Origin of the sequence: Enterobacter sp. Ag1 (assembly GCA_000277545.1) — a bacterium.
Lineage (GTDB): Bacteria > Pseudomonadota > Gammaproteobacteria > Enterobacterales > Enterobacteriaceae > Cedecea.
The window spans coordinates 1-57,053 of record AKXM01000058.1; the positions used below are offsets into that span (position 1 = coordinate 1).

General features: G+C 54.8%; 56 protein-coding genes, 1 tRNA gene and 1 other RNA gene (1 of these 58 running past the window's edge). 33 read left to right on the plus strand and 25 right to left on the minus strand.

Translation table 11 applies throughout. From position 1 onward, the window contains the following. Window positions 1–3 precede the first annotated feature (3 nt). Window positions 4–79: transfer RNA gene (locus A936_RS21460), tRNA-Phe, on the minus strand. A gap of 432 nt (window positions 80–511) precedes the next feature. On the opposite strand from A936_RS21460, the gene A936_RS21465 reads away from it, so the two are divergent. After that, the gene (locus tag A936_RS21465) at window positions 512–2,647 is read left to right on the plus strand and encodes an ornithine decarboxylase (RefSeq protein ID WP_008461526.1); all 2,136 of its coding nucleotides are present in this window, start codon (window positions 512–514) and stop codon (window positions 2,645–2,647) included. A 122-nt stretch (window positions 2,648–2,769) separates the two neighbouring features. On the opposite strand, the gene mltC is transcribed toward A936_RS21465, so the two are convergent. From mltC to mutY, 3 genes are read right to left on the minus strand one after another with little or no spacing between them, the layout of a single operon-like run. Next, the gene (mltC, locus tag A936_RS21470; protein WP_008461527.1) at window positions 2,770–3,849 is read right to left on the minus strand and encodes a membrane-bound lytic murein transglycosylase MltC; all 1,080 of its coding nucleotides are present in this window, start codon (window positions 3,847–3,849) and stop codon (window positions 2,770–2,772) included. A 43-nt stretch (window positions 3,850–3,892) separates the two neighbouring features. Next, window positions 3,893–4,168 (minus strand): oxidative damage protection protein, encoded by a 276-nt coding sequence (locus A936_RS21475; RefSeq protein WP_008461529.1) that lies wholly within the window; start codon window positions 4,166–4,168, stop codon window positions 3,893–3,895. Between the two features lie 2 nt (window positions 4,169–4,170). Beyond that, entirely contained in the window at window positions 4,171–5,253 is a 1,083-nt protein-coding gene (gene mutY, locus A936_RS21480) for an A/G-specific adenine glycosylase (protein WP_034810149.1), read from the minus strand. Between the two features lie 155 nt (window positions 5,254–5,408). Between mutY and trmB the strand changes: the two genes are divergently transcribed. From trmB to A936_RS21495, 3 genes are all read left to right on the plus strand, one after another. After that, window positions 5,409–6,128, plus strand: a complete 720-nt coding sequence (trmB, locus tag A936_RS21485) for a tRNA (guanosine(46)-N7)-methyltransferase TrmB (protein ID WP_008461532.1) — start codon at window positions 5,409–5,411, stop codon at window positions 6,126–6,128. Next, entirely contained in the window at window positions 6,128–6,454 is a 327-nt protein-coding gene (locus A936_RS21490; RefSeq protein WP_008461534.1) for a YggL family protein, read from the plus strand. The genes trmB and A936_RS21490 overlap by 1 nt, the downstream gene beginning before the upstream one ends. Before the next feature lie 68 nt (window positions 6,455–6,522). Next, entirely contained in the window at window positions 6,523–7,239 is a 717-nt protein-coding gene (locus tag A936_RS21495) for a YggN family protein (RefSeq protein ID WP_008461536.1), read from the plus strand. A 159-nt stretch (window positions 7,240–7,398) separates the two neighbouring features. Here A936_RS21495 and hemW read toward each other — a convergent pair whose 3' ends face one another. From hemW to A936_RS21520, 5 genes are read right to left on the minus strand one after another with little or no spacing between them, the layout of a single operon-like run. After that, entirely contained in the window at window positions 7,399–8,541 is a 1,143-nt protein-coding gene (gene hemW / locus A936_RS21500; protein ID WP_008461538.1) for a radical SAM family heme chaperone HemW, read from the minus strand. Continuing rightward, entirely contained in the window at window positions 8,534–9,127 is a 594-nt protein-coding gene (locus tag A936_RS21505; RefSeq protein WP_008461540.1) for an XTP/dITP diphosphatase, read from the minus strand. Before A936_RS21505 ends, hemW begins: the two co-directional genes overlap by 8 nt. 13 nt (window positions 9,128–9,140) lie before the next feature. Beyond that, a complete protein-coding gene (gene yggU, locus A936_RS21510) occupies window positions 9,141–9,440 on the minus strand; it encodes a DUF167 family protein YggU (RefSeq protein ID WP_008461542.1) in 300 nt (99 codons plus the stop codon). Next, complete coding sequence (locus A936_RS21515; protein WP_008461544.1) at window positions 9,437–9,991, minus strand: YggT family protein; 555 nt, start codon at window positions 9,989–9,991, stop codon at window positions 9,437–9,439. The genes yggU and A936_RS21515 overlap by 4 nt, the downstream gene beginning before the upstream one ends. 24 nt (window positions 9,992–10,015) lie before the next feature. Then, entirely contained in the window at window positions 10,016–10,720 is a 705-nt protein-coding gene (locus tag A936_RS21520) for a YggS family pyridoxal phosphate-dependent enzyme (RefSeq protein WP_008461545.1), read from the minus strand. Window positions 10,721–10,736: 16 nt separating this feature from the next. On the opposite strand from A936_RS21520, the gene A936_RS21525 reads away from it, so the two are divergent. From A936_RS21525 to A936_RS21530, 3 genes are all read left to right on the plus strand, one after another. Then, window positions 10,737–11,762 carry a type IV pilus twitching motility protein PilT gene (locus tag A936_RS21525; RefSeq protein WP_008461547.1) on the plus strand — a complete coding sequence of 342 codons (1,026 nt, stop codon included), beginning with the start codon at window positions 10,737–10,739 and terminating at the stop codon, window positions 11,760–11,762. A 61-nt stretch (window positions 11,763–11,823) separates the two neighbouring features. Next, window positions 11,824–12,006 (plus strand): type II toxin-antitoxin system HicA family toxin, encoded by a 183-nt coding sequence (locus tag A936_RS23110; protein ID WP_008461548.1) that lies wholly within the window; start codon window positions 11,824–11,826, stop codon window positions 12,004–12,006. 23 nt (window positions 12,007–12,029) lie between these two features. Further along, entirely contained in the window at window positions 12,030–12,485 is a 456-nt protein-coding gene (locus A936_RS21530) for a type II toxin-antitoxin system HicB family antitoxin (protein WP_008461549.1), read from the plus strand. A 5-nt stretch (window positions 12,486–12,490) separates the two neighbouring features. Here A936_RS21530 and ruvX read toward each other — a convergent pair whose 3' ends face one another. The 8 genes from ruvX to metK all read right to left on the minus strand — a co-directional run bounded on the left by ruvX (window position 12,491) and on the right by metK (window position 19,788). Beyond that, window positions 12,491–12,910: a Holliday junction resolvase RuvX gene (gene ruvX / locus A936_RS21535; protein WP_008461550.1), complete on the minus strand. Its 420-nt coding sequence runs from the start codon at window positions 12,908–12,910 to the stop codon at window positions 12,491–12,493. Further along, a complete protein-coding gene (locus A936_RS21540) occupies window positions 12,910–13,473 on the minus strand; it encodes a YqgE/AlgH family protein (RefSeq protein WP_008461552.1) in 564 nt (187 codons plus the stop codon). The genes ruvX and A936_RS21540 overlap by 1 nt, the downstream gene beginning before the upstream one ends. 147 nt (window positions 13,474–13,620) lie before the next feature. Next, the gene (gshB, locus tag A936_RS21545; protein ID WP_008461555.1) at window positions 13,621–14,568 is read right to left on the minus strand and encodes a glutathione synthase; all 948 of its coding nucleotides are present in this window, start codon (window positions 14,566–14,568) and stop codon (window positions 13,621–13,623) included. Between the two features lie 12 nt (window positions 14,569–14,580). After that, window positions 14,581–15,312, minus strand: a complete 732-nt coding sequence (rsmE, locus tag A936_RS21550) for a 16S rRNA (uracil(1498)-N(3))-methyltransferase (RefSeq protein ID WP_008461557.1) — start codon at window positions 15,310–15,312, stop codon at window positions 14,581–14,583. Between the two features lie 145 nt (window positions 15,313–15,457). Then, window positions 15,458–16,165, minus strand: coding sequence for a deoxyribonuclease I (gene endA / locus A936_RS21555; RefSeq protein WP_008461559.1), 708 nt, complete (start codon window positions 16,163–16,165; stop codon window positions 15,458–15,460). A 92-nt stretch (window positions 16,166–16,257) separates the two neighbouring features. Further along, a complete protein-coding gene (locus A936_RS21560) occupies window positions 16,258–16,773 on the minus strand; it encodes a SprT family zinc-dependent metalloprotease (RefSeq protein WP_008461561.1) in 516 nt (171 codons plus the stop codon). 70 nt (window positions 16,774–16,843) lie between these two features. Then, complete coding sequence (locus A936_RS21565; protein WP_008461563.1) at window positions 16,844–18,238, minus strand: sugar porter family MFS transporter; 1,395 nt, start codon at window positions 18,236–18,238, stop codon at window positions 16,844–16,846. 395 nt (window positions 18,239–18,633) lie between these two features. Then, window positions 18,634–19,788 (minus strand): methionine adenosyltransferase, encoded by a 1,155-nt coding sequence (metK, locus tag A936_RS21570; protein WP_008461565.1) that lies wholly within the window; start codon window positions 19,786–19,788, stop codon window positions 18,634–18,636. A gap of 427 nt (window positions 19,789–20,215) precedes the next feature. Between metK and yqgG the strand changes: the two genes are divergently transcribed. The 4 genes from yqgG (at window position 20,216) to speB (ending at window position 23,710) form a co-directional block, all read left to right on the plus strand. Beyond that, window positions 20,216–20,371: a small protein YqgG gene (yqgG, locus tag A936_RS24150; protein ID WP_502685432.1), complete on the plus strand. Its 156-nt coding sequence runs from the start codon at window positions 20,216–20,218 to the stop codon at window positions 20,369–20,371. A gap of 107 nt (window positions 20,372–20,478) precedes the next feature. Then, a complete protein-coding gene (yqgB, locus tag A936_RS23355; RefSeq protein WP_442892300.1) occupies window positions 20,479–20,619 on the plus strand; it encodes an acid stress response protein YqgB in 141 nt (46 codons plus the stop codon). Then, window positions 20,612–22,588, plus strand: coding sequence for a biosynthetic arginine decarboxylase (gene speA / locus A936_RS21575; RefSeq protein WP_008461567.1), 1,977 nt, complete (start codon window positions 20,612–20,614; stop codon window positions 22,586–22,588). Before yqgB ends, speA begins: the two co-directional genes overlap by 8 nt. Before the next feature lie 201 nt (window positions 22,589–22,789). Beyond that, complete coding sequence (gene speB, locus A936_RS21580) at window positions 22,790–23,710, plus strand: agmatinase (protein WP_008461568.1); 921 nt, start codon at window positions 22,790–22,792, stop codon at window positions 23,708–23,710. 36 nt (window positions 23,711–23,746) lie between these two features. On the opposite strand, the gene loiP is transcribed toward speB, so the two are convergent. Next, entirely contained in the window at window positions 23,747–24,505 is a 759-nt protein-coding gene (gene loiP, locus A936_RS21585; RefSeq protein WP_008461569.1) for a metalloprotease LoiP, read from the minus strand. 268 nt (window positions 24,506–24,773) lie between these two features. Here loiP and tkt point away from each other — a divergent pair, with 268 nt between their 5' ends. From tkt to A936_RS21645, 12 genes are all read left to right on the plus strand, one after another. Beyond that, window positions 24,774–26,765, plus strand: a complete 1,992-nt coding sequence (gene tkt / locus A936_RS21590; protein ID WP_008461570.1) for a transketolase — start codon at window positions 24,774–24,776, stop codon at window positions 26,763–26,765. Window positions 26,766–27,092: 327 nt separating this feature from the next. Continuing rightward, a complete protein-coding gene (epd, locus tag A936_RS21595; protein ID WP_008461572.1) occupies window positions 27,093–28,139 on the plus strand; it encodes an erythrose-4-phosphate dehydrogenase in 1,047 nt (348 codons plus the stop codon). 21 nt (window positions 28,140–28,160) lie between these two features. After that, entirely contained in the window at window positions 28,161–29,324 is a 1,164-nt protein-coding gene (pgk, locus tag A936_RS21600; RefSeq protein WP_008461573.1) for a phosphoglycerate kinase, read from the plus strand. Window positions 29,325–29,421: 97 nt separating this feature from the next. Next, window positions 29,422–30,501: a class II fructose-bisphosphate aldolase gene (gene fbaA / locus A936_RS21605; RefSeq protein WP_008461574.1), complete on the plus strand. Its 1,080-nt coding sequence runs from the start codon at window positions 29,422–29,424 to the stop codon at window positions 30,499–30,501. Window positions 30,502–30,903: 402 nt separating this feature from the next. Beyond that, window positions 30,904–31,842 carry a transcriptional regulator TdcA gene (tdcA, locus tag A936_RS21610; RefSeq protein ID WP_034810145.1) on the plus strand — a complete coding sequence of 313 codons (939 nt, stop codon included), beginning with the start codon at window positions 30,904–30,906 and terminating at the stop codon, window positions 31,840–31,842. Window positions 31,843–31,943: 101 nt separating this feature from the next. Then, window positions 31,944–32,942 carry a bifunctional threonine ammonia-lyase/L-serine ammonia-lyase TdcB gene (gene tdcB, locus A936_RS21615; protein WP_008461576.1) on the plus strand — a complete coding sequence of 333 codons (999 nt, stop codon included), beginning with the start codon at window positions 31,944–31,946 and terminating at the stop codon, window positions 32,940–32,942. 15 nt (window positions 32,943–32,957) lie between these two features. After that, window positions 32,958–34,289 carry a threonine/serine transporter TdcC gene (gene tdcC, locus A936_RS21620; RefSeq protein ID WP_008461579.1) on the plus strand — a complete coding sequence of 444 codons (1,332 nt, stop codon included), beginning with the start codon at window positions 32,958–32,960 and terminating at the stop codon, window positions 34,287–34,289. 36 nt (window positions 34,290–34,325) lie between these two features. After that, window positions 34,326–35,534, plus strand: coding sequence for a propionate kinase (gene tdcD, locus A936_RS21625; RefSeq protein WP_008461581.1), 1,209 nt, complete (start codon window positions 34,326–34,328; stop codon window positions 35,532–35,534). 29 nt (window positions 35,535–35,563) lie between these two features. Next, window positions 35,564–37,858 carry a formate C-acetyltransferase gene (gene pflB, locus A936_RS21630; RefSeq protein WP_008461584.1) on the plus strand — a complete coding sequence of 765 codons (2,295 nt, stop codon included), beginning with the start codon at window positions 35,564–35,566 and terminating at the stop codon, window positions 37,856–37,858. 171 nt (window positions 37,859–38,029) lie between these two features. Next, window positions 38,030–38,890, plus strand: a complete 861-nt coding sequence (locus A936_RS21635) for a small-conductance mechanosensitive channel MscS (RefSeq protein ID WP_008461586.1) — start codon at window positions 38,030–38,032, stop codon at window positions 38,888–38,890. A 142-nt stretch (window positions 38,891–39,032) separates the two neighbouring features. Then, window positions 39,033–39,668: an arginine exporter ArgO gene (gene argO / locus A936_RS21640; RefSeq protein ID WP_008461588.1), complete on the plus strand. Its 636-nt coding sequence runs from the start codon at window positions 39,033–39,035 to the stop codon at window positions 39,666–39,668. Between the two features lie 110 nt (window positions 39,669–39,778). After that, window positions 39,779–40,516, plus strand: a complete 738-nt coding sequence (locus A936_RS21645; RefSeq protein WP_008461590.1) for an oxidative stress defense protein — start codon at window positions 39,779–39,781, stop codon at window positions 40,514–40,516. A 53-nt stretch (window positions 40,517–40,569) separates the two neighbouring features. Here A936_RS21645 and argP read toward each other — a convergent pair whose 3' ends face one another. After that, complete coding sequence (argP, locus tag A936_RS21650) at window positions 40,570–41,469, minus strand: DNA-binding transcriptional regulator ArgP (protein WP_008461592.1); 900 nt, start codon at window positions 41,467–41,469, stop codon at window positions 40,570–40,572. A gap of 188 nt (window positions 41,470–41,657) precedes the next feature. Here argP and rpiA point away from each other — a divergent pair, with 188 nt between their 5' ends. Together rpiA and serA are read left to right on the plus strand one after the other, a co-directional pair. Further along, window positions 41,658–42,317, plus strand: a complete 660-nt coding sequence (rpiA, locus tag A936_RS21655) for a ribose-5-phosphate isomerase RpiA (protein WP_008461594.1) — start codon at window positions 41,658–41,660, stop codon at window positions 42,315–42,317. Window positions 42,318–42,620: 303 nt separating this feature from the next. Further along, window positions 42,621–43,859, plus strand: coding sequence for a phosphoglycerate dehydrogenase (gene serA, locus A936_RS21660; RefSeq protein WP_008461595.1), 1,239 nt, complete (start codon window positions 42,621–42,623; stop codon window positions 43,857–43,859). A gap of 37 nt (window positions 43,860–43,896) precedes the next feature. On the opposite strand, the gene A936_RS21665 is transcribed toward serA, so the two are convergent. From A936_RS21665 to zapA, 3 genes are all read right to left on the minus strand, one after another. Further along, window positions 43,897–44,493: a 5-formyltetrahydrofolate cyclo-ligase gene (locus A936_RS21665; RefSeq protein ID WP_008461598.1), complete on the minus strand. Its 597-nt coding sequence runs from the start codon at window positions 44,491–44,493 to the stop codon at window positions 43,897–43,899. A 20-nt stretch (window positions 44,494–44,513) separates the two neighbouring features. Continuing rightward, a non-coding RNA gene (gene ssrS / locus A936_RS23115) (6S RNA) lies at window positions 44,514–44,697 on the minus strand. A 41-nt stretch (window positions 44,698–44,738) separates the two neighbouring features. Beyond that, complete coding sequence (zapA, locus tag A936_RS21670) at window positions 44,739–45,068, minus strand: cell division protein ZapA (RefSeq protein WP_008461599.1); 330 nt, start codon at window positions 45,066–45,068, stop codon at window positions 44,739–44,741. Between the two features lie 168 nt (window positions 45,069–45,236). Here zapA and A936_RS21675 point away from each other — a divergent pair, with 168 nt between their 5' ends. The 8 genes from A936_RS21675 to A936_RS21710 all read left to right on the plus strand — a co-directional run bounded on the left by A936_RS21675 (window position 45,237) and on the right by A936_RS21710 (window position 55,441). Beyond that, window positions 45,237–45,815, plus strand: coding sequence for a YecA/YgfB family protein (locus A936_RS21675; RefSeq protein WP_008461600.1), 579 nt, complete (start codon window positions 45,237–45,239; stop codon window positions 45,813–45,815). 23 nt (window positions 45,816–45,838) lie between these two features. Then, a complete protein-coding gene (gene pepP, locus A936_RS21680; RefSeq protein ID WP_008461601.1) occupies window positions 45,839–47,155 on the plus strand; it encodes a Xaa-Pro aminopeptidase in 1,317 nt (438 codons plus the stop codon). Then, window positions 47,152–48,330: a 2-octaprenyl-6-methoxyphenyl hydroxylase gene (gene ubiH, locus A936_RS21685; protein WP_008461602.1), complete on the plus strand. Its 1,179-nt coding sequence runs from the start codon at window positions 47,152–47,154 to the stop codon at window positions 48,328–48,330. Before pepP ends, ubiH begins: the two co-directional genes overlap by 4 nt. A 12-nt stretch (window positions 48,331–48,342) precedes the next feature. Further along, window positions 48,343–49,542: an FAD-dependent 2-octaprenylphenol hydroxylase gene (ubiI, locus tag A936_RS21690; protein ID WP_008461603.1), complete on the plus strand. Its 1,200-nt coding sequence runs from the start codon at window positions 48,343–48,345 to the stop codon at window positions 49,540–49,542. Between the two features lie 492 nt (window positions 49,543–50,034). Next, window positions 50,035–51,132, plus strand: a complete 1,098-nt coding sequence (gene gcvT / locus A936_RS21695; RefSeq protein ID WP_008461606.1) for a glycine cleavage system aminomethyltransferase GcvT — start codon at window positions 50,035–50,037, stop codon at window positions 51,130–51,132. Window positions 51,133–51,161: 29 nt separating this feature from the next. Continuing rightward, on the plus strand, window positions 51,162–51,551 hold the full coding sequence (gene gcvH / locus A936_RS21700; protein WP_008461608.1) for a glycine cleavage system protein GcvH: 390 nt from the start codon (window positions 51,162–51,164) through the stop codon (window positions 51,549–51,551). A 55-nt stretch (window positions 51,552–51,606) separates the two neighbouring features. Beyond that, complete coding sequence (gene gcvP / locus A936_RS21705; RefSeq protein WP_008461609.1) at window positions 51,607–54,480, plus strand: aminomethyl-transferring glycine dehydrogenase; 2,874 nt, start codon at window positions 51,607–51,609, stop codon at window positions 54,478–54,480. A gap of 217 nt (window positions 54,481–54,697) precedes the next feature. Next, window positions 54,698–55,441, plus strand: coding sequence for an SDR family oxidoreductase (locus A936_RS21710; protein ID WP_008461610.1), 744 nt, complete (start codon window positions 54,698–54,700; stop codon window positions 55,439–55,441). A 43-nt stretch (window positions 55,442–55,484) separates the two neighbouring features. Here A936_RS21710 and A936_RS21715 read toward each other — a convergent pair whose 3' ends face one another. The 3 genes in view from A936_RS21715 to A936_RS21725 are tightly spaced (at most 35 nt apart) and all read right to left on the minus strand, a layout consistent with a single transcriptional unit that may run on beyond the window. Then, window positions 55,485–55,757, minus strand: a complete 273-nt coding sequence (locus tag A936_RS21715) for a pentapeptide MXKDX repeat protein (RefSeq protein ID WP_008461611.1) — start codon at window positions 55,755–55,757, stop codon at window positions 55,485–55,487. Between the two features lie 35 nt (window positions 55,758–55,792). Next, entirely contained in the window at window positions 55,793–56,554 is a 762-nt protein-coding gene (locus tag A936_RS21720; protein WP_008461612.1) for a molybdopterin-dependent oxidoreductase, read from the minus strand. A gap of 9 nt (window positions 56,555–56,563) precedes the next feature. Continuing rightward, a protein-coding gene (locus A936_RS21725; protein WP_008461613.1) for a cytochrome b/b6 domain-containing protein crosses the window boundary here: on the minus strand, window positions 56,564–57,053 show its 3' portion. The gene runs 122 nt beyond the window's last position; only the last 490 of its 612 coding nucleotides appear in the window; the start codon falls outside the window, past its right edge; it ends in the stop codon at window positions 56,564–56,566.

Genomic DNA, 57,053 nt, shown 5'->3' on the forward strand with positions numbered 1-57,053 from the left:
TAGTGGTGCCCGGACTCGGAATCGAACCAAGGACACGGGGATTTTCAATCCCCTGCTCTACCGACTGAGCTATCCGGGCAACGGGGCGCATTAAACCGTAAACCCCATTCCGCGTCAATGGCTTTGTTGCACGGCACGGTGCGTTTGCCTGATTTATGTGCGGGCTGTTACAGACTTCATGTTGAACCCCCTGGCAGAAGGTGCCATGATTGCGCCAGTTTTCTTATCCACTACGGGGCGCCTTGATGTTCACTCTCAATTCCCATGCATCTTTCGGGATGGTGCTCGTCCGTGCTGCTATAACCTTCCGAAGTCCCTTGCTCACCATGCGGTGAGGGCAATGCTTGCTCGCTGCAGGACATCAGTAAAATCAGGAATCTCCTGGTTTTACTGATGTCTGGCGGTCGAAGTGGATTCACACCTAAGACCTTCAGAACGCCTTCGTTGGGGAATTTTCCCTTTGCCGTGCCGGATGGCACTCACTCATCCTTGCAGACGGGGATTTGTGCTTATGAAATCACTGAAAATTGCCGCCAGCCACGACGTGGCTGCATTACTCTCAACGCATCGTGAAGTGGTCACGCTCGACGAGACCGACTTCACCGATGTGGCGGCAGTTGTCATCTCCGTTGCGGACAGCCGCAGCGGCATTCTGGCCTTGCTTAAACGCTCGGGTTTTAATTTGCCGGTGTTTATTTTTAGCGAAACCGCCGTTGACGGTTTGCCTGCGGTAACCGGCGTGATTGCCGGGAAAGCGCAGGATTTTCTGGAGCTGGAAACCGCGGCCAGCGGCTACGAAGAAGATCTGTTGCCACCGTTCTTCAACACGCTGACCAAATACGTGGCGATGGGCAACAGCACTTTTGCCTGCCCGGGGCACCAGCACGGGAAATTCTTTAAAAAACACCCGGCGGGACGGCAGTTTTATGATTTCTTTGGTGAGAACGTATTTCGTGCAGACATGTGCAACGCGGACGTTAAGCTGGGTGACCTGCTGATCCACGAAGGCTCAGCTAAGCACGCGCAGAAGTTTGCCGCGAAAGTTTTCCACGCCGACAAAACTTATTTCGTGCTTAACGGTACCTCTGCGGCGAACAAAGTGGTGACCAATGCTCTACTGACACGCGGCGATCTGGTGCTGTTTGACCGCAACAACCATAAATCAAACCACCACGGCGCACTCATCCAGGCCGGTGCTACGCCGGTTTATCTGGAAGCTTCCCGCAATCCCTTTGGCTTTATCGGCGGCATTGATGCGCACTGTTTTGATGAGAAATACCTGCGGGAGCTGATTACGGAAGTGGCACCTGAACGAGCTCAGGAGGCAAGGCCTTTCCGCCTGGCGGTGATCCAGCTCGGCACCTATGACGGCACAATTTATAACGCTCGCCAGGTGGTAGATAACATCGGCCATCTGTGCGATTACATCCTCTTTGATTCGGCCTGGGTCGGCTACGAGCAGTTTATTCCGATGATGGCGGACTGTTCGCCGCTGTTACTGGAGCTGAATGAAAACGATCCGGGGATCTTTGTCACTCAGTCGGTTCACAAGCAGCAGGCCGGATTCTCCCAGACTTCGCAGATCCATAAGAAAGATAACCATCTTCGCGGTCAGGCCCGTTTTTGCCCGCACAAGCGGCTTAACAATGCTTTCATGCTGCATGCTTCAACCAGTCCGTTTTACCCGCTGTTTGCCGCGCTGGATGTAAATGCCAAGATCCACGAGGGAGAAAGTGGTCGTCGCCTGTGGGCGGAATGTGTGGCACTGGGCATTGAAGCACGCAAGGCGATTATCGCTAACTGTAAGATGATCAAACCGTTTATTCCGCCGGAAGTGGCCGGGCGGCCGTGGCAGGATCACCCCACGGAGAAGATTGCTCAGGAGCGCCGCTTCTTCAGCTTTGAACCCGGTGAGCGCTGGCACGGTTTTGAAGGTTATGCGAAGGACGAATATTTTGTCGATCCCTGCAAGCTGCTTCTAACCACGCCGGGCATCGATCCCGAAACCGGGCGCTACACCGAGTTCGGTGTGCCAGCGGCAATCCTCGCTAACTATCTGCGTGAAAACGGAATTGTGCCGGAGAAGTCGGATCTTAACTCGATCTTGTTCCTGCTTACCCCGGCGGAGAGCCACGAGAAGCTGGCTCAGCTGGTGGCCATGCTGGCGCAGTTTGAACAGCATATTGAGGACGACACGCCGCTGGCGGATGTGCTGCCCACGATTTATCAGAAATACCCGGTGCGCTACAAGGGCTACACCCTGCGCCAGCTTTGCCAGGAGATGCACGATCTGTACGTGAGTTTTGAGGTCAAAGAGCTGCAGAAGGCGATGTTCCGCAAGGAGAGCCTGCCTGCCGTGGTGGTGAACCCGCAGGACGCCAACATCGAGTTTATTCGCGGCAACGTGGAGCTGGTGCGCCTGAGCGAATCTGAAGGACGTATCGCGGCGGAAGGCGCGTTGCCTTATCCTCCGGGCGTGCTTTGCGTGGTGCCGGGTGAAGTTTGGGGCGGGGCGGCACTGCGTTACTTCCTGGCGCTGGAAGAGGGCGTGAATATGCTGCCGGGCTTCTCCCCTGAGCTGCAGGGCGTGTACAGCGAGACGGATTCGGACGGCATTAAGCGGCTGTACGGCTACATGCTGAAGTAAGAGGGAATAGCCCCTCACCCCAGCCCTCTCCCCAAGGGGGCGAGGGAGGAAAGAAGGGTGAAGAAGTGTATTCCCGGAAAGTCCCCTCTCCCTTTTAGGGAGAGGGTTAGGGAGAGGGTAAATTACCGCCGGCGATAGCTCTTCTGGGCGTTATTCACTTTGTACAGGTAACGACGAGACTCTGCGGACGGATGTCGCGTGGTCAACGTTTGATAGACATCGCCCGGCGCCATGCTGTTAATCAGGCTAAACGCCTGCATCTTATCGTTAGAGAACACCCGCAGCACGCTGCCCGCGCCGCCGTTATAGGCCGTAATCACCGCATAGCGACGTGACGTTGGGTTATCAATCTGCCCCAGATAGCTGTTCTGCAAAATCGCCAGATAGGCCGTGCCGGTATCAATGTTGCTTTCCGGGTCGAACAGGAAGCTGCGGCTTGGTTTGCCCCATTTCCCCTGCGCCTTAAACACGTCAACCCCGGCGCTGTGCTGAACAACCTGCATCAGGCCCAGTGCATCCGCGTGGCTTACCGCATACGGGTTGAAGCTGGATTCCGTCTGCATGATGGCCAGAATCAGTGACTCGTCCACGCCGTATTTCTTCGACGCTTTACGCACCATACCGATGTATTTATGTGCTCGTTTGTCGAGGTGGTTAGGCACAAGATTGATGGTCACGCTATAGACGATTTTCAGCCCAGTACTGCGCTTTTGCAGACGCGTTTGCAGCAGGTAGTCGGCAAACTTCGTCGCACGGCCTTCCCAGCGAATGGGCTGGCCGGTGTTATCCACGACCTGCCCGTAAAGGAACGGCTCTTTGGAGATCTGGACGTCGTTGGCATCGGAATAGAGATCTATTGAGCCAGGATCGTCCCCCATCAGCAGGGTCGTAATGATGGCCTGACGCAGGTGCGCGGCAGGGTCGGTGCCCGCGATGGTCTCAACGGTGATGGTACCTTCGTCGAAGTTGATGTGGCTACGCGTCAGATATTGGTCGGTATATTTGACGTAATCCTTCGGGCCTGCGATCAGGACCTCTTTCATACCCCAGATATTTTCGATGTTGTTGGCAAACTGCCCCATCAAAATATCAAACCCGTTGGTGTCCTTTACGTAGGCTTCGTTAAAAGCGTCATCGCCTTTTTTACTGGAGCAGGAGATCAGCAACGGGGCCACGAGAGCCAGCGCGAGAAGTTTTTTCATCATTCCGTGTATGCGTGTTGTGTTTGCAAAAAGGTGCCGACGATTACTGTTTTTCTGGCGGGGTGAAGCCTTCGATATGGACTTCTTTCCCTTCAAACAGGAAATTGACCATCTCGTTTTCCAGCTCTTTGCGGTGTTCCGGGTTCATCATGCTCATCTTTCTTTCATTGATCAGCATGGTCTGCTTGGACTGCCACTGCGCCCAGGCTTCTTTGGAGATTTCGTTGTAGATCCGCTTGCCCAGTTCGCCCGGGTACAGCTGGAAATCCTGGCCTTCAGCGTCGCGCTGCAGGTAAGTACAAAAAATCGTTCTGCTCATGATTATTCCTCTTCTTCGGCACGAACGGGCGCTAAGGCAACCGGTTCGGCTCGTAATTGTTGTAGCAGGCGTTCCACGGGAGCCGCCAGCCCGACAGACGGTGGCTGGCCTAAGTTATACCAGAGAGCGGGGCCTTCATCCATGCAGCCGTCCATGGACGACACCGGAAGCCACATCGGCACAATGTCTAAATGGAAATGGCTAAAGGTGTGGCGGAAAGCCGTTAACTGAGTGAGATTATCTGCCGGAATACCTCTCTGCTCCAGCCAGCGCTGTAATTCCTGTTCTTCAGCGAACTGTGGGAAGCAGAATAGGCCTCCCCATAGCCCGACCGCCGGACGCTGCGCCAGGAAGACTTCATCGCCATGCTGCATCATCAGCATATAGCCGGTGCGTTCAGGCAGCGTCACTTTAGGCTTCTTGCCGGGATAGTTCGCCCAGCTGTGGTTGGCATAGGCCACGCAGCCGTTGTTCAGCGGGCAAAGCTCGCATTTTGGCTTTGAGCGGGTGCAGACCATGGCCCCGAGGTCCATCATCGCCTGATTAAACTGGCTAACGCCCTGTGCAGGGGTTACGCGTTCGCTGATTTCCCAGAGGCGGTTTTCAACCTCTTTTTTGCCCGGCCAGCCGGAAACGGCATAGCAACGGGCGAGCACGCGCTTTACGTTGCCATCGAGAATCGGGAAGTGTTTACCCAACGAAAGAGACAGAATCGCGCCTGCGGTTGAGCGCCCGACGCCAGGCAGGTCGGCCACTTCGTCATACGTTTGAGGGAAAACGCCACCGTGTTTATTGGCAACCTGCTTAGCGGCTTTATGCAGATTGCGCGCGCGGGCGTAATAACCCAGCCCCGTCCACAGGTGCAGCACTTCGTCCAGCGGGGCGTTCGCCAGGTCGGTCACGGTGGGGAAACGCGCCATAAAGCGCTCAAAATAAGGGATGACCGTCGCGACCTGGGTTTGTTGCAACATTACCTCAGAGAGCCATACTTTATAAGGCGTTTTCTCCTGCTGCCACGGCAGGGTTTTGCGCCCATACTTGTGGTACCAGTCGAGGACTTGTTGGGCGAATTGAGGAGCTTGCATGGTCAACGCGGGATATCCGGCAAAGGTGTAATAAAGGAGCCGATTCCAGCACAGCGGCGTAAAGCTGTAAACCGGAACTTTCTGCCACTTGCTTCTCATCCTTAACTTTGGATAATGCCCGTTTCCCGAACACTAAGCGAAGCGTTAAGAAAACCATGAAGAATGACGTCATTTCACCGGAATTTAATGAAGAAGGCCGTGTGCTGCGCCGCATCCGCAGCTTTGTCCGTCGCCAGGGGCGTCTGACAAAAGGCCAGCAGCACGCGCTGGATAACTACTGGCCGGTGATGGGCGTTGAGTTCCAGGCCGAGCCTGCCGACTTTAGCGAGATTTTTGGCCGCGAAGCGCCTGTCACGCTGGAGATCGGTTTTGGTATGGGCACTTCGCTGGTAACCATGGCGGAAACCAATCCGCAGCATAACTATCTCGGTATTGAAGTGCATTCGCCGGGCGTGGGCGCCTGCCTGAGCACCGCGCATGAGGCCGGCGTGGAGAACCTCCGCGTGATGTGCCACGACGCGGTGGAAGTGCTGGAAAACATGATTCCTGACAATTCTTTGAACATGGTTCAGCTGTTTTTCCCTGATCCATGGCATAAAGCACGTCATAATAAACGCCGTATTGTTCAGGCACCGTTTGCTGACCTGGTAAAACGCAAGCTGAAGCTGGGCGGCGTGTTCCATATGGCTACCGACTGGGAACCTTATGCTGAACATATGCTCGAAGTGATGTCCTCTATCGAAGGGTATAAAAACCAGTCGGAGAGTCACGACTACGTACCGCGTCCGGACTCACGTCCGGTAACCAAATTTGAACAACGTGGCCATCGTCTTGGTCACGGCGTATGGGACTTAATGTTCGAGAGGGTGAAATAATGGCAAAGAATCGTAGCCGTCGTCTGCGTAAGAAAATGCATATCGAAGAGTTCCAGGAACTGGGATTCTCGATTGCCTGGCGCTTCCCGGAGGGCACTTCCGAAGAGCAAATTGATAAAACCGTGGACGAGCTGATCGCCGAAGTGATCGCGCCGAACAAGCTGGCGTTTGACGGCAGCGGTTACCTGGTCTGGGAAGGTCTGGTGTGCATGGAAGAGATTGGCAAATGCACCGAAGAGCATCAGGCGCTGGTGCGTAAATGGTTAGAAGACCGCAAGCTCGAAGATGTTCGCATCAGCGATCTGTTCGACGTCTGGTGGGATTAAGCTTTAGCAAAAACAGGCTGGTTAATTAACCGGCCTTTTTTTCAGGAGCTGATTTTTCAGGAGAAAATATGATCCGTAAGGTTCTTTTAGGCGCGCTGCTGGTCACCGCCGCTTCGGCACACGCGGACTATCAGTGCAGCGTCAATCCACGTGATGACGTGGTGATTAACCCGCAGTCCGTGCAGGTTGTGGGTGAGAACGGCAATCTGGTCATCGCGCCTGACGGCAGCGTGCAATACAACGGTGTTCAGAAGACGCTGACCGCTGCACAGCGCCAGCAGGCGCTGAACTACCAGAAAGCCCTGCGCACGGATTTACCGTGGATCGATAATGGGGCTCGCTCTCGCGTAGAGAAAAGCCGCGTCGCGCTGGACGGCATTATTGCTAAACAGGTCGGGGAAAGCAGCAGCATGCGTAACCGCCTGACCAAGCTGGATGCCCAGCTAAAAGAGCAGATGAACCGGATTATTGAGCGCCGCCAGGACGGGCTGACGTTCCATTATAAAGCGGTCGATCAGGTGAGAGCCGATGGCCAGCAGTTGGTGAACCAGGCGATGGGCGGCATTCTGCAGGACAGCATTAATGAAATGGGCGCGCAGGCGGTGCTGAAAGGCGGCGGCAACCCGCTGCAGAATGTGCTGGGTAACCTGGGCGGTCTGCAAACGGCGGTTCAGAACGAATGGAATAATCAGCAGGCTGATTTTGAACAGTTCGGCCACGAGGTGTGTAACCGGGTGGTGTCGCTGGAAAATCAGCGTAAAGGGCTTGTGGGGGCGCTGAAGTAATTTTCCCCTCACCCTAACCCTCTCCCCTAAGGGGAGAGGGGATAAACCATGTTCCCTTTCGCCAGTTCTTTCCCTCAAAGAGAGAGGGAATAAGTCATGTCGCCCATCACTTGTTTTCCCCCTCTCCCTCTGGGAGAGGGCCGGGGTGAGGGTAAAAACTTACGCTTCGTCGGCTAAAAACAGCTCCAGCAGGGAATTTAAAAACAGTTTCCCGTGCTCGGTTATCTGCCAGTGTTCATCCGTTTCCGTCATATAGTTTTTCGCCAGCGCCTCATCCAACTGCGGGCGAATTATCGCTTCATCTAAACCGGTATAAAGCGTGAACTCACTGCGTGGTGCGGTCTCCAGCAGGCGGAAACGGTTCATAAAGAATTCGAACGGTTTGTCTGCCTGCTCAACGTCATGCTGGCGGTCGAGGTACTTTCCTTCCATGTAGCCGCGCGGATGGCGCGTTTTCGCCGTGCGCGTAATGCGCCCGTCCGGGAAGGTGATTTTGCCGTGCGCGCCGCAGCCAATCCCCAAATAGTCGCCAAAGCGCCAGTAGTTCAGGTTGTGCTGACACTGATAACCGGGCTTAGCATAGGCTGAGGTTTCGTATTGCTGGTAGCCCGCGGCGGTCAGTAGCTTATCGCCTTGCTCGAAGATATCCCACAGCGCGTCGTCGTCCGGTAACTTCGGCGGACGTGATCCAAACAGCGTGTTCGGCTCGATGGTCAACTGATACCAGGAAAGATGCGGGGGATTCAGGGCAATGGCCTGGCGCAGATCGTCCAATGCCTCTTCGAGCGACTGGTCAGGTAGGCCGTGCATCAGGTCAAGGTTAAAGCTGCGCAGCCCCAGGCCGCTTGCCAGGTTCGCGGCACGTTTGGCTTCACCCGCATCATGAATACGGCCCAGGCGCTTTAATTTGGGCTCGCTAAAGCTCTGAACGCCGATAGAAATACGATTCACACCCGCTTTCTGGTAGCCAACAAAGCGGTCGGCTTCGACCGTGCCGGGGTTGGCTTCCATGGTGATTTCTGTGTCGCCCGCCAGCTTCAGGCGTGAGCGCACGCCGTCCAGCAGCGTTTGCATGGCTTCGCTGGAGAGCAGGCTTGGCGTACCGCCGCCAATGAAAATAGTCTTTACCTCACGCCCCTGAGCAAGCGCCACGTCGCGGTCGAGGTCGTGCAGCAGATGGCTCACGTATTCGTCGTGCGGCACGTCGCCTTTCAGCGCGTGGGAGTTGAAGTCACAGTACGGGCACTTCTGTACGCACCACGGGATGTGAATGTAGAGACTAAGAGGTGGCAAATTAGCCATTACGCATTGCTTCCAGTAACAGTTTCAGCGCTTGCCCACGGTGGGAGATCGCGCTCTTTTCATCGCGGGTTAGTTCCGCCGCGGTTTTACCCTCGGAAGGAACGTAGAAGATAGGATCGTAGCCAAAGCCACCTTGCCCTGCTGGCGCGTGGGTAATCACGCCCGGCCAACTACCGTGAAACACCAGCGGCGTTGGGTCTTCCGCGTGACGCATATAGACGAGCACGCAGTGGAACTGAGCCTGGCGTTTGTCGTCCGGCACGTCGTTGAGCGCTTCCAGAAGCTTGTCGAGGTTCTGCCGATCGCTGGCATCCCCGCCCGCGTAGCGTGCGGAATAGATACCCGGTGCGCCGCCCAGCGCATCCACCGCCAGGCCGGAATCGTCGGCCAGCGCCGGTAGCCCGGTCACTTTAGCCGCATGGCGAGCCTTGAGAATCGCATTCTCAATAAAGGTCAGGCCGGTCTCTTCGACAGACTCTACGTTCAGCTCGGTTTGCGCGACCACATCGAAGCCAAAATCCGCCAGCAGATTGGCGAGTTCACGCACTTTACCGGCGTTACCGGTAGCTAATACGACTTTTTGCATAGTCAGTCCTGTGTTATTCGAGGGGGGCAATCAATGCCGCGACTTCCGTCGGGATCTGCTGCGGGCCGATAATTTTAACTTGTTTATGGCGACCAAGTTCGCCTTTCTCTATCACGACCTGGCCTTTCGCTACCCTGAATTGTTTGGCCAGATATTTTACCAGGTGAGCGTTGGCCTGCCCGTCTACCGGTGGTGCGGTGATGGCGACTTTTAACTCGTCGCCATGCATACCGACCAGGCTATCGCGGCTGGCCTTGGGCTGAATATACAGCCGCAGAACCAGCCCGTCAGGCTGCTGTGTCACAGCACTCAAATCGCGTACCAAAGGCCAGGGAACAGGTCCATACCGAGGTAGTTCAGCGCATAAAGAATAAGAATGACCACCATGGCGGAGAAATCAATGCCGCCCATCGCAGGCAAGATGCGGCGAATCGGCGCCATCATTGGCTCGGTCATTTGCATCAGCACGTATTCAATAGGGCTGCGGCCCTGGCTTATCCAGCTCATCAGGGAACGAACGATGATCACCCAGAACACCAGGGTACCGGCTGATTTCAGCAGCGACAGCACGCCGATGAGTAAGTTTAATGGATCGAGCGACAGCCCGCCGGACTGGATCAGCAGCAGAATAGGGAATTTCAGCGTGGTGAGTATAAATGCCACCAGCAGGGATGAGGTGTCAATAGGGCCCAGGGATGGCAGTACGCGACGAAGCGGTCCGACAACGGGCTGGGTAACTTTAACGATGAACTGGGCAAACGGGTTGTAGAAATCACAGCGCGCCCACTGCATCCAGATACGGATAAGCAGCACCATTACGTAAAGCTCAATCAGGGTTTTGACCAGGAAAGTCAACGTAAGCATGGTTTTCCTCAAAAATGATGGTGATTAACGAGCGGGATAATCCCGCGCGCCGAAAATAGCGGTTCCAATGCGCACCATGGTGCTGCCTGCGGCAATCGCGGCTTCCATGTCATCGGTCATGCCGAGAGATAATGTATCGATCGTGGTAAAGCGGGCTTTGAGTGCATTACAGGCCTCTGCCATTTTGCGGCAAACGGTAAGCTGGCGCTCGTAATCCGGTTCTGGCGCAGGGATGGCCATCAGGCCTCGCAGCGTCAGTCCCGGTAAGGCCGCCACTTCGGCAGCTAACTGCTCCAGCTCACTCAGCGCGATGCCGGACTTACTGTTTTCGTCGCTGATATTAATTTGAATCAGTACGTTTAGCGGCGGCAACGTCGACGGGCGTTGTTCGCTGAGTCTGCTGGCAATTTTCAGCCGATCGACGGTATGGCACCAGTCAAAATTCTCCGCCACAAGGCGGCTTTTATTCGACTGCAGCGGCCCGATAAAGTGCCACTCCAGCCCTGTTACACCTTGTTCAGCAAAGTGGTGAATCTTATCCACGCCTTCCTGCACATAGTTTTCGCCAAAGGCGCGTTGCCCGGCAGCAATCGCTTCTGCGAGGGCGCTCGCAGGCTTGGTTTTGCTGACTGCAAGCAGAGTCACTTCTTCGGGGCTTCTGCCGCAACGTGCCGCAGCGGCTGAGATTTTCCCATGTACCTGTGCCAGATTGTGCGCTATCTCATTCATGATCGTTGGAAGTGATATGGATATCGAAGAAATTGTGGCCCTTAGTGTAAAGCATAATGTCTCCGATCTACACCTGTGCGCGCGCCAGGCGGCACGCTGGCGAAAGTGTGGCAGGCTGGAAGCGTGCCCGGAGAAGGTGCCGGAAGTCGAAGAGGTTCTCAACGGATGGTTAAATGAGGAGCAAAAGTTGCAGCTTAGCCGCGCCGGCCAGCTCGATTTTTCACTTACGCTCACGAACGGTTTCAGGCTGCGCGGCAATGCTTTTCGCCATCAGGAAGGTTATTCGCTGGCGCTTAGATTACTCGCGTCTTCTTGTCCGGATCTGCATACGCTTGGCGCACCGTCCCAACTGAAGGCGCTTTTACGGGAAAGTGAAGGGCTGATACTGGTGACAGGTGCTACCGGGAGCGGGAAGTCTACAACCCTTGCCGCGATGATTCAGCATCTCAACCAGCATCTTGACGGCCATGTGCTAACGCTTGAAGACCCCATCGAATTTATTCACGCCTCTGGCCGCTGCCTGATTCAGCAGCGCGAGCCCGGTCTGCACTGTGAAAGCTATGCAGCAGCGCTAAAAGCCGCTTTAAGGGAAGATCCGGACGTCATCCTGCTGGGCGAGCTCAGGGATAGCGAGACGGTTGGCCTGGCGCTGACCGCGGCAGAAACAGGGCATTTGGTTCTGGCGACATTGCACACACGCGGTGCTGCTCAGGCGGTAGAACGGCTGGTGGACGTGTTCCCTGCTCAGGAGAAAAGCCTGATTCAAACTCAGCTTGCCGGAAGCCTGAAAGCGGTGCTGGCACAAAAGCTTGTACCGGCGACTGACGGTGGCCGGGTGGCGCTGTACGAACTCTTGGTCAATACCCCGGCTGTGGCAAATTTGATTCGTGAGGGGAAGACGCATCAACTGCCTGGCGTGCTGCAAACCGGCCAGCAGCATGGCATGCAAAGCTTTGCCCAGAGCGAGGCGCTGCTGCTGCGTGAAGGTAGGATTGCTGGAAACGATCGGGCAGCCAGCGGGCCATGGGAGGCGACGTTTTGAACGCTTTTATTGCCGTGATGTGTATTGGTGTGTATATTATCCATCATTCAGGGAGAGCATGATGACCTCTGCTGAGCTGATAAAGGAATTGAGGGCCACGGGGTGCGAACCCGTCAGGCGTTCTGGGGGTAGCCACTGGATCTGGTGGTCACCTACAACCGGAAAAACGTTCCCCGTTCCGCATCCCAAAAAGGATTTGCCCGTCGGTACCGTCAAATCCATTTGTAAAATGGCAGGCATTTAGTCTGTCGCTGCCGGAGGTTGATGATGTTTTTTTCCGTTGGTGTGGAATTACCCGCAACTGAAAACGAAGCGTTTGGCCTGGTCGTGCCCGCGCTATGCAATGATGAATTTGGCTGCGTATCGGCCGCAGACAGTCAGGTGGATATCGGCCCGATGGTGCAGGATGCGGTGCTGTCGATTGTGGATTTAATGGTGGAGAGCGGCAAAGACATTACTCAACTGTGTGATGCGGGGCCTTTTGCTTATGCCGCAGACCCGGAGTACGGCTACTGCCAGCAATGGCTGCTGGTTGATGTGGATTTATCCGCGCTGGAAGGAAAGCAGCAGCGGCTAAACATCATGCTGCCAGACGCGCTGCTGCGGCGTATTGATTCCCGGGTAAAACAGCCCTCTTCAGGCTACCGGGACCGCAGCCATTTTTTGGCGATTGCCGCAAGGCATGAACTGCTGAACGCAGGGAACGACGCGCCCGGCAGTTAAGTCCTTCACGGGTGGTACTCGAACCAGCTTTCAAGAATAATCACCGCAGAAGCGGAGTCGATGCTGCCTTTGTTGAGGGCGCGGAAACCACCGTGTTCGAATAACCCGGCGCGGGCTTCGACGGTGCTCAGCCGCTCGTCCTGCAGGGAGACTTTCACGCCAAAGCGGCCGTGCAGGCGGTTCGCAAACTTGCGGGCTCTCGCGGTCAGGGGTTGTTCGGTGCCATCCATATTCAGCGGCAGGCCGACAACGACTTCTTCCGGCTGCCACTCTTTCAGGATTTTTTCTACCGCATTCCAGTCCGGAGTGCCGTCCTGCGCCTTGAGCGCGGTTAACGGGCGCGCAGTGCCGGTAATGCGCTGGCCGATGGCGACGCCGATACTTTTGGTGCCGAAGTCAAAAGCCATTAAAGTTCCACTGCTCATCAGGCGTGCCCCGCTTCGCTTGGCATGGTGTGGATATCGATACCTATCAGACGGGCGGCCTCGCGCCAGCGCTCTGAAATGGGCGTATGGAACAAGATCTCAGGCGAAGCAGGAGCCGTCAGCCATGAGTTTTCCATGATCTCCTGCTCAAGCTGCCCCTTTTCCCAGGAAGCATAGCCGAGGGCAACAATCACCTCTTTCGGCTGTTTGGCCGTGCCTAACGTTTCCAGCACATCACGGGAAGTTGTAATCACCGTGTCGTCGGAGATGCGAATGCTTGAGCCGAAGTTGTCCGGCGGTGAGTGCAGAATAAACCCGCGATCTTCCGCCAGCGGGCCGCCAATAAATACGGGTTTATCCAGTCGAATCGTAGCGTCGCGCGGGTCTGGTTCTATTTTTAGCTTTTCGAGAACGCCATCCACCTGCAGGTTTTCCAGCGGTTTATTGATGATAATGCCCATCGCGCCTTCATCGTTGTATTCACAGATATAAACTACGGAGCGCTTAAATAAAGGGTCCTGGAGAGCCGGCATGGCAATAAGAAAGTGATGCTGTAAATTCATTGTCAGAGGTTCTGATCCCGGTTGATAAAAGCGGCAGTGGCTGCGCGAAGTGTGGCCAGCTTACCACTAATGAAGGAAGGCGGGCTACCCGCCGTGAATCGTGCCTTCGAAGGGGGAAGGCGGGTAACAGCTACCCGCCAGATGCGCTTAGTGAGCGAGGCGTTTTTCGATGGCGTCGAACAGCATCCCGGTGATCGACACAGGGAATTCAGCTTCGATTTCGCGGATGCAGGTTGGGCTGGTGACGTTAATCTCGGTCAGGCGATCGCCGATAATATCCAGACCAACAAAAATCAGCCCTTTGGCTTTCAGCGTAGGCCCAACGCGGCGGGCAATTTCCCAGTCGCTGTCGGTCAACGGACGTGGTTCACCACGGCCACCGGCGGCCAGGTTACCGCGGGTCTCACCACCCTGCGGAATACGAGCCAGGCAGTAAGGTACCGGCTCGCCGTCGACCACCAGCACGCGTTTATCACCGTCTTTAATGGCAGGCAGGTAGTTCTGCGCCATGCAGTAGCGGGTACCCAGTTCGGTCAGCGTTTCGGCGATAACGCCGATGTTTGGGTCATCCTGTTTCACGCGGAAAATAGAGGCGCCACCCATACCGTCCAGCGGTTTCATAATGATGTCGCCGTGCTGCTGCCAGAAGGCTTTCAGCTGAGCTTTGTTACGGGTGACCAGCGTTTCCGGCGTTAAGTCGGCAAACCAGGCGGTGAACAGCTTTTCGTTACAGTCGCGCAGGCTCTGCGGTTTGTTAACGATCAGCGTGCCTTTCTCTTCTGCGCGCTCAAGAATATAGGTCGCGTAGATAAATTCAGTGTCGAACGGCGGGTCTTTGCGCATCAGTACCACGTTCAGATCGGCCAGGGCGATATCTTGCTCGGTGCCAAACTCATACCACTTATCGTAGTTCTGCTCGACGCTGAGCAGGCGCGTGCGGGCACGCGCTTCGCCGTTGTTCAGATACAGGTCGGCCATTTCCATGTAGTGCAGTTCGTAACCACGACGCTGCGCTTCCAGCAGCATGGCGAAGCTGGAGTCTTTTTTAATGTTGATGTGTGCGATGGGGTCCATCACGATGCCGAGCTTGATCATTGTTGTTCTCCTTTAGCCCAGGTCGCCAAAGCGCACCTGCAGTGCGGTGATGGCGGTGAGCGCGGTGGTCTCAGTACGCAGAACGCGCGGTCCCAACAGAATATCAGTAAATTGGTGCTCTGCGGTCATGGCAATCTCATCTGCAGACAGGCCGCCTTCCGGGCCAATCAGCAGGCGGACGCGCTCGACCGGCTGCGGCAGCGTGTTGATGCTGGCGCTGGCTCGCGGATGCAGATTGAGCTTCAGGGCGTCATCCTGCTCGGCGCACCAGGCGGCCAGGTCCATCGCCGGGCGAATGTCTGGCACCCGGTTGCGGCCGCATTGCTCACAGGCGGCAATCGCAATCTTTTGCCACTGCTGGAGTTTCTTGTTCAGCCTTTCCGCATCCAGTTTTACCCCGCAGCGCTCGGAAAACAATGGTGTAATCTCGTTCACACCCAGCTCCACGGCTTTTTGAATGGTGAATTCCATCTTTTCGCCGCGGGACATGACCTGGCCGAGATGCAGCCAGAGCGGTGACTCACGGTCGTCCTCGTTGCCCGCCAGGATTTTAACGCGCACGCTTTTTTTATCCGCCTGCACGATTTCCGCGTCGAACACCTGATTGCTGCCGTCGAACAGCTGAATAGCCTGGCCCGCGGTCATGCGCAGCACGCGTCCAACGTGGTTAGCCGCATCTTCGCTCAGGGCAACGTCCTGGCCAACGGAAAGATTTTCAGGATGGTGAATGCGGGGTATACGCATGAAGTGAGTTCCGGTTAGTTGCGCTGCAGGAATGGGCTCTTATCCTGACTCTATCCCAAAAAGGGAGAGGGGATTTTCGCCCCCTTGTTCTGTAGGTCGAGGGCGATATTCGTCACAGCAAATAAAGAATTGCCGCTAGTGTAGGTTAGCTGTTTCGCGCCTGGCAAGCCCGCAGCACATATGGATTATGATTGCCCTGGACTTTCGCAATGCGCTCATCCCGCTCGCACTCCCAGGTGTTGACCGGGTAGCGTTTATCCCAGGCCTGGAATAATTGAGTCTGCTGGCGAGAAAGCGACAGCTGGTATTGGTCGCGCATGTAGAAATAAGTGCGCGCAATTGCGCCTCGAGCGCGTTCCGGCGGCTCGGCCACTTTATCCTTAAAATCAATTTTCATTGCGCACTGGCCGTATTGGCTTTCGCCGCCGTTCCATTGGCTGTACATGAAGTTATTTCTGTCGGCGTTAACCTCGCCCACGGCAGGCTGCAGGTTATGCATATCGCTTTCTATTTTGCGGTATACCGGATCTTTGGCGCAGTTTTTACGTCCACCGTCTTGCCAGCACTGCAGCAGGTGGCCGAACTGCCAGGCAGGCATGACGTGCTCCCATTCAATGCGGGTGGCCCGGTTTTCGTTCTTCCGCACTTTATAGCCACAGGACTCAAGGTCCGGGATACCCTTTTTACCCTGCCAACTAATTTTACAGCCGCAGTAGAAGTCGCCCGGAGCATCGGCGTTGACCTTGACGCCTGCGGTTTTTGCTTGTGCGAAGCTATTGATGCCGTTGCTGAAGGCGGGAAGCGAACTGAAGGCTGCAACGAATGCAACAGCCCAAGAAATTTTGCGAGACATTTCCAGAATCCTTACTAAAACGTGCCCGCACCCTACCTGATCGGATATCCAGTTTCAATCAGAGGCAGTGTAAAAATTCCAGAAATAAACGATTAATTACATGGGGTTGTAACGTCGAGTTTTAATAACTGGCCGCAATGAGTGCAGCGATATTCGGCTTCGCCGCGCAGCACCCGATTGTGGCGGCGCACGGTGAGCTGATGCTGCTGGCAAGGGCAGCGGTAGGGGAAGGTATTTTTGCGTACCGAATCGACTTCAAATTTATGCGTGCGGCGGGCCGGGACGCCGAGCACGGTTTCCATCATCCATTTCCATTCCTTGCCGTGGGGGGCGACGCGGCCAAAGTGCTTCCATACCAGCAGGTGAGCCAGCTCATGAGGGACAACTTCTGCGACAAAAGCCTGCTGATTTTCCATCAGCAGCACCGGATTCAGGCGAATTTCGTTGCTTTCCAGCCAGGCAGTGCCGGCGGCGGTGCCGCGCTGCTGATAGACCACTTTGGGCTCAGGATAATGGGTGCCTAAATGCGCGTTGGCCTGCTGAAGTTTTTCACGCAGACAGCGCATAACGGCTTGCTGGAGAGCGATAGGGAGTCTGAGGGCTTTCATACCGGCAGAGAATAATGGGGCAGGAAGCGCGGTGCAAGCCCCTCCCGTTACCGGAAGGGGCTTTCAGGACTCAGTTGTGTGCGCCGATTTCGCGTAATTTACGGCCTTTCATCAGGTTACGTTCGATGTGTTCCAGAGAGACATGTTTCGTCTCAGGAATAAGCCACAGCGTCAGGACGATAAAGAACAGGTTCAGCGCCGCATAAACCCAGAAGGTGTTAGCGTTGCCCAGCGTGTTCAGCATAGTCAGGAAGGTGGCGCCGACAATCATATTGGCAATCCAGTTGGTGGCGGTGGAGCAGGTGATGCCGAAATCGCGCCCTTTGAGCGGCTGGATTTCCGAACACAGCACCCAAATCAGCGGGCCAGCGCTCATGGCGAAGCCAACGATAAACATCAGCAGCATGGCAACCGCAAAGTACTGCGCGCCCTGGGAATGGATGCCGACGTGTAGCATGGTGCCCAGCACGCCCATGCCGACGGCCATGACCAGGAAGCCGAGCACCAGCGTAGGTTTACGTCCCCAGCGGTCAACCAGACCGATAGCAATAAAGGTAGCCAGCACGTTAATCAGGCCCACGATCACGGTGCCCCACATTTGCTGCGTGGTATTCGCGAACCCGGCAATTTCGAAGATTTTTGGTGCGTAGTACATGATGACGTTCATGCCGGTGAACTGCTGCATGACCTGCAGCAATACGCCAAGAAAGACCGCCCGGCGGAAGTTCGAGTTGTCCTTAAACAGCGACCACCCGCTTTGTTTCACCTTCAGGCTTTCGCGGATTTCCTCCAGCTCACGTTTCGCCTCTGCGCTGGTATCGCGCAGGCGCAGCAGCACGCGTTCAGCATCGTGGAAGCGGCGCTTGGCGGCAAACCAGCGCGGACTGTCCGGCAGGAAGAACACGCCAACCAGCAGTAGCAGAGCGGGAAGAGTGATCACGCCCAGCATCCAGCGCCAGGATTCGGTGTAGCTGAAAGCTGTATCGGAGAGATAAGCGCCCAGAATACCGATGGTGATCATCAGTTGGTACATGGAGATCATGCTGCCACGGATCTTCTCCGGCGCAATTTCTGACAGGTAAAGCGGGGCGGTGTAGGAAGCGACGCCTACGGCCAGGCCCAGCAGGACACGAGACACGATCAACACTTCAACGTTGGGCGCAAAGGCCGAGAACAGGGAACCGAGCACAAACAGCACGGCACCTATCATCAGGCTGTATTTTCTCCCCAGTTTGAAAGAGAGCCAGCCGCTGCCGATGGCCCCGACGGCTGCCCCGAACATCATCGAACTCACCACCCATTCCTGGGTGTGGGAGGTGATGGCAAAGTCTTTAGCGATAAACGGCAGCGCACCGGCAATCACCCCAATGTCCAGGCCGAACAGCAGGCCGGCGAGCGCGGCGAGGAAGCAGACAAAAAAGGTCATGCTTTTGTTGGAGCGCCCGGTTTTTTTATTGTCAGGCATATCGCCCTCCACGTGGATTTTTTCGGATTTGACGTTTTTAAGGGTAGGGCAGTAAACGGCGGAAGTGTGTGATGATAATCACAGTGATGTAATCGTTTACACTGGGGGTCTAAATTGAGAGGAAACTTAATGTTGATAAGACAGGGAATTTACGGCTAATAAAATCCGCCCTGCGGTTAAAAATCGGTGTTTGATGAGCTGTTTATGTAACAAATGATGTGCCTGAACGCACATATGAATAAAAGTGGCAATAAAGGCTATTCCTGTTATGTGTAATCGGTTTCAAATTGTTGCCGGTGATAGCAGGGAGCCAGGAGAAGAGAAACCTGTAGGTACAGAACCAAAAAGCAAAAGGCCAGCATAAGCTGGCCTTTAAAGTACAAAGCGGTGGCGGGTTATTTCAGGCCAGCGGCTTCACGCAGCAGTGCGGCTTTGTCGGTTTTTTCCCATGGGAAATGTTCGCGACCAAAGTGACCGTATGCGGCGGTTTCTTTGTAGATCGGATGCAGCAAATCCAGCATCTGAATCAGGCCGTATGGACGCAGGTCGAAGAACTCGCGCACCAGCAGGGTCAGCTGCTCGGTAGAGATTTTCTCGGTACCGAAGGTTTCCACCATGATGGAAGTAGGTTCTGCTACGCCGATAGCGTAAGAAACCTGAATTTCGCAGCGGTCAGCCAGGCCAGCGGCGACGATGTTTTTCGCGACATAACGCGCAGCATAGGCAGCAGAACGGTCAACTTTAGACGGATCTTTACCTGAGAATGCGCCGCCACCGTGACGAGCCATGCCGCCGTAGGTATCAACGATGATTTTACGCCCGGTCAGACCGCAGTCACCCATTGGGCCACCGATAACAAAACGGCCAGTTGGGTTGATGTGGTATTTGGTGGAGGCGTTCAGCCACTCGCCCGGCAGAACTGGTTTGATGATCTCTTCCATCACCGCTTCCTGCAGGTCTTTCAGCGCGATGTCTTCAGAGTGCTGAGTGGACAACACAACCGCATCAATACCGACGATTTTACCGTCGTCGTACTGGAAGGTGATCTGGCTTTTCGCGTCCGGGCGCAGCCACGGCAGGGTGCCGTTTTTGCGCACTTCAGCCTGACGTTGCACCAGACGGTGGGCGTAGGTGATTGGCGCTGGCATCAGCACGTCGGTTTCGTTGGTCGCATAGCCAAACATCAGGCCCTGATCGCCCGCACCCTGTTCCAGCGGATCGGTACGGTCAACGCCCTGATTGATGTCCGGGGATTGTTTACCAATCGCGCTCAGAACAGCGCAGGAGTTGGCGTCAAAGCCCATATCTGAATGCACATAGCCGATTTCACGCACGGTTTTGCGGGTGATTTCTTCGATATCAACCCACGCGCTGGTGGTGATTTCGCCGCCAACCAGAACCATACCGGTTTTGACGTAGGTCTCACAGGCTACGCGTGCTTTCGGATCCTGCTCGAGGATGGCGTCAAGGACGGCGTCGGAGATTTGGTCAGCGATTTTATCAGGATGCCCTTCAGATACAGACTCGGACGTAAAGAGGTGTTTAGCCATATTTTCTTCACCCTAAGAGGATTTATTTAGTTCAGGCTGCTGCTCTACGCCACAGCGGTGGCGAGATAGACCAACCCGGGAACTTATTGCCACAGATTGAAAAACAGGCAGTCTAACAGTTAATCAGTATAGATGGATTAACATCTGGACGGCCATTTTAGATTAGACAATCGGCAGATAGCCAGAATTTTTTAGGGTAACGGCAACATGTGATAAATCTTGAGTGGAAAGTGGAGCTGACACTGCTGGCAATTTACACATTTTGTTTTGCTTTTTACCCCTTATATGGGTATAAAGCGGCGCGCGCGGCTTAATCAAAAGCACACGATTCGTGTTGCCCACTTCCAGCCGGGTTGAGCAATTATTTAGAGCCTGTCAGGTACAGTGTTCGCAGCTTTGGCTTGTCGCATACATATTCAACGTATGCGTGGAGGTGATACAAGTAATGAACCGCCGTCATTCATATAACCCAGCACGCCGTTCTGGCGCGTATATGCTCCTCGCAGCCTGCATCTCATGTTTTCAAACTTGCCGATGTTTTACCCATCTCGGCGCTTCTCAGGATCCCCGGGCCGGTCTGTAATCCGCCGTGGTAACTGAACAAGGGCGCTCTTGTATTACAAGAGTTTTCTCGTGGTTTCGCCGTCCTGTCATACAGGGTTCGGATACGTGTTTTACAATGATATGAAAATGAAACCGGTCGCACAGCCTGGCTGTCAGCGTCTTGTGCTGTCAATGCGCGCTGTTAATGGGTTGTTATTGCAGGATACCCCTGCGATAGTAGTCAACTGTTTTGCACAATCGACAAAATTTGAGGTTCGCCATGACTGACAAAATCACTTCTGTTTCGGGTTCGTCAGTGGGCGAGCAGGATGTACATCGTTCCATTCAGGAGGTTGCCATGAGCTCCGAGGAAGCCAGCAAGATGCTGCGTACATACAATATTGCCTGGTGGGGCAATAATTATTACGACGTTAACGAACTGGGCCATATTAGCGTTTGCCCGGACCCGGACGTTCCTGAAGCTCGCGTGGATCTCGCCGAACTGGTGAAAGCGCGTGAAGCTCAGGGCCAGCGCTTGCCTGCGCTGTTCTGTTTCCCGCAGATCCTGCAGCACCGCCTGCGTTCGATTAACGCCGCCTTTAAGCGTGCGCGTGAATCCTACGGCTACAACGGCGACTATTTTCTGGTTTACCCGATCAAAGTTAACCAGCACCGCCGTGTAATTGAGTCGCTGATTCATTCCGGCGAACCGCTGGGCCTGGAAGCAGGTTCTAAAGCCGAGCTGATGGCCGTATTGGCGCACGCGGGCATGACCCGGTCGGTTATCGTCTGTAACGGCTATAAAGACCGCGAATACATCCGCCTGGCGCTGATCGGCGAGAAGATGGGCCATAAGGTCTACCTGGTTATCGAGAAGATGTCCGAGATCGGCATCGTGCTGGAAGAAGCCGAGCGACTGAATGTGATTCCTCGCCTGGGCGTTCGCGCCCGTCTGGCCTCTCAGGGATCCGGTAAATGGCAGTCTTCCGGCGGTGAGAAGTCCAAATTTGGCCTCGCGGCAAACCAGGTTCTGCAGCTGGTGGAAATCCTGCGTGAACGCGGCCGCCTGGACAGCATTCAGCTGCTGCACTTCCACCTGGGGTCGCAAATGGCGAACATTCGCGATATCGCCACCGGCGTTCGTGAGTCCGCGCGCTTCTACGTTGAGCTGCATAAGCTGGGCGTGAACATCCAGTGCTTCGACGTTGGCGGTGGCCTGGGCGTGGACTACGAAGGGACTCGCTCCCAGTCCGACTGCTCCGTTAACTACGGCCTGAATGAATACGCGAACAATATTATTTGGGCGATTGGCGATGCCTGCGAAGAAAATGGCCTGCCGCACCCGACGGTGATCACCGAGTCTGGCCGCGCCGTGACCGCGCACCACACCGTGCTGGTTTCCAATATTATCGGCGTGGAGCGTAACGAATATACCGAAGCAACTCCACCTGCGGTTGACGCCCCTCGCGCACTGCAAAGCATGTGGGAAACCTGGGAGGAGATGCATCAGCCTGGGACTCGCCGCTCGCTGCGTGAATGGTTGCACGACAGCCAGATGGACCTGCACGATATCCACGTCGGCTACTCCTCCGGGGCATATAGCCTGCAGGAGCGTGCCTGGGCAGAACAGCTTTACCTGAACATGTGCCACGACGTGCAGAAGCAGCTTGATCCAAGCAACCGCGCGCACCGTCCAATTATCGACGAACTGCAGGAGCGCATGGCGGACAAAATGTACGTCAACTTCTCGCTGTTCCAGTCGATGCCGGACGCGTGGGGGATCGATCAGCTTTTCCCGGTACTGCCGCTGGAAGGGTTGAATCACGCGCCTGAGCGCCGTGCGGTGCTGCTGGACATTACCTGCGACTCCGATGGGGCAATTGACCACTATATTGATGGCGACGGCATAGCCACGACGATGCCGATGCCGGAATACGATCCGGAGAACCCACCGATGCTGGGCTTCTTCATGGTGGGTGCGTACCAGGAAATCCTGGGCAACATGCACAACCTGTTCGGTGACACCGAAGCTGTGGACGTCTTCGTCTTCCCTGATGGCTCCGTGGAAGTTGAACTGTCTGACGAAGGCGATACCGTGGCGGACATGCTGCAGTACGTGCAGCTCGATCCGAACAAGCTGCTGACTCAGTTCCGCGACCAGGTCAAGAACACCGGCCTTGACGATGCGCTGCAGCAGCAGTTCCTCGAAGAGTTCGAAGCGGGTCTGTACGGTTATACGTATCTGGAAGACGAGTAAGCTATCGCTTTCCCTCTCCTCTTCAGGGAGAGGGGCAAAGAGCGTGCAATAGCCTATACTCTCTTGAACCTGTATGAATTAGCGGCGATAATCCGCGCAATAAATAGTAGTCACCCAATCCAATCCCTTCCTCGTCGGGTTTAACGACGCGGAGGGGATTTTTTTTAGGCGTTTTTTAACCCCCAACCGAGAGGTCAGACAATGAGCACCTTAGGCCACAAATACGATAACTCCCTGGTATCTAATGCCTTTGGTTTTTTACGTTTCCCGCTGAATTTCCAGCCGTACGATAGCGATGCAGACTGGGTGATCACCGGCGTTCCGTTTGATGCGGCAACTTCCGGTCGCGCAGGCGGCCGCCACGGCCCGGCAGCGATTCGTCAGGTATCCACCAACCTGGCATGGGAAGGAAACCGCTTCCCGTGGAACTTCGACATGCGCGAGCGTCTGAACGTTGTGGACTGCGGCGATCTGGTTTACGCCTTCGGCGATGCCCGTGAGATGAGCGAAAATCTCCAGGCGCACGCTGAGCGTCTGCTGGCTTCCGGCAAGCGTATGCTTTCCTTCGGCGGTGACCACTTCGTGACTCTGCCGCTGCTGCGTGCTCACGCGAAGCACTTTGGTAAAATGGCGTTGGTGCATTTTGATGCGCACACCGACACCTACGCGAATGGCTGCGAGTTCGACCACGGCACGATGTTCTACACCGCGCCAAACGAAGGCCTGATCGATCCGAACCACTCCGTGCAGATCGGTATTCGTACCGAGTTCGACAAAGATAACGGCTTCACCGTGCTGGATGCCTGCCAGGTTAACGATCGCGGCGTAGACGACATTATTGCCCAGGTTAAGCAGATCGTCGGCGACATGCCGGTTTACCTGACTTTTGACATCGACTGCCTGGATCCCGCGTTTGCGCCGGGAACCGGTACGCCGGTGATTGGTGGCCTGACGTCCGATCGTGCTATCAAGCTGGTTCGGGGCCTGAAAGATCTGAATATCGTGGGGATGGACGTGGTGGAAGTGGCTCCAGCCTACGACCAGTCTGAAATCACCGCGCTGGCTGCGGCAACGTTGGCGCTGGAAATGCTGTATATCCAGGCGGCCAAGAAAGGCGAATAAGCCTTTAAATACCGCCCCATTGGGGGCGGTTTCGCTTTATTTAATCCCATCCGCTGCCATGCGGTCGCGGATATGCTGGGCACGAGCGGCAGACGCCGGGTGGTCGTCCAGCATGGAGCTTTGACGGCCCTCGTCGAGCTTAGCCAGTTTCTCGAAGCTGGTGGCAAGACCGGTCGGGTTGATGCCGCGTTTGCGCAACAGATCGTAAGAGTAGTCGTCCGCTTCAGATTCCTGACGCTGAGAGAACTGAGCGTTCACCAGTTTTTCGCCTAAATCCCCAAGCTGAGACTGCGACAGGTTGCCAATCACGCCGCCTGCGGATGCGGCAGCAACGCGGGCTGCGTTAGCCCCGAGCGCGACCTGCATCCCTTTTTTCACGTGGCCCAGCGCGACGTGCCCCATTTCGTGGCCAATCACCGCTTCAACTTCGTTGTCGTCCATCATGTCCATCAGGCCGCTGTAGACGCGGATGCAGCCGTTCGCCATGGCGAAGGCGTTGACGTCTTTGGTCACATAAACTTTATAGTTAACCGGCAGACCGTTGATGTTATCCCCCAGCGCGGAGGCAATTTTGTTCAGCCGCTGGGTGTATGGACTGTCTGCCGGGGCTATCGTAGCTTTGCTGTCCTGCTGCTTACAGGCATCATCGCTCAGGGTTTTCACCTGCGCATCGCTTAAAGTGTAGGCCTGGAAAGCTTCGGCTCCAGAGGTCAATAGCCCGTTGGAATCCATTCCCTGGCAGCCGCTCAGCAGGGCTGCGACGCTCAGGCTCAACAATATTGGGCGCATCTTCATGGCCATTTTCCTTTCTTTATAATAGGTAAAAACAGAATCGGATTTACCGCAGGCGAGGCGGCTCCAGAACCAGTATAAAGAAGAATAAATGGCCTGCGCATCAGGTTGCGCAACTTGCGAGCGTTATCCAGAGATTTCTTACCCTGTCAACGGCACGCCGCATGTACATGACCATTCCCCTGGTGTACATTGTTGTCACATTTTCGGGCGTAGCCCATAACGCATCGTAGTCAAGGCGCGACCTTCAACCATCCGATCTGGAGTCAAAATGTCCTCTCGTAAAGAGCTTGCCAATGCTATTCGTGCGCTCAGCATGGACGCAGTACAAAAAGCCAAATCCGGTCACCCGGGTGCCCCTATGGGCATGGCCGACATTGCCGAAGTCCTGTGGCGTGATTTCCTGAACCATAACCCACAGAACCCTTCCTGGGCAGACCGCGACCGCTTCGTGCTGTCCAACGGCCACGGTTCTATGCTGATTTACAGCCTGCTGCATCTCAGCGGTTATGATCTGCCGATTGAACAGCTGAAAAACTTCCGTCAGCTGCACTCCCAGACTCCGGGCCACCCGGAAGTGGGCTACACCGCCGGTGTTGAAACCACGACTGGCCCACTGGGTCAGGGTATTGCGAACGCGGTCGGTATGGCTATCGCAGAGAAAACGCTGGCGGCACAGTTCAACCGTCCTGGCCACGACATCGTGGACCACTTCACCTATGCATTTATGGGTGACGGCTGCATGATGGAAGGCATCTCTCACGAGGTTTGCTCCCTGGCTGGTACCCTGAAGCTGGGTAAACTGGTTGCGTTCTATGACGACAACGGCATCTCCATCGACGGTCACGTTGAAGGCTGGTTCACCGACGATACCGCAAAACGCTTCGAAGCCTACGGCTGGCATGTCGTGCGCGGTGTAGACGGCCACGATGCCGCGGCTATCAAACGTGCAGTAGAAGAAGCGCGTGCGGTGACCGACAAACCATCCCTGCTGATGTGCAAAACCATCATCGGTTTCGGTTCCCCGAACAAAGCCGGTACCCATGACTCTCATGGCGCCCCGCTGGGTGATGCAGAAATCGCACTGACCCGTGAAGCGCTTGGCTGGAACCACGCACCGTTCGAAATCCCTTCTGACATCTACGCGCAGTGGGATGCGAAAGAAGCGGGTCAGGCTAAAGAAGCCGCATGGAACGAGAAGTTCGCTGCCTACGCGAAAGCCTTCCCGCAGGAAGCCGCAGAGTTCACTCGCCGCGTGAAAGGCGAAATGCCTTCTGACTTCGACGCAAAAGCGAACGAGTTCATCGCTAAGCTGCAGGCTAACCCATCCAAGATCGCCAGCCGTAAAGCGTCCCAGAATGCTATCGAAGCGTTCGGCCCGCTGCTGCCGGAATTCCTGGGTGGCTCCGCTGACCTGGCGCCTTCTAACCTGACTATCTGGTCTGGTTCTAAAGCAATTAACGAAGATACTGCCGGGAACTACATCCACTACGGCGTGCGCGAATTCGGTATGACCGCTATCGCCAACGGTATCTCCCTGCACGGCGGTTTCCTGCCGTACACCTCTACCTTCCTGATGTTCGTAGAATACGCCCGTAACGCGGTGCGTATGGCTGCGCTGATGAAACAGCGTCAGGTGATGGTGTATACCCACGACTCCATCGGCCTGGGCGAAGATGGCCCGACTCACCAGCCGGTTGAGCAGGTTGCTTCCCTGCGTGTGACCCCGAACATGAGCACCTGGCGCCCATGTGACCAGGTTGAGTCCGCAGTCGCGTGGAAGTACGGCGTTGAGCGTCACGACGGCCCGACCGCGCTGATCCTTTCCCGCCAGAACCTGGCTCAGCAGGATCGTACCGAGCAGCAGCTGAAAGACATCGCTCGCGGCGGCTACGTGCTGAAAGATTGCGCAGGTCAGCCAGAGCTTATCTTCATCGCTACCGGCTCTGAAGTTGAGCTGGCGGTGGCCGCATGGGACAAGCTGACTGCCGAAGGCGTGAAAGCGCGCGTGGTGTCCATGCCGTCTACCGACGCGTTCGACAAGCAGGATGCGGCTTACCGTGAATCCGTGCTGCCGAAAGCCGTTTCTGCTCGTGTGGCTATCGAAGCCGGCATCGCTGACTACTGGTACAAATACGTTGGCCTGAATGGCGCTATCGTGGGCATGACCACCTTCGGTGAGTCTGCTCCAGCGGAACTGCTGTTCGAAGAGTTTGGCTTCACCGTGGAAAACGTGGTGAAACAGGCTAAAGCGATTCTGTAATCCGTCTCGCTAACTATCAGGGTCGCTTCGGCGGCCCTTTTTTATGCCGATTATTCCACTTATAGCCTGTTCTTTATTCCACCATCGGGGCGCTCAGTTGCAGTTATTCCACCAAAACTGTGATGTACGTCAGAAGTTGAGCGGAGCATGTTGGGGTATCGTTCCTTTTATTCCCGCTTTCGCTTAACATAGCTGAAGCGTTTCAGTCGAATAAATGTTCGACAATTAAGCAAACAAGTGCAGTTTCATGAGTGCGAGGATTCCCCTCAGGCGGTTGCTGGATTACTCTGTCAGCCACTAAATCCCAGGGATTCTGGCAGGAGAGATATGACCGTACGCATCGCTATTAATGGCTTCGGTCGCATTGGGCGCAACGTGGTACGTGCTTTGTACGAATCTGGTCGCCGTGCGGAAATTACCGTGGTAGCAATCAACGAACTGGCAGACGCTGCGGGTATCGCGCATCTGTTGAAGTACGATACCAGCCACGGTCGCTTTGCCTGGGATGTTCGCCAGGAGCGTGAAGTCCTGTTTGTGGGCGATGACAGCATTCGCCTGCTGCATGAACCGACCATTGAAGCGCTCCCGTGGCGTGAGCTGGGCGTTGATATCGTGCTGGACTGCACCGGCGTGTTCGGCTCCCGCGCTGACGGTGAAGCCCACCTTGCGGCAGGGGCGAAGAAAGTCCTGTTCTCACACCCTGGCGGTAACGACCTCGATACAACCGTCGTCTACGGCGTGAACCATGAGCAGGTCGAAGACAGCCACCGTATCGTCTCCAATGCCTCCTGCACCACAAACTGTATTATTCCAATCATTAAACTGCTGGATGAAGCGTTTGGCATTGAGTCCGGGACGGTCACTACCATCCACTCGGCCATGCACGATCAGCAGGTGATTGACGCTTACCACCCTGATTTGCGACGCACTCGTGCGGCGAGTCAGTCGATCATTCCGGTGGATACGCGTCTTGCGGCCGGTATCACGCGTATTTTCCCACAATTTAATGACCGTTTTGAGGCGATCGCGGTACGCGTTCCCACGATAAACGTGACGGCCATTGATTTGAGCGTGACGGTCAGAAATTCAGTAAATGCATGTGAAGTCAACCACTTGCTGCAAAAAGCGGCACAGGAAGCATTTCATGGTATAGTTGACTATACGGAATTACCGTTGGTCTCTACTGATTTTAACCACGATCCGCACAGTGCAATCGTCGACGGCACGCAAACGCGGGTCAGTGGGCAACATCTGATTAAAACTCTAGTCTGGTGTGATAACGAATGGGGCTTTGCCAACAGGATGCTCGACACCACGTTGGTTATGGCTCAATGGATTTCAGGTAAGGCGCACGTTGCGTCTGCAAAACTTTAAGAATCAACGAGAGGATTCACCATGTCTGTAATTAAGATGACCGATCTGGATCTGGCGGGCAAACGCGTATTCATCCGTGCCGATCTGAACGTGCCGGTTAAAGACGGGAAAGTCACCAGCGATGCGCGTATCCGTGCATCTCTGCCGACCATTGAACTGGCGCTGAAACAGGGTGCTAAAGTCATGGTGACTTCTCACCTGGGTCGTCCGACCGAAGGCGAGTACAACGAAGAATTCTCTCTGCTGCCAGTGGTTAACTACCTGAAAGACAAGCTGTCTAACCCGGTGCGTCTGGTAAAAGATTACCTGGACGGCGTAGAGGTTGCTGCCGGTGAGCTGGTTGTTCTGGAAAACGTTCGCTTCAACAAAGGCGAGAAAAAAGACGACGAAGCACTGTCCAAAAAATACGCTGCACTGTGCGACGTGTTCGTGATGGATGCTTTCGGGACTGCACACCGTGCGCAGGCTTCTACTCACGGCATCGCTAAATTTGCTGACGTTGCTTGTGCTGGCCCGCTGCTGGCTGACGAACTGGAAGCACTGGGCAAAGCTCTGAAAGAGCCGGCTCGCCCAATGGTTGCTATCGTTGGCGGTTCTAAAGTTTCTACCAAACTGACCGTGTTGGACTCCCTGTCCAAAATCGCTGACCAGCTGATTGTTGGCGGCGGCATCGCGAACACCTTCGTTGCAGCCCAGGGCCACAACGTAGGTAAATCCCTGTACGAAGCAGACCTGGTTGATACCGCTAAAGATCTGCTGACCCGTTGCGACATCCCAGTACCAACCGACGTGCGTGTGGCAACCGAGTTCTCCGAAACTGCGACCGCAACCCTGAAGTCTGTGAACGACATCAAAGACGAAGAGCAGATTCTGGACATGGGCGACGTTTCCGCTGAGAAACTGGCCGTGATCCTGAAAAACGCGAAAACCATTCTGTGGAACGGCCCGGTTGGCGTATTCGAATTCCCTAACTTCCGTAAAGGGACCGAAATCGTTGCCCGTGCTATCGCAGACAGCGAAGCCTTCTCCATTGCAGGCGGCGGCGACACTCTGGCCGCTATCGACCTGTTCGGTATCGCAGACAAAATTTCCTACATCTCTACCGGCGGCGGCGCATTCCTTGAGTTTGTGGAAGGCAAAGTACTGCCAGCTGTAGCAATGCTCGAAGAGCGCGCTAAGAAGTAATTCCTACGGGCAGGGTAACCTGCCCGTTGATTTATTGCCGCCCGGCAAGATTCAGGACGGTGATTCGATTTTTCCAAGGCCTACAGGACACATCAACATGTCTAAAATTTTTGATTTCGTAAAACCAGGTGTTGTAACTGGCGACGACGTACAGAAAATCTTCCAGGTAGCAAAAGAGAACAACTTTGCTCTGCCAGCCGTTAACTGCGTCGGTACCGACTCTATTAACGCCGTTCTGGAAACCGCTGCGAAAGTAAAATCTCCGGTTATCGTCCAGTTCTCTAACGGCGGTGCTGCATTCATCGCTGGTAAAGGCGTGAAAACTGATGTTCCACAGGGTGCTGCTATCCTGGGCGCAATCTCTGGTGCACACCACGTACATCAGATGGCTGAACACTACGGCGTGCCGGTTATTCTGCACACTGACCACTGCGCTAAGAAACTGCTGCCGTGGATCGACGGCCTGCTGGACGCGGGTGAAAAACACTTTGCCGCTACCGGTAAACCACTGTTCTCTTCCCACATGATTGACCTGTCCGAAGAGTCTCTGGAAGAAAACATCGAAATCAGCTCCAAATACCTGGCTCGCATGTCCAAACTGGGCATGACCCTGGAAATCGAACTGGGCTGCACCGGCGGTGAAGAAGATGGCGTGGACAACAGCCACATGGACGCTTCTGCTCTGTACACCCAGCCAGAAGACGTTGATTACGCTTACACCGAACTGAGCAAAATCAGCCCACGTTTCACCATCGCAGCTTCTTTCGGTAACGTACACGGCGTGTACAAACCAGGTAACGTGGTTCTGACCCCGACCATCCTGCGTGATTCTCAGGAATATGTTTCTAAGAAACACAACCTGCCGCACAACAGCCTGAACTTCGTCTTCCACGGCGGTTCCGGTTCTTCTGCTCAGGAAATCAAAGACTCCGTAAGCTACGGCGTAATCAAAATGAACATCGATACCGATACCCAGTGGGCAACCTGGGACGGCATCCTGAACTACTACAAAGAAAACGAAGCTTACCTGCAGGGTCAGCTGGGTAACCCGAAAGGCGCTGACCAGCCGAACAAAAAATACTACGATCCACGTGTCTGGCTGCGCGCAGCTCAGACCTCTATGATCGTTCGCCTGGAGCAGGCATTCAAAGAGCTGAACGCGGTAGACGTTCTGTAATTTGAGCTAATATTTGCTTCGATAAAAACCCGCCTTGGCGGGTTTTTTTATATTCAAATATAAGCGTAATATTTGCAGCCATTTTTAATTCTTTGTTTTATGCACCTTACTCTGAGTAAATAAACGTCAATATTGATAAGTTTTCAGTCTGAATAAGAGTTTATGGCTGGTTATATGAATTTATTATCTCCATAAATTTCTTTTATTCAGGATGTTTAGGTTGACCTTAATCATGGAAATAGCAAATTATAAAACATTAACTCATTGTTATTTATGGGTTTATATTCATTTTGTTGCTTGTTGTACTGATGAGGGTTGAGCTCTTGTGAGTCGCCGCACATAACATAGTAGGGAGAATACGTAAGATCGCCGCCATTGATAACTTATTAGGCATGGCGCTTTATGGATAATACGACATTACCTAAAACACAGCACCTGGTTGTATTTCAGGAAGTGGTAAGAAGTGGTTCATTTGGCTCTGCGGCGAAGCAGCTAAGTTTGACTCAGCCTGCGGTAAGTAAAATTATCAGCGATATGGAAGCCTTGTTTGGTCTGGAGCTTATCATTCGCAAAAATACCGGTGTTCAGCTTACGGCTGCCGGTAAAGTACTGCTCGGTTACGCCGAGTCGATTACCCGCGAAATGCGCAACATGTGCAACGAAATGAACAGTCTGGTCGGTAGCGAAGCGGTAGATGTTTCATTCGGCTATCCTTCACTTATCGGTTTTACCTTCCTGCCGGGCATGATGAAAGCCTTTAAAGAGCAGTATCCACAGGCTGAAGTTTCAATGTTTGAAGCTCAACTTTGCTCCTTCTTACCGGCGATACGTGACGGCAGGCTGGATTTTGCCATCGGTACGCTGAGCGATGAGATGCTGCTTCAGGATTTGCATATCGAACCCCTGTTTGAATCAGAGTTTGTTCTGGTAGCCGGACGAACACGAACGCGCGGAGGCGTGATGACGCTCCGCTCATTAAGCCATGAGCAGTGGGTGTTGCCTCAAACCGAAATGGGCTACTACAGTGAACTTCTGACCATCCTGCAACAGAACCATATCACCAGCGATAAAATCATTAAAACCGACTCAGTTGTCACCATTTATAACATGGTGTTGACCGCCGGTTTCCTGACGATTATTCCCCGTGAAATGATCGCACCTTTTGGCTCTCAGGAGTTTGTTCAAATTCCATTAACGGATGAATTACCTGTTGCACGCTATGCTGCGGTATGGTCGAAAAATTGCCGTATAAAAAAATCAGCGGCGACGCTGGTCGAATTAGCCAAAGTGCATTCAGTGCGTAGTAAATATCAATTTAATAAATTAACGGTGGTGGCTTAGCTTACTTAGCATAATCACTTTTTATCACTCATTAAATTAAAAAGGCGAGTTTTTTATTATTCGCTACGAATATCTTTTATTGCTTTGATGCGGAGATCAACATGCATATAGATAATGAATTGCCAGTCACAATTAACGATGTTCTTGAAGCGAAAAAAAGAATATCTGGATTTGTGTATAAAACCGGGATGCCTCGCTCTAATTATCTTAGCGAATGCTGTAAGGGCGACATCTATTTGAAATTTGAAAACATGCAGCGTACCGGTTCGTTTAAAATGCGCGGTGCTTTCAATAAACTCAGTTCACTGAGTGAAGAAGAAAGAGCCCGGGGCGTGGTGGCCTGTTCTGCGGGTAACCATGCTCAGGGTGTTTCATTGTCATGTGCGCTGCTCGGTATTAACGGCAAAGTGGTGATGCCTAAAGGTGCACCGAAGTCAAAAGTTGCCGCCACGACTGACTATTCAGCTCAAGTGATTATCCACGGCGATAATTTTAACGAAACCATCGCCAAGGTCAGCGAAATTGTTGAGACGGAAGGGCGTATCTTTATCCCACCTTACGATGATGAAAAAGTCATTGCCGGGCAGGGGACGATTGGCCTGGAAATTCTTGAAGACCTTTACGACGTCGATAACGTGATTGTGCCGATTGGCGGCGGCGGCCTGATTGCCGGCATTGCGGTAGCCATTAAATCCATTAATCCAACAATTAATATTATTGGCGTGCAGGCGGAAAACGTCCACGGCATGGCTTCCTCTTTCCGCACTGGTGAAATTACCGCGTATCGGGCAGGCAGCACGTTGGCTGACGGCTGTGACGTTGCCCGCCCAGGAAAGCTAACTTTCGAAATCGTTAAAAAATTAGTCACCGATATTATTTTGGTCAGTGAAGACGATATCAGAAATAGTATGGTCGCACTTATTCAGAGAAACAAAATTGTCACTGAAGGTGCTGGTGCACTGGCTTCTGCTGCATTATTAAGCGGCAAGCTTGACCAGTACATTAAAGGCCGGAAAACCGTGAGTATTATTTCTGGTGGAAATATCGATTTGTCTCGTGTTTCTGAAATTACTGGCGCAGCGGAAGCCTGCCTGGTCTAAATAAGGATCTTCATTATGAGTAATGTTGAAACAACCCTTGTTGGTCAAAAAGAGTCCTCCCTGTGGCGTAAGTCCGATACCACCTGGACTTTAGGTCTGTTTGGTACCGCCATTGGCGCTGGGGTCCTGTTTTTCCCGATTCGCGCGGGCTACGGCGGGCTTATCCCAATACTTATCATGCTTGTTCTTGCCTATCCGATAGCCTTCCTTTGCCACCGCGCGCTGGCACGACTGTGCCTTTCCGGCAGCAATCCATCGGGAAATATCACCGAAGTTGTCGAGGAGCATTTTGGTAAAACGGGTGGCGTCGTTATCACCTTCCTTTATTTCTTCGCGATTTGCCCGCTGCTGTGGATTTACGGCGTCACCATTACTAACACCTTCATGACCTTCTGGGAAAATCAGCTCCAGCTGATGCCCTTAAATCGTGGGCTGGTAGCGCTATTCCTGCTGATGCTGATGGCCTTTGTCATCTTCTTTGGTAAGGATCTGATGGTGAAGGTGATGAGCTGGCTTGTGTTCCCGTTTATCGCCAGCCTGGTCATTATTTCCCTGTCGCTTATTCCCTACTGGAATTCAGCGGTTATCGATCAGGTGAACCTGAGTGAAATCGCGTTAACCGGCCATGACGGCATCCTGGTGACCGTGTGGCTCGGGATTTCCATCATGGTGTTCTCCTTTAACTTCTCGCCGATCGTCTCTTCCTTTGTGGTGTCGAAGCGTGAAGAGTACGAAGCGGACTTCGGGAAAGCCTATACCGAAGACAAGTGCTCAAAAATCATCTCGCGTGCCAGCATGTTGATGGTTGGCGTGGTGATGTTCTTCGCCTTTAGCTGCCTGTTCACGCTGTCGCCACAGAATATGGCCGAAGCAAAAGCGCAGAACATCCCGGTGCTCTCCTATCTCGCTAACCATTTCTCTTCACTCTCTGGTTCGAAGTCTACTTTTGCCACGGTGCTGGAATATGGCGCATCGATTATTGCCCTGGTCGCCATTTTCAAATCTTTCTTCGGCCACTATCTGGGCACGCTGGAAGGGTTGAATGGCCTGGTCCTGAAATTTGGCTATAAGAGTGACAAAACGAAGGTTTCCGAGGGCAAACTTAATCTGATCAGCATGGTGTTTATCATGGGGTCAACCTGGGTTGTCGCCTACGCCAACCCAAATATTCTTGACCTGATTGAAGCGATGGGCGCCCCGATCATTGCCTCGTTGCTTTGCCTGCTGCCGATGTACGCGATTCGCAAAGTGCCGGCGCTGAGCAAATACAAAGGCAGAAGTGAAAATATCTTTGTTACCGTGATCGGCTTACTGACGATCCTTAACATCGTATACAAAATCTTGTAATTAACTGTCATTGGCTCAGGATGAGTGAACGTTAATATGAATGAATATCCGGTAATATTAACCATAAATTGCGGTTCATCTTCGGTTAAATTCTCCGTGCTGGATGAATTAACCATGGAGCCACTTTTAACGGGTATTTGCGAAGGTATAAATACCGAAGCCGCAATGCTTATCGTTAATAGCGGTGAGCCGGTGAAGCTGGCGCATTCTGATTATGAGGATGCGCTGGCGGCAATCTCCCTCGAGCTTGAAAGACGTCATTTGACCGAAAGCGTGGCCTATATAGGCCACCGCATTGCTCACGGCGGGGCGATTTTTGGCGAGTCGGTATTGCTTACGGACGACGTCGTGGAGCAAATCCGCGCGGTCTCGCCTCTCGCGCCGCTGCACAACTATGCCAATCTCAGTGGCGTGGCTTCGGCCAGGCTGCGCTTCCCTGGCGTGCCGCAGGTTGCCGTGTTTGATACCAGCTTTCACCAGACGATGAAACCTGAAGCCTATCTTTACGGCCTGCCATACCGCTATTTCAACGAGCACGGCGTCAGGCGTTATGGATTCCACGGGACCTCTCACCGCTATGTTTCCATGCAGGCAAGCGAGCTACCTGAACTGAAAGGGCGTTCATTGGGGCTGGTGATTGCTCATCTGGGCAACGGGGCTTCAGTGTGCGCGGTTGTTGACGGGCAAAGCGCTGATACCTCGATGGGGATGACGCCGCTGGAAGGTTTGATCATGGGGACACGCTGCGGCGATGTCGACTTTGGGGCGATGGTGTGGCTGGCAAGGCAGACCGGGCAGTCGCTGGACGATCTTGAGCAGGTGGCAAATACCGAGTCAGGGTTGTTGGGGCTTTCAGGTATATCTTCTGACTTACGGACGCTGGAAAAAGCCTGGCAGCAGGGGGATACCCGCGCGGAGTTGGCTATCAACACGTTTGTACATCGTATTGCCAAAACCATCGGCGGACACGCAACTTCGCTGCCACATTTTGATGGGCTAATTTTTACTGGCGGCATTGGTGAAAACTCAGCTCTTATTCGCCGTCTGGTTATTCAACATTTAAGGGTATTCGGTTTCGAACTGAATGAAGAAAAAAATATGCGGCCTAATTCTGACGGCGAGCGTGTTATTTCAACCCAGAACTCGGCAGTACTGTGTGCAGTTATTCCGACCAACGAAGAAAAAATGATTGCTCTTGATGCCCGTGAATTGGGCAAGGCATCGGAGCTTGCGGCATTCGCTTAATTTTATTTGCGGTACAGAGGATTGAATGCATGAAAATGGATATTGATATTTCCCATGATAATTATGCTCAGGCCTGGCAGCAGTTTCGTGGGGAATGCTGGCAGCATGAAATTAATGTTCGGGATTTTATCCAGCAAAACTACACACCGTATGAGGGGGATGATGCGTTTCTGGCGAGCGCAACATCTGAGACGACGGCGCTCTGGGAAAAGGTGATGGAGGGTATTCGCGTTGAAAATGCCACTCATGCCCCGGTCGATTTTGATACTAACGTGGCCACGTCCATTACCGCCCATGCCCCCGGTTACATTATCCAGCAGCATGAGAAAATTGTTGGCCTTCAGACGGACCAGCCGCTAAAGCGCGCGCTGCATCCTTTCGGCGGCATCAATATGATCAAAAGTTCGTTTGAAGCCTATGGCCGCAAAATGGACCCTGAGTTTGAGTATCAGTTTACCGAGCTGAGGAAAACGCACAATCAGGGCGTGTTCGACGTTTATTCGCCGGATATTCTGCGCTGCCGCAAGTCCGGCGTACTGACTGGGCTGCCTGATGGTTACGGGCGTGGCCGAATCATCGGCGATTACCGCCGCGTGGCGCTGTACGGCATTGCTTATCTGGTTCGCGAACGTGAGCTACAGTTTGCCGATCTGCAGCAAAAGCTTGAACGCGGCGAGGATCTTGAGGCAACGATTCGCCTGCGAGAAGAACTGTCGGAGCATCGCCACGCACTGCTGCAAATACAGGACATGGCCGCTGGCTACGGTTTCGATATCTCGAGGCCGGCGAGCAACGCACAGGAGGCGATTCAGTGGCTTTATTTCGCCTATCTGGCGGCGGTGAAGTCGCAAAACGGCGGAGCGATGTCGCTGGGGCGCACCGCAACCTTTATCGATGTTTATATTGAGCGCGATCTTCGCTCTGGCCTGCTCAATGAGCAACAGGCGCAGGAGCTTATTGACCACTTCATTATGAAAATCCGCATGGTGCGCTTCCTGCGCACGCCGGAGTTTGATTCGCTGTTCTCCGGGGATCCTATTTGGGCAACGGAAGTGTTAGGCGGAATGGGGCAGGATGGTCGTACTCTGGTGACCAAAAGTACCTTCCGCTATTTGAATACGCTTTACACCATGGGGCCTGCGCCGGAGCCGAATTTGACCATCCTTTGGTCTGAGGCGCTGCCGAAAGCGTTCAAGGTTTATGCCGCCAGGGTGTCGATTGAAACCTCGTCATTGCAGTATGAAAATGATGATCTGATGCGCATCGATTTCGCCAGCGACGACTATGCGATTGCCTGCTGCGTTAGCCCGATGGTGATTGGCAAACAGATGCAGTTCTTTGGCGCTCGCGCCAACCTGGCAAAAACGCTGCTGTACTGCATCAACGGGGGAATGGATGAAAAGCTGAAGATCCAGGTTGGGCCGAAAACGCCAATGTTGCTCGACGATGTGCTGGACTACGACAAGGTGATGACCAGCCTCGACAGCTTTATGGATTGGCTGGCGGTGCAGTACGTGACGGCCCTGAACCTGATCCACTACATGCACGATAAATACAGCTACGAAGCTTCGCTGATGGCCCTGCATGACCGGGATGTTTACCGCACGATGGCCTGTGGCATCGCCGGGCTTTCGGTGGCGGTGGATTCACTTTCTGCCATCAAACACGCCGTGGTTAAGCCGGTGCGCGACCATACCGGGCTGGCGGTGGATTTCGTGATTGAGGGTGACTATCCGCAATACGGCAATAACGACGATCGCGTGGACGCCATTGCCTGCGATCTGGTTGAGCGTTTTATGAAGAAAATTCAGGCGCTGCCAACTTATCGCGATGCCGTGCCGACGCAGTCTATTTTGACCATTACGTCGAATGTGGTTTACGGGCAAAAAACGGGGAACACGCCAGATGGCCGCAGGGGAGGAACGCCGTTTGCACCCGGTGCGAACCCGATGCACGGGCGAGACACTAAAGGAGCTGTAGCCTCGTTAACCTCCGTGGCTAAGCTGCCGTTCAGCTACGCAAAAGATGGTATCTCTTATACGTTTTCCATCGTGCCTGCGGCGCTGGGGAAAGAGGATTCCATTCGCTGCCTGAACCTGGTCGGCTTGCTTGATGGCTACTTCCACCACGATGTCAAAACGGAAGGCGGGCAGCACCTGAACGTCAACGTGTTGAACCGTGAAATGCTGATGGATGCCATCGCGCATCCTGAAAATTACCCGACACTGACCATTCGTGTTTCTGGCTACGCGGTGCGTTTCAACGCGCTTACCCGCGAGCAGCAGCAGGATGTTATTTCCCGGACCTTCACACAAACGTTGTAAGCCCACTTTTAGCCCGGACATTCGTCCGGGTTTTTCCCTTTTTTTGCCGCATTAATACGCAATTTGAGATCAATTTTGTGACGTACTTGGCACATCCATGCGTTTTTGTTTACCCTTTACGGTTTGAACTGCCTTACCGGGCGGAGAAACTTTTCAGACAAGGAACAGTAAATGGAAGATCTCAACGTAGTAGACAGTATTCATAATGCGGGGGGCTGGCTGGTACGCAATCAGGAGCTGCTCCTGAGCTATGCGGTAAATATCGTCGCCGCCGTGGCCATTTTGATCGCCGGGATGATCGTTGCCCGTCTGGTCTCCGGAGCCGTTAATCGCCTGATGCTGGCTCGCAGCATCGACAGCACTGTCGCCGACTTTCTTTCCGCGCTGGTGCGCTACGGGATTATTGCCTTCACGCTGATTGCGGCCCTGAGCCGTGTCGGGGTGCAGACAGCTTCGGTGATTGCCGTGCTGGGTGCCGCCGGTCTGGCCGTTGGTTTGGCGCTGCAGGGTTCCCTGTCCAACCTGGCCGCAGGCGTGTTGCTCGTTACCTTCCGCCCGTTCCGTACCGGGGAGTATGTCGATCTCGGCGGCATTGCGGGCACCGTGCTGAACGTGCAAATCTTCTCCACCACGCTGCGTACCGTGGATGGCAAAATCGTGGTTGTGCCGAACGGCAAAATCATCGCCGGGAATATCATTAACTTCTCCCGGGAACCTGCCCGCCGCAACGAGTTCATCATCGGCGTGGCCTACGATGCCGACATCGATCAAGTTAAGCAGATCCTGACTGACATCATCACCAGCGACGAGCGCGTGCTGAAGGATCGCGACATCACCGTGCGCCTGAACGAGCTTGGCCCTTCATCCGTCAACTTTGTGGTGCGGGCATGGAGCAAAAGCGGTGACCTGCAAAACGTTTATTGGGACGTGCTGGAGCGCATCAAGAAAGCGCTTGATGCCAACGGCATCGGTATTCCTTATCCGCAAATGGACGTTCACGTTCGCCAGATGAAAGACTCTGATAACGCATAACCTCCGGGGCCAGCTTTCGCTGGCCTTATTTTCACCTGCAATGATTAGTTATGCTTATAAGCGATTAAAAATATCAATTTCCTCTAATAATTTTTGCGCATTACACTCACGCTCAATGATGAACAGTTAAAGGGTGTGTCGCGTGTTATCTTATTATTTTCAGGGCATTGCATTGGGAGCCGCGCTAATTCTGCCGCTGGGGCCGCAAAATGCCTTCGTGATGAATCAGGGCATTCGTCGCCAGTACCATCTGATGATTGCTTCCCTGTGCGCGTTGAGCGACATCATTCTGATTTGCGGCGGGATTTTTGGCGGCAGCGCCATTCTGATGCAGTCTCCCTGGCTGCTGGCGCTGGTCACCTGGGGCGGCGTGGCATTTCTGCTGTGGTATGGCTGGGGTGCGCTGCGCACGGCGATGAGCAGCAACCTGGAGCTGGCTTCGGCCGAAGTGTTGAAGCAGGGGCGCTGGAAAATCGTGGTCACCATGCTGGCGGTGACCTGGCTCAACCCGCACGTCTATCTGGATACCTTTGTGGTACTTGGTAGCCTGGGGGGCCAGCTTGCGGACGAAGCAAAACGCTGGTTCGCGCTGGGAACCATTAGCGCCTCCATTCTCTGGTTTTACGGCCTGGCTATTCTTGCCGCCTGGCTGGCCCCTCGTCTTCGTACCGCAAAAGCACAGCGTATTATCAACGGGGTGGTTGGGCTTGTGATGTGGTTTATTGCCGCTCAGCTGGCCCGGGATGGCGTGCAGCACATCGCGGCACTCGTGGGCTAATTCGCCATAATCTGATAGACAAGTTACCATTACAGGCTAAGCTTGCTGGCAGACGTCGGGAGTTTGTTGAACGGCGTAATCACAGTGGAACGTAGCACGGAGGAGTTACAGTGAAGTTTAAAATTTTAGCATTAGCCGCGTTAATGGGATTAGGTTCTGTTTCTGTGCAGGCGGGTGAGTTGCCAAACGGCCCTCACGTGGTCACCTCCGGGACAGCCAGCGTCGATGCCGTTCCTGATATCGCCACGCTCGCTATCGAAGTCAACGTGTCCGCTAAGGACGCGGCCTCTGCCAAAAAACAGGCCGACGATCGCGTGGCGCAATACCTGACCTTCCTGCAGAAAAATGGCGTAGAGAAGAAGGACATCAATGCCGCTAACCTGCGCACACAGCCAGAGTATGACTACCTGAAAGACGGTAAAACTCAGTTGAAGGGCTACCGTGCGGTACGCCAGGTGGAAGTCACGCTGCGTCAGCTGGATAAAATGAACGAGCTGCTGGATGGCGCGTTGAAGTCCGGTCTGAACGAAATCCGTTCCGTGTCGCTGGGCGTTGCGCATCCAGAAGAGTACAAAGACAAAGCACGTAAAGAAGCGATTAACGATGCAACCCGCCAGGCGAAGCTGCTGGCCGAAGGCTTTAACAGCAAGCTGGGCCCGGTCTACAGCGTGCGTTACCACGTGTCTAACTACCAGCCCGCGCCGATGGTTCGCATGATGAAAGCGGACGCGGCTGCACCGGCTTCCGCTCAGGATACCTACGATCAGCAGACTATTCAGTTTGACGATCAGGTCGATGTGGTGTTTGAACTGCAGGGCGCACAAACCCCTGCGGCACCTGCTCAGTAAGATGTGATCTTCACCTTAACCCTCGCCGCAGCCGGCGAGGGTTAATCAAAGCGTTATTCCGTATCCTGCCTCAAGACCTTGTGCCCGTACTCCAGCAACGCATCCGTCACGTTGCGCATCATGCGGCTTTCCGGTGCAAAGCGGTGCCAGTAGAGCATGCGGCGCTGCAGCAGACCCGGTGTCAGGTCGATTAATTCCCCGCTATTTAACTCGCGCTCAATTTGCAGGTGCGGGATCATACAGCACGTTGTGCCCTGGCGAGCCAGCTGCACAAAGGCCTCCGAAGAGTTAACGATGTGGCACGGCACGCTGCCTGGGGACAGATCAAAGTTCTGCTGTAAAAATGCCTGATGCATATCGTCGAGATGATCAAAGGCTACGGCAGGGGCTTTTAGCAGCGCCGATCGCGTGACGCCATTCGGGAAATAACGCTCGGCAAAATCTTTCGACCCCACAAACAGATAGTCCAGCGCGCCCAGGCGATCCACCAGGCAGCTCGGCAGCGGCTGAGGTTGGATGGAAACCGCCCCAACCACTTCCCCGCGACGCAGGCGTTCCTGAGTACGGGTTTCATCTTCCACCTGAAGATTCAGGCGAATGGGGGAGTCGGCCAGAACCGGCGCAAGGGCCGGTAGCAGCCAGGTGGCCAGACTGTCGGCGTTAACTGCCAGCGAAAGCAGCAGCGGCGTGGAGCCGGTTTGCTCATCGCCCAGCCACTCTTCTTCCAGCAGTTCCACCTGACGTAAAAGTGCCAGCAGTTTTTGGCCCTGTTCGGTGGGGCGGGGCGGCACGGTACGCACCAACAATGGCTGGCCGAACATCGTTTCCAGTTGCTTAATACGTTGTGACACCGCCGACTGAGTAATGCACAGCTTCTGCGCCGCACGCTCAAATCCTCGTTCACGAATTACCGCATCCAGCGCCTGCAGCGTTCTGTAGTCCGGGCGTTTCATTGTTGTTCATCTGCTCCTGATTTCGTCGTGCAGCCACTATGACATAAATTTGCCGCTGATTCAGACCAAATCAGCAAGCTGACATTGTGTTTGAACGTGATGGGGTTTGCAGTGCGGCAAAGCCGGGGACATTTTTCCGCCGCATGCTCTATAATGCGCGTCAGTTTCCACATCACAGGCATAAAATTATGACGCAGGATGAACTGAAAAAAGCAGTCGGATGGGCAGCACTCCAGTATGTGCAGCCGGGCACCATTGTGGGCGTGGGCACGGGCTCAACCGCCGCGCATTTTATTGATGCTTTGGGCACCATCAAACACCAGATTGAAGGTGCTGTTTCCAGCTCCGACGCTTCCACCGCGAAACTGAAAAGTCTTGGGATCCCCGTGTTCGATCTCAACGAGGTGGATTCATTAGGCGTCTACGTCGACGGTGCCGATGAGATCAACCACCAGATGCAGATGATTAAAGGCGGTGGCGCAGCGCTGACTCGCGAGAAAATCATCGCCTCCGTTGCCGACAAGTTTGTTTGCATCGCGGACGCCTCCAAGCAGGTTGATATTCTCGGTAACTTCCCGCTGCCGGTGGAAGTGATTCCTATGGCGCGCAGCGCCGTCGCGCGTGAACTGGTAAAACTGGGTGGTCGCCCGGAGTACCGTCAAGGCGTGGTCACGGACAACGGTAACATCATTCTGGATGTGCATGGTTTGAGCATCATGGAACCGATGAAGCTGGAAAACATCATCAACGGTATGCCTGGCGTTGTTACCGTGGGCCTGTTTGCGAACCGTGGCGCGGATGTGGCGCTGATCGGTACCGCTGACGGCGTAAAAACCATCGTGAAATGATCTGACCGGGGCGCGTTCTGCGCCCCAAAAAACCGTATAAAAAATGACAAATTATTTTAACCGCATTTTTGGTGACATATATCACATTTTGGTAACAGTTCTGTGATTCATGCCTGGTTCACTCTCCCGCTCAGCATTTTATTCTGACTCTCGCCGCCTTATTCCCGCCTGACGATACGGCGACGCAATCGTTCATATTGCCCCAAACGTAGATTTTGATATTTTGACAGAAGGGTAACTTATAGGCGGTGGCGCATCACCGCCTAAAAACGAATACAACAGCACTGAAAATAGGGTCGGGAAATGGCAAAAGTATCACTGGATAAAGACAGAATTAAATTCCTGCTTGTGGAAGGCGTGCACCAAAAGGCGGTAGACAGCCTCCGTGCAGCGGGATACACCAACATTGAATTCCATAAAGGCGCGCTGGATTCCGAAGCGCTCAAAGAGTCGATCCGTGATGCTCACTTCATTGGCCTGCGTTCCCGCACCCATTTGACCGAAGAGATCTTTGCCGCGGCTGAAAAACTGGTGGCTGTAGGCTGCTTCTGCATCGGCACCAACCAGGTTGATCTGGATGCGGCGGCGAAGCGCGGTATTCCGGTGTTCAACGCCCCGTTCTCGAACACCCGTTCCGTTGCTGAACTGGTGATTGGTGAATTGCTGCTGTTGCTGCGCGGCATTCCTGAAGCTAACGCCAAAGCGCACCGTGGCGTGTGGAACAAGCTGGCGGTAGGCTCTTTTGAGGCCCGTGGTAAAAAGCTGGGCATCATTGGCTACGGCCACATCGGTACGCAGCTGGGGATTTTGGCTGAATCCCTGGGGATGCACGTCTACTTCTACGATATCGAAAACAAGCTGCCGCTGGGCAACGCGACTCAGGTTCAGCATCTCTCCGACCTGCTGAATATGAGCGATGTGGTTAGTCTGCACGTGCCGGAAAACGCCTCCACCAAAAACATGATTGGCGCGAACGAGCTGGCCTTGATGAAGCCGGGCTCTCTGCTGATCAACGCCTCTCGCGGTACGGTGGTAGATATTCCTGCTCTGTGCGGTGCGCTTTCGAGCAAGCATCTGTCTGGTGCGGCTATCGACGTCTTCCCGACCGAACCGGCCACCAACAGCGATCCGTTTAACTCTCCGCTGTGCGAGTTTGACAACGTGATCCTGACCCCGCACATCGGCGGCTCAACTCAGGAAGCGCAGGAAAACATCGGCCTGGAAGTGGCGGGCAAACTGGCGAAATACTCGGATAACGGCTCTACGTTGTCTGCGGTTAACTTCCCGGAAGTTTCTCTGCCGCTGCACGGGGGCACCAGCAGCCGCCTGCTGCACATTCATGAGAACCGCCCTGGCATTCTGACCGCGCTTAACCAGATCTTTGCTGAGCAGGGTATCAACATTGCCGCTCAGTTCCTGCAGACCACGCCGCACATGGGTTACGTAGTAATTGATATTGATGCGCCGGAAGATGTGGCTGAGAAAGCGCTGAAGTCAATGAAAGCGATTCCGGGCACCATCCGCGCCCGTCTGCTGTACTGATCTGACCATGGCCTCTTCCCCGAAGGGGGAAGGGGCATCACCACTGCCAAAGGCGCGATGGCGTCACCACGGCAGGCAAAGGAATATCCCACTGTTCTACCGGCAACGTCTCCACCTGCTGGCAATCATGCGCCAGGCCAACCGGGTAGAAACCGTGCTGCTGCCAGTGCTGCAGCGTTCTGTCGTAAAACCCGCCGCCCATCCCCAGACGCTGGCCTGTTTCATCGAAGGCAACCAGCGGCGTGACCAGTACATCCAGCTTATTCAGCGGTAGCACGTCGCGAATATCCAGCTTAGGCTCAAGAATTTTCAGGCGATTGGTGACCAGGTGACTTTGCGGCGCGTAGCGTAAAAACAGCAGGTTGCCGGGGCTAAAAGGATGAAGCACCGGGAGATAAACGTTTTTGCCTGCCCGCCATAAAGCCTGAATCAGCGGGGTGGTATTCAGTTCCCCGTCAAACGAGAGAAACAACGCTACGGTCTGAGCACGAATGACCGGCTCAAACGCCAGCATGCGTTCAGCAGCCTGTAGGGCAAAGGTTTGTTGTTCTGGGGGAGTGAGTGAGCGGCGTCGCTGCCGAATCGTTTGGCGAATGTCCTGACGAAGCGTTGAGGTTAACGGGGTATGCGTCATGATGGCCGGGTAGTAAAGAGGGAATCTCCGAGATGCCGCCGCAGGCTGTAACCCTTGAACCCTTGGTTCAAGGTGAGTGTGTCGTCATGGTTTTAAGGCTTCTCGGACGGACCGAGCATGCTCACCAACCGCGGAGCGCCACACTCTTGTGGTATGAAATATCGGCTCAGGGGACTGGCCCGCTTGCAAACATCTCAGAGAAATTTTGTCTTCGAAGTTACTCTACCACAGTCAACTGCGAAGTGTTATTCAAACTTTGGACCCTGTCGGTCTGCAATGCGACCTTGCTCAAGCAATGCTTGTTCGATGGTCTGCTGTAGCATCCGAATACGCTCTTCCATATTGGCGGCGTAGTCACGGGTTTTCGACTTTTCCTGAGCCAGTTCGTAGCAAATGTTAAGTGCTGCGATGAACACCAGCTGCTCGGTATTTGTGACTCTAGTGCGAACTTTTAAATCTTGCAACCGCTGATTCAGCTCTTCCGCAGCCTGATTCAGCGCATCCTGTTGTTCAGGCGGACAATTCACGCGCAATGAACGACCGAAAATTTGAATATCGACTGGTTGTGCAGACATGCCACCTTCCTGCTGTTTACTCGCCTGCCTTTACGCTACCGGCCCCGGTAGCGGAAGGGGCGCCACTATAGCTATCCCGATATCAAGATACAAGCCCTTTTCTGGTATCTGCGGGGGTCCTGGTGGTAGCATAACACACACTATTCCTGCCAACGATGACGAATGCGCATGTCAATACAGAACGCAATGCCGGACTACGACTTAGTCGGCCAACTTTTGAACCAACAGGGTGTGGGTCTGACGCCTGCAGAAATGCACGGCTTGATCAGCGGCATGCTGTGCGGTGGTAACAAAGACACCAGCTGGCAAACGCTGCTGCATGACCTGACTAACGAAGGCCTGGCCTTTAGCCAGAACCTCGCTGATCCGCTGCGCCAGATGCACGGCGCCATTGGCGATGCGCTGGAAGACGAAGGCTTCCTGTTCCAGCTTTACCTGCCGGACGGGGATGATGTCTCCGTTTTCGATCGCGCCGATGCGCTTTCCGGCTGGGTAAACCACTTCCTGCTGGGCCTCGGCGTCATGCAGAGCAAGCTCGACAAAGTCACCGGTGAAACCGGCGAAGCCATTGACGATCTGCGTAATATTGCCCAGCTGGGTTACGACGAGGACGAAGACCAGGAAGAGCTGGAGATGTCGCTCGAAGAGATCATTGAATATGTGCGTGTTGCCGCGCTGCTGTGCCACGACACCTTTACTCACGCGGCACCGACCGCGCCAGAGGTACGCAAACCTACGCTCCACTAACGATCAAAAAATCAGGAGATGTGATGACCCAGCAGGAATTTCTTCGCCGCCGCCAGGCGCTACTGGCGAAAATGGTGCCCGGCAGCGCTGCGTTAATTTTCGCGGCTCCGGAAGCGACCCGCAATGCCGACAGCGAATACCCTTATCGGCAGAGCAGCGATTTTTGGTACTTCACCGGCTTTAACGAGCCGGAAGCCGTGCTGGTGCTCATTAAAAGCGATGAGTCGCATAATCACAGCGTGCTGTTCAACCGCGTGCGGGATAAAAGTGCAGAAATTTGGTTTGGCCGCAGGCTTGGCCAGGACGCTGCCCCGCAGAAGTTAGGGGTGGATCGCGCGCTGTCCTTCAGCGAAATCGGTGAGCAATTACATCTCCTGCTAAACGGTCTGGATGCGGTTTACCACGCTCAGGGCGAGTACGAATATGCGGATAACATCGTTTTTGCCGCGCTGGATAAGTTGCGTCGTGGTTCGCGTCAAAATCTCGCTGCGCCCGCAACCCTGACCGACTGGCGTCCGACGGTACACGAACTACGCCTCTTCAAATCCGAAGAAGAGATTGCCGTTATGCGTCGTGCCGGCGAGATTTCCGCGCTGGCGCATACTCGTGCCATGCAGGCCTGCCGCCCGGGAATGTTTGAATATCAGCTCGAGGGTGAAATTCACCACGAGTTTACTCGCCACGGCGCGCGTTATCCTTCGTACACCACTATTGTGGGTGGCGGTGAGAACGGTTGCATTCTGCATTACACCGAAAACGAAAGTGAACTGCGCGACGGAGATCTGGTGCTGATAGACGCCGGATGTGAATACCAAAGCTACGCCGGAGACATCACGCGCACTTTCCCTGTTAACGGCAAATTCAGCCCGGCGCAGCGTGAAATTTACGACATCGTGCTGGAATCGCTCGAAACCTCGCTAAAACTCTACCGGCCGGGCACGTCCATGCAGGAAGTGACGACGGAAGTGGTGCGCATCATGGTTAAGGGGCTGGTGAAGCTCGGTATTCTGAAAGGCGATATCGATCATCTGATCGCCAATAACGCCCACCGCGCGTTCTTTATGCATGGCCTGAGCCACTGGCTGGGGCTGGACGTGCACGACGTGGGCGCTTACGGGCAGGACAGGTCACGCGTGCTGGAGCCGGGTATGGTCATCACCGTCGAACCTGGGCTTTATATTGCTCCGGATGCGGACGTGCCCGCGCAGTATCGTGGCATTGGCATCCGCATTGAAGACGACATTGTGATCACCAAAGACGGCAACGAGAACTTGACCGCCAGCGTGGTGAAGTCGGCAGACGATATCGAAGCGCTGATGGCAGCGGCGCGTCAGCCATGAGCGTCATCATTGTTGGCGGCGGGATGGCGGGGGCGACGCTGGCATTAGCCATATCGACCCTCACCCAGGGGAAATTGCCGGTGCACCTCATCGAGGCGATTGCCCCGGACTCAGCCGCTCATCCGGGGTTTGATGCCAGAGCCATCGCGCTCGCCCAGGGCACCCGGCAGCAGTTGGCCCGCATTGGCGTATGGCCTGCGCTCGTCGACTGCGCCACGGCAATTAAAACCGTGCACGTCAGCGACAAAGGCCACGCCGGCTTCGTCACCCTTGAAGCTGAGGATTACCAGATTGATGCGCTTGGGCAGGTTGTGGAGCTGCACGACGTCGGGCTGCGTCTTTTTACCCTGCTGCGTAAAGCGCCTGGCGTAACGCTGCACTGCCCGCAGCGCGTTTCGTCGTTTACCCGGCATGAGCATAGCGTGCAGGTTGTGCTGGATAACGGCGTTGAGCTGCAGGGCAACGTTTTGGTTGCCGCGGATGGCACCCGTTCTAAGCTGGCGGCGCAGTGCGGCATCACCTGGCAGCCGCAGAGCTACCAGCAGATCGCCGTGATTGCCAACGTCACTACTTCTGAACCCCATCATGGCCGGGCATTTGAGCGCTTTACCGAATTCGGGCCAATCGCCATGCTGCCGATGTCCGACGGGCGCTGCTCGCTGGTCTGGTGCCATGCGCTGGATGCCCGTGACGAGGTTGAAAGCTGGAGCGAAGCAGCGTTTTGTCAGCAGCTTCAGCGTGCCTTTGGCTGGCGGCTGGGGCGAATTACCCATGCAGGCATTCGTCATCATTATCCTCTGGCGTTACAACAGGCTTCTCAGACCGTATCCCATCGCCTGGCGCTGGTAGGCAATGCCGCGCAAACGCTGCATCCGATAGCCGGGCAGGGGTTCAACCTTGGCCTGCGCGACGTTATGTCGCTGGCTGAAGGGTTGGCAGAGGCGCACGCTGCAGGCACGGATGTCGGCAGCTTCCCGGTTCTGGCCGCTTATCAGCAGCGCCGTGCCGCAGATAAAGCGGCAACCATTGGCGTCACTGACGGGCTGGTTAAGCTGTTTGCTAACCGCTGGGCACCGCTGGTGGCGGGCCGTAACCTTGGCCTGATGGCGATGGAACATTTTACTCCGGCACGAGACGTGCTGGCTCAGCGCACCCTGGGTTGGGTGGCGCGTTAAAGGAGAGTCAATTTGCAAAGCGTAGATGTGGCGATTGTCGGCGGCGGCATGGTGGGACTGGCGGTGGCCTGCGGACTTCAGGGCAGCGGCCTGCGCGTTGCGGTCATTGAAAGTCATCTTCCCCAGCCGCTGGGGCCTGACGCTGCCCCGGAACTGCGCGTTTCGGCTATCAATGCGGCGAGCGAAAAGCTGCTGACGCATTTGGGCGCGTGGCCAAAAATCAGCGAGCGAGCCAGCAGCTATCACGGGATGGAAGTCTGGGAGCGAGACAGCTTCGGGCAAATCGCCTTTGATGATAAGAGCTTCGGTTTTAGCCACCTGGGGCACATCATCGAAAACTCGGTGATCCACCAGGCGCTGTGGCAACGTGCGGAGCAATGCAGCGACATCAGCCTGATGGCACCCGTGGACATTCACCAGGTCGCCTGGGGTGAAAACGACGCGTTCCTGACCCTGAAAGACGGCACAATGCTAACTGCAAGGCTGGTGGTGGGCGCAGATGGCGCCAACTCCTGGCTGCGGGACAAAGCCGATATCCCGCTGACGTTCTGGGACTATAACCATCATGCGCTGGTAGCGACGATTCGCACCGCCGAGCCGCATCAGGCCGTCGCACGTCAGGTGTTCCACGGCGAAGGCATTCTGGCATTTCTGCCGCTTTCTGACCCACATCTTTGCTCTATTGTCTGGTCGCTGTCGCCGGAAGAAGCGGCTCGTATGCAGCAGGCCGACGATGAAGCGTTTAACCAGGCGCTTTCCGTTGCGTTTAACATGCGTCTCGGCCTGTGTTCTGTTGAAAGCGAGCGCCGCACCTTCCCGCTGACGGGCCGCTACGCCCGCAGCTTTGCCGGCCATCGTCTGGCGCTGGTGGGCGATGCCGCCCATACCATTCACCCCCTGGCCGGACAGGGCGTCAACCTCGGTTTTATGGATGCCGCGGAATTGATTGCGGAAATTCGCCGCCTGCATCGCGAAGGCAAAGATTTTGGGCAGCATCTCTACCTGCGTCGCTATGAGCGCAGCCGCAAGCACAGCGCGGCGGTGATGCTGGCCAGTATGCAAGGCTTCCGCGATTTGTTCGCCGGCAGCAACCCGGCGAAAAAACTCCTCAGAGATATTGGCCTGAAGCTTGCCGATACGCTGCCGGGAGTTAAACCTCAACTGGTTCGCCAGGCGATGGGGTTGCAAGATCTGCCATCCTGGCTGCAATAAATACTCGTCATACTTCGAGCTACACGGGGGTGAGCAGTACTCACCCACCTGATGGAATCTATAGTGATAACCCCGTCACATTTCCCTTCCCGATGATCGGGAAGGGTATCTGCTCCCTCGTTTGAAATATTCTAATCTCAGGACAAATCTCGGATTACATTTTCTAATCTTACAAATTATGCGATGTAGTCAATTTGTTTCTGAAATGGTCGTAAATGTTAGCCAATGCTAAATTCGACACTAAATACCTGCTGTTAATGTGGAGTGAATCGCATTTTTACAGTGAATTACTCTGCACACTTCCTCTCCCATTTTGGTCATAAGCTAATGCAATGACCGTTTTTCGCTTATGGTTTACGCCCCCGTTCGGTGGTAAGTTCAGGTCAAAGGTAACGTTTGCGTCGCTATCGGGGAACGGTGGCGATGCCGGGTTTCGTCTGACGGTTGGCAAAGCCAAATCCGCCTTGCCACCAGATGGTTAAAGAGGAAAAGATGACTCAACAGACCCCCTTATTTGAACAGCACACGCTCTGCGGTGCCCGCATGGTTGATTTCCACGGCTGGATGATGCCGCTGCACTACGGCTCGCAAATTGATGAGCACCACGCCGTACGCACCGACGCCGGTATGTTCGACGTGTCGCACATGACCATCGTCGATCTGCACGGCGGCCGTACCCGCGAGTTTCTGCGTTACTTGGTCGCCAACGACGTCGCCAAACTCACCCAGCCGGGCAAAGCGCTTTACACTGCCATGCTCAATGCTTCCGGCGGCGTTATTGACGACCTGATTATCTATTTCCTCACCGAAGACTATTTCCGCCTCGTTGTTAACTCCGCTACTCGTGAAAAAGACCTTGCCTGGATCAACCAGCACGCTGAACCGTTTGGCGTGTCCGTCACCGTGCGTGACGACCTGGCGCTGATTGCCGTTCAGGGGCCGAATGCGAAGGCCAAAGCCGCCACGCTGTTTAGCGAAGCGCAGCGTAAAGCCGTTGAAGGCATGAAACCGTTCTTTGGCGTGCAGTCCGGTGATTTGTTTATTGCCACCACCGGCTACACCGGCGAAGCGGGCTATGAAATTGCGATGCCGAACGACAAGGCCGCGGGATTCTGGGCGCAGCTGGTTGAGGCGGGCGTTAAGCCGTGCGGCCTGGGCGCTCGCGACACGCTGCGTCTTGAAGCTGGCATGAACCTTTACGGCCAGGACATGGACGAAGGCGTTTCTCCACTAGCCGCGAACATGGGCTGGACCATCGCGTGGCAGCCTGAAGATCGTGATTTTATCGGCCGTGAAGCGCTGGAAGCACAGCGCGCGAACGGTACCGAAGAGCTGGTTGGCTTGATCATGACCGAAAAAGGCGTATTACGTAATGAGCTGCCGGTACGGTTTACCGACGCGCAGGGCAATACGCACGAAGGGGCAATCACCAGCGGCACCTTCTCGCCAACGCTCGGCTACAGCATTGCGCTGGCTCGCGTCCCGGCGGGCATCGGTGAAACGGCGATCGTGCAGATCCGCAACCGCGAAATGCCGGTCAAAGTCACCAAACCTATTTTTGTTCGCGCCGGTAAGCCGGTCGCGCTTTAAATTTTGAAATCAGGTATCAGGAGAAAACAATGAGCAATGTGCCGAACGAACTGAAATACAGCAAAGAGCACGAATGGCTGCGTAAAGAAGCTGATGGCAGCTACACCGTAGGCATCACCGAACACGCACAGGAACTGCTGGGCGACATGGTATTTGTTGACCTGCCTGAAGTGGGCGCCACCGTTTCTGCCGGTGATGATTGTGCCGTTGCTGAATCCGTGAAAGCGGCTTCTGACATCTACGCCCCAATCAGCGGTGAAATCGTTGCGGTCAACGACGCGCTGAGCGACAGCCCGGAGCTGGTCAACAGCGAACCTTACGGCGAAGGCTGGATCTTCAAAATTAAAGCCAGCGACGAAGCACAGGTTGCCGCGCTGCTGGATGCTTCTGCCTATGAAGCACTGTTAGAAGACGAGTAATTTTTAAACCCCTCTCCCTGGTGGGGAGGGGAAACCATTTCAGGAATCACCGCTCATGACCCAGTCTTTACGTCAGTTAGAGAATCACGAAGCGTTTATCGATCGTCACATTGGCCCGGACGCGCAGCAGCAGCAAGAGATGCTGGAGACCGTCGGCGCGAAGACGCTCCCCGACCTGATCGCCAGCATTGTTCCGCAGGACATTCAGCTTGCTGAGCCGCCTCAGATTGGCGCCGCGGCGACCGAGTTTGCGGCCCTGGCAGAGTTAAAAGGCATTGCCAGCCGCAATAAACGCTTCAAAAATTACATTGGCATGGGTTACACCGCGGTACAAACGCCGCCGGTGATTCTGCGTAACATGCTGGAAAACCCAGGCTGGTACACCGCCTACACGCCTTACCAGCCTGAAGTTTCCCAGGGGCGTCTTGAAGCGCTGCTGAACTTCCAGCAGGTCACGCTTGACCTGACCGGCATGGATATCGCTTCCGCTTCTCTGCTTGATGAAGCTACCGCGGCAGCCGAAGCTATGGCGATGGCTAAGCGCGTCAGCAAGCTGAAAAACGCTAACCGTTTCTTCGTGGCCTCTGACGTTCATCCACAAACGCTGGACGTGGTGCGTACCCGCGCGGAAACCTTCGGTTTTGACGTCATTGTCGATGATGCGGCGAAAGTGCTGGACCATCAGGATGTGTTCGGCGTGCTGCTTCAGCAGGTGGGCACCACCGGCGAAGTGCATGATTACACGGCTCTGATTGCCGAGCTGAAACAGCGTAAAGTTGTGGTCAGCGTAGCCGCAGATTTCATGACGCTGGTGATGCTGACCGCGCCGGGCAAACAGGGTGCGGACATTGTCTTCGGCTCTGCCCAGCGCTTCGGTGTCCCAATGGGCTACGGCGGCCCGCACGCGGCGTTCTTCGGTGCTCGCGATGAATTTAAACGTTCCATGCCAGGCCGTATTATCGGCGTTTCCCGCGATGCCGCTGGCCGCACCGCGCTGCGCATGGCGATGCAAACCCGCGAGCAGCACATCCGCCGCGAGAAGGCGAACTCCAACATCTGTACTTCCCAGGTGCTGTTGGCGAACATTGCCAGCCTGTATGCGGTCTTCCACGGCCCGGCTGGCCTGAAACGCATTGCAGGCCGCATCCACCGCCTGACCGACATTCTGGCCGCTGGTCTGCAGCAGAAAGGTCTGGTTCTGCGCCACAAACACTGGTTCGACACCCTTTGTGTTGAAGTGGCTGATAAAGCCGCCGTGCTGGCGTGTGCCGAAGCGCGTGAAATTAACCTGCGTAGCGACATCCTGAACGCGGTAGGCATCACTCTTGATGAAGCCACCACCTGTGAAGATGTTGTTGCTCTGTTCGACGTGCTGCTGGGCGATGCTCACGGCCTGGATATCGACAAGCTGGATCGTGACGTTGCCAACGACAGCCAGTCCATTCCGGCTCCGATGCTGCGCGATGACGAGATCCTGACCCACCCGGTCTTTAATCGCTACCACAGCGAAACCGAGATGATGCGCTACATGCACTCTCTGGAGCGTAAAGATCTGGCGCTCAACCAGGCGATGATCCCGCTCGGTTCCTGCACCATGAAGCTGAACGCCGCGGCCGAAATGATCCCGATCACCTGGCCGGAATTTGCCGAGCTGCACCCGTTCTGCCCGGCAAACCAGGCCGAAGGCTACCACCAGATGATCGCCCAGCTGTCCGACTGGCTGGTGAAACTGACCGGCTACGACGCGCTGTGCATGCAGCCGAACTCCGGCGCCCAGGGCGAATACGCTGGCCTGCTGGCTATCCGCCGCTACCACGAAAGCCGCAACGAAGGCAGCCGCAACATCTGCCTGATCCCAAGCTCTGCGCACGGTACCAACCCGGCTTCGGCGCAAATGGCGGGTATGGAAGTGATCGTCGTGGCTTGTGATAAACAAGGCAACATCGATCTGCAGGATCTGCGTGTTAAAGCCGAACAGGCGGGCGAAGCGCTCTCCTGCATCATGGTGACTTACCCGTCCACTCACGGCGTGTACGAAGAAACGATCCGCGAAGTGTGCCAGATCGTGCATCAGTTTGGGGGACAGGTTTACCTGGACGGCGCCAATATGAACGCCCAGGTGGGGATCACCACGCCGGGGTATATCGGCGCGGACGTTTCACACCTCAACCTGCACAAAACCTTCTGCATTCCGCACGGCGGCGGCGGTCCGGGCATGGGCCCAATCGGCGTGAAAGCGCATCTGGCTCCGTTTGTACCGGGCCACAGCGTGGTGCAGATTGAAGAGATGCTGACCCAGCAAGGCGCGGTTTCCGCCGCCCCGTTTGGCAGCGCCTCTATTCTGCCAATCAGCTGGATGTACATCCGCATGATGGGCGCGGACGGCCTGAAGAAAGCCAGCTCCGTAGCGATTCTGAACGCCAACTACATCGCGACCCGCCTGAAATCCGCGTATCCGGTGCTCTACACCGGCGCGAATGGCCGTGTGGCTCACGAATGTATTCTGGATATTCGTCCGCTGAAAGAAGAAACCGGCATCAGCGAGCTGGATATCGCCAAGCGCCTGATCGACTTCGGCTTCCACGCGCCAACCATGTCGTTCCCGGTAGCGGGCACGCTGATGGTTGAGCCAACCGAATCCGAAAGCAAAGTGGAGCTGGACCGCTTTATTAATGCGATGCTGTCCATCCGCAGCGAAATCGACCGCGTCGTTGCAGGCGAATGGCCGCTGGAAGACAACCCGCTGGTGAACGCGCCGCACACTCAGGATGAAATTGTTGCCGAGTGGGCGCACCCGTACACCCGCGAACTGGCGGTCTTCCCGGCAGGTCACGGCAATAAATACTGGCCAACCGTGAAACGCCTTGACGACGTTTACGGCGACCGCAATCTGTTCTGCTCCTGCGTGCCGATGAGCGAGTACGAATAGTTTTTACAGATTGAATCAAGGGCACTTCGGTGCCCTAAAGACTGCTGACAATCCTCTGGTGATAGTAGAAATGCTAGACGATTCGTCAAAAAAATAAGGAAAATCAATTTATTGATTTTCGGCTGATAATCACAAAGAGGAAAAAACCACGCTTTTTTCCTCTTTGTCATCAACCTTAAGGGCACTTCGGTGCCCTTTCTTGTTTCTGGAGAGTCACATGAAGATAGCTTTGGTTACCGGCGGCAGCCGGGGAATGGGTAAAGCAACCTCGCTTTTGCTGGCTCAGCATGGTTATAAAGTGGTGGTGAACTACCTCCGCAATAAGCAGGCTGCGGATGAAGTGGTCAAGACGATCATTGCCCAGGGCGGAGAAGCGCTGGCGCTGCGGGCGGATATTGCCGATGAGCTGCAGGTGATGGCGATGTTCGCCGAAATCGATAACGCATTTGGGCCGCTGACCGCCCTGGTGAATAACGCCGGCATCTTGTTCCAGCAATCGACCATTGAAAACCTTACGGCGGAACGTATCAATCGCGTGCTGACGACAAACGTTACCGGATATTTTCTCTGCTGCCGGGAAGCGGTGAAGCGCATGGCATGGCGTCATGGTGGGGAAGGTGGAGCCATTGTGAATGTCTCTTCTGCCGCGTCCCGCTTAGGCGCTGCTGGGGAATATGTTGATTATGCCGCGTCCAAAGGAGCCGTCGATACGTTGACCACCGGGCTGGCGGTAGAGGTTGCCGCGCAGGGGATCCGCGTGAACGGCGTGCGGCCCGGTTTTATTTATACCGAAATGCATGCTTCCGGTGGAGAAGCGGGGAGAGTTGATCGGGTGAAAACGGCATTGCCGATGCAGCGCGGCGGTCAGCCGGAAGAGATCGCGGAGGCCATTCTATGGCTGCTGAGCGAAAAGGCATCTTACGTGACCGGCACCTTTATTGATGCGGCAGGTGGGAAATGAGTTCGCTACGCCAGAAGAGGGTGAGACTGGCGTAGCGTCAGGCTTATTGCTTGCTCATGCTGTCTTTCGCCATACCGTCTTTGGCCATGCTGTCTTTGCCCATAGGGTCTTTGCTCATCCCGTCTTTCTTCATGCCATCTTTGGACATGCAATCTTTCTTCATGCCGTCTTTGTTCATGCCGTCTTTACAGGTGTGGGTCATTTTGCCCATGCCGTCTTTGGCCATGGAATCCTTGCTCATCGAGTCGGCAGCGTTAGCCCCGGCGATACCGAACAGCATGGTGGAGCACAGCAGGGCAGCGTAGATCTTTTTCATGATGTATTTCCTTGATTTTGCAGTGAGACAGAGAGTTAACTACCACCGAACCAGTTATAGCCCTGGTCTTCCCAGTAGCCGCCGGGGTAGCGATTGGTGACTTCAATGACCTGAATATGCTTCGGGTTCTTGTAGCCGAGTTTGGTAGGGATACGCAGTTTCATCGGGTAGCCATATTTGCGCGGCAGGACTTTGCCATCCCAGGTTAAAGCAATCAGCGTTTGTGGATGCAGCGCGGTGGCCATATCAATGCTGGTGTAGTAGTCATCCGCGCATTTAAAGCTGACGTATTTGGCTCGCAGGTCGGCGCCAATCCCTTTCAGGAACAGGGCAAAAGGGACGCCGCCCCATTTGCCGATGGCGCTCCAGCCTTCGACGCAGATATGGCGGGTCACCTGGCTGACCTGCGCCATCTGGTGCAGCTGTGCCAGCGTCCACGGGCGCTTGTCGGTAATTAGCCCGGCAAGCTCCAGGCGGTAGCTGTCGCCGTTGATGTCCGGCGCCTCGTCCTCGCCGTAAAAGGCGTTAAACGGGAAGTTAGCGTCGATCATGCTTTCCGGGTAAACCGGTGCCAGTTGGCTGCCGTTAAACAGCCAGGCCTGAATGCGGTCGTTAAAACGTGAAATCTTGCTGAGCGAACTTTCAACCGTGGCGTTATCGCTGATATCGCAGCCGGTGAGCATCGCGATGCCGCCGAGCGTTAAGCTCTGCTTTAAAAAACGACGGCGGCCTTCCTGCGTGAGCTGCTTATTAATCAGCTGCGTCGCTTCTTTAATGATTTCGTTTTTATCGCTCATGTTTCTTCCTCAGCGGCCACGGAGCATGGCGAGCAACGTGCGGGGCACCAGCGCCACCATCAGCAGATGAATCACCACGAAACCGACCAGGGCGGACATGGCATAAAAGTGGATAAACCTCGCTGTGTCATAGCCGCCAAGCAATTCTCGCAGCAGGGCAAACTGCACGGATTTCCACACGACGAGGCCGGAAATAACCAGTAGCAGGCTATCGGCGATAACAAACAGATAGGCCGCCTTTTGCACCATGTTGTAATGGCTCAGGTCAGCGTGGGCTAATTTCCCCCGCAGCGCCGCAAAGGCGTCCTGGAAGAATTCGCGAGGCGATAAGGGCCAGTATTTCTGCTTAAAGCGGCCGCTGAAGAGATTGCACAGCAGATAAATCACGCCGTTGACCGCAAACAGCCACATCCCGGCGAAGTGCCACTGCAGCGCGCCACCCAGCCAGCCGCCGAGTGTCAGTTCGTTGGCAAACTGGAAATGAAACAGCGGAGAGGCG

Bases quoted from the DNA above. Each gene is read 5' to 3' on its own strand.
- A936_RS23110 (WP_008461548.1), top strand. From the start codon at position 11,824: ATGACCTCTGCTGAGCTGATAAAGGAATTGAGGGCCACGGGGTGCGAA.
- gcvP (WP_008461609.1), top strand. From the start codon at position 51,607: ATGACCCAGTCTTTACGTCAGTTAGAGAATCACGAAGCGTTTATCGAT.
- A936_RS21665 (WP_008461598.1), bottom strand. From the start codon at position 44,493: ATGACGCATACCCCGTTAACCTCAACGCTTCGTCAGGACATTCGCCAA.
- loiP (WP_008461569.1), bottom strand. From the start codon at position 24,505: ATGAAGATGCGCCCAATATTGTTGAGCCTGAGCGTCGCAGCCCTGCTG.
- A936_RS21495 (WP_008461536.1), top strand. From the start codon at position 6,523: ATGATCCGTAAGGTTCTTTTAGGCGCGCTGCTGGTCACCGCCGCTTCG.
- serA (WP_008461595.1), top strand. From the start codon at position 42,621: ATGGCAAAAGTATCACTGGATAAAGACAGAATTAAATTCCTGCTTGTG.
- gcvT (WP_008461606.1), top strand. From the start codon at position 50,035: ATGACTCAACAGACCCCCTTATTTGAACAGCACACGCTCTGCGGTGCC.
- A936_RS21565 (WP_008461563.1), bottom strand. From the start codon at position 18,238: ATGCCTGACAATAAAAAAACCGGGCGCTCCAACAAAAGCATGACCTTT.
- yqgB (WP_442892300.1), top strand. From the start codon at position 20,479: ATGAAACCGGTCGCACAGCCTGGCTGTCAGCGTCTTGTGCTGTCAATG.
- hemW (WP_008461538.1), bottom strand. From the start codon at position 8,541: ATGGCTAATTTGCCACCTCTTAGTCTCTACATTCACATCCCGTGGTGC.
- tkt (WP_008461570.1), top strand. From the start codon at position 24,774: ATGTCCTCTCGTAAAGAGCTTGCCAATGCTATTCGTGCGCTCAGCATG.
- pflB (WP_008461584.1), top strand. From the start codon at position 35,564: ATGAAAATGGATATTGATATTTCCCATGATAATTATGCTCAGGCCTGG.
- A936_RS21720 (WP_008461612.1), bottom strand. From the start codon at position 56,554: ATGAGCGATAAAAACGAAATCATTAAAGAAGCGACGCAGCTGATTAAT.
- mutY (WP_034810149.1), bottom strand. From the start codon at position 5,253: ATGCAAGCTCCTCAATTCGCCCAACAAGTCCTCGACTGGTACCACAAG.
- speB (WP_008461568.1), top strand. From the start codon at position 22,790: ATGAGCACCTTAGGCCACAAATACGATAACTCCCTGGTATCTAATGCC.
- speA (WP_008461567.1), top strand. From the start codon at position 20,612: ATGACTGACAAAATCACTTCTGTTTCGGGTTCGTCAGTGGGCGAGCAG.
- A936_RS21715 (WP_008461611.1), bottom strand. From the start codon at position 55,757: ATGAAAAAGATCTACGCTGCCCTGCTGTGCTCCACCATGCTGTTCGGT.
- A936_RS21490 (WP_008461534.1), top strand. From the start codon at position 6,128: ATGGCAAAGAATCGTAGCCGTCGTCTGCGTAAGAAAATGCATATCGAA.
- gshB (WP_008461555.1), bottom strand. From the start codon at position 14,568: ATGATCAAGCTCGGCATCGTGATGGACCCCATCGCACACATCAACATT.
- tdcD (WP_008461581.1), top strand. From the start codon at position 34,326: ATGAATGAATATCCGGTAATATTAACCATAAATTGCGGTTCATCTTCG.
- A936_RS21475 (WP_008461529.1), bottom strand. From the start codon at position 4,168: ATGAGCAGAACGATTTTTTGTACTTACCTGCAGCGCGACGCTGAAGGC.
- A936_RS21520 (WP_008461545.1), bottom strand. From the start codon at position 10,720: ATGAATGAGATAGCGCACAATCTGGCACAGGTACATGGGAAAATCTCA.
- A936_RS21515 (WP_008461544.1), bottom strand. From the start codon at position 9,991: ATGCTTACGTTGACTTTCCTGGTCAAAACCCTGATTGAGCTTTACGTA.
- rpiA (WP_008461594.1), top strand. From the start codon at position 41,658: ATGACGCAGGATGAACTGAAAAAAGCAGTCGGATGGGCAGCACTCCAG.
- mltC (WP_008461527.1), bottom strand. From the start codon at position 3,849: ATGAAAAAACTTCTCGCGCTGGCTCTCGTGGCCCCGTTGCTGATCTCC.
- fbaA (WP_008461574.1), top strand. From the start codon at position 29,422: ATGTCTAAAATTTTTGATTTCGTAAAACCAGGTGTTGTAACTGGCGAC.
- endA (WP_008461559.1), bottom strand. From the start codon at position 16,165: ATGTCTCGCAAAATTTCTTGGGCTGTTGCATTCGTTGCAGCCTTCAGT.
- A936_RS21635 (WP_008461586.1), top strand. From the start codon at position 38,030: ATGGAAGATCTCAACGTAGTAGACAGTATTCATAATGCGGGGGGCTGG.
- ubiH (WP_008461602.1), top strand. From the start codon at position 47,152: ATGAGCGTCATCATTGTTGGCGGCGGGATGGCGGGGGCGACGCTGGCA.
- tdcA (WP_034810145.1), top strand. From the start codon at position 30,904: ATGGATAATACGACATTACCTAAAACACAGCACCTGGTTGTATTTCAG.
- metK (WP_008461565.1), bottom strand. From the start codon at position 19,788: ATGGCTAAACACCTCTTTACGTCCGAGTCTGTATCTGAAGGGCATCCT.
- tdcC (WP_008461579.1), top strand. From the start codon at position 32,958: ATGAGTAATGTTGAAACAACCCTTGTTGGTCAAAAAGAGTCCTCCCTG.
- A936_RS21560 (WP_008461561.1), bottom strand. From the start codon at position 16,773: ATGAAAGCCCTCAGACTCCCTATCGCTCTCCAGCAAGCCGTTATGCGC.
- epd (WP_008461572.1), top strand. From the start codon at position 27,093: ATGACCGTACGCATCGCTATTAATGGCTTCGGTCGCATTGGGCGCAAC.
- ruvX (WP_008461550.1), bottom strand. From the start codon at position 12,910: ATGAGCAGTGGAACTTTAATGGCTTTTGACTTCGGCACCAAAAGTATC.
- A936_RS21710 (WP_008461610.1), top strand. From the start codon at position 54,698: ATGAAGATAGCTTTGGTTACCGGCGGCAGCCGGGGAATGGGTAAAGCA.
- pgk (WP_008461573.1), top strand. From the start codon at position 28,161: ATGTCTGTAATTAAGATGACCGATCTGGATCTGGCGGGCAAACGCGTA.
- tdcB (WP_008461576.1), top strand. From the start codon at position 31,944: ATGCATATAGATAATGAATTGCCAGTCACAATTAACGATGTTCTTGAA.
- A936_RS21540 (WP_008461552.1), bottom strand. From the start codon at position 13,473: ATGAATTTACAGCATCACTTTCTTATTGCCATGCCGGCTCTCCAGGAC.
- A936_RS21505 (WP_008461540.1), bottom strand. From the start codon at position 9,127: ATGCAAAAAGTCGTATTAGCTACCGGTAACGCCGGTAAAGTGCGTGAA.
- zapA (WP_008461599.1), bottom strand. From the start codon at position 45,068: ATGTCTGCACAACCAGTCGATATTCAAATTTTCGGTCGTTCATTGCGC.
- A936_RS21525 (WP_008461547.1), top strand. From the start codon at position 10,737: ATGGATATCGAAGAAATTGTGGCCCTTAGTGTAAAGCATAATGTCTCC.
- trmB (WP_008461532.1), top strand. From the start codon at position 5,409: ATGAAGAATGACGTCATTTCACCGGAATTTAATGAAGAAGGCCGTGTG.
- A936_RS21530 (WP_008461549.1), top strand. From the start codon at position 12,030: ATGTTTTTTTCCGTTGGTGTGGAATTACCCGCAACTGAAAACGAAGCG.
- pepP (WP_008461601.1), top strand. From the start codon at position 45,839: ATGACCCAGCAGGAATTTCTTCGCCGCCGCCAGGCGCTACTGGCGAAA.
- argP (WP_008461592.1), bottom strand. From the start codon at position 41,469: ATGAAACGCCCGGACTACAGAACGCTGCAGGCGCTGGATGCGGTAATT.
- A936_RS21465 (WP_008461526.1), top strand. From the start codon at position 512: ATGAAATCACTGAAAATTGCCGCCAGCCACGACGTGGCTGCATTACTC.
- rsmE (WP_008461557.1), bottom strand. From the start codon at position 15,312: ATGCGTATACCCCGCATTCACCATCCTGAAAATCTTTCCGTTGGCCAG.
- gcvH (WP_008461608.1), top strand. From the start codon at position 51,162: ATGAGCAATGTGCCGAACGAACTGAAATACAGCAAAGAGCACGAATGG.
- A936_RS21675 (WP_008461600.1), top strand. From the start codon at position 45,237: ATGTCAATACAGAACGCAATGCCGGACTACGACTTAGTCGGCCAACTT.